Genomic DNA, 57,671 nt, shown 5'->3' with positions numbered 1-57,671 from the left:
GTTTGATGAAGATTATAAAGTGGTGCTAATGCGTCAGTACTTCAATCCGATGCGGATCCAGGCGGCATTAGCGGCGCCTCGTACGGGCGGCTAAGCAAAGAAAAGGCCGTAAGTCTGTGCATCAGACCACGGCCGGTCGCGATTATTTTGCCGGCAGCGCATGCATTTTATCGCTGATTTCGAGCACCAGTTTATCCTGAGCCGCTACTGCATCCGGCAAGACGGCGGTATCAGTGAACGTCACCGGCTGCACTTCCATAATCCGTCCCTGGATGTAAGTTGCACACAGAGAGTGCAACACCTGCTTGTTCAGCATCGTTTGCAGACAGCGAATGGTTGACCCACTGCTGCTGGTCAGTGTCCGTTTCTCCGGCTGGATCCGCTGGCGCAGCATCTCTTTTTCCGCGCTGGCGATGACGGCATCCACATCGGTTTCCTTATCAGCATGCGGTGTTTCACCGTTGGCAGTGCTCGGTAGCGTATACAACGAGATCAGCGCCTTGCGGTTCGTCGTCGCCTCAATGTACTCCGCATCAATAATATGGTTAGTTGTGTCCGTATTCAGGCTGCGTCGCATCAAACCGTTAATCGTATCCGGCAGCGCAGACGCCAGCGCCTGCGACGTGTAGCCCTCAATCATGTCTGCGTTGGCGTCTCGCGACTGGCTCATAACCGGCATCGTCAGCAGCACGGCGGCGGCGATATAACGGACCCGAAATCTCATCGGCATAGCTTCATCCCTATTTCTTCATTAAAAGTGAATGTTTTGACTCAATAGGTTCTTATCGGCTGTATTTCCAAATTCTTTTCTGTCGCGCTTTCGTTTGTGCTAAAAACCCGCAATTCATGGAAAGCAAGGGCACAGCCATAAACCGGCTGCGTCTGGCTCCCCTATATCGGTAATCTAACCTTAGTCAAAAAGTGACGCCGATAGTATGCTCGTTAAGCAATTCATCTTTCTGGGGAGTCATGATGCAAACATTTCTACTCGATAAGATTGCCACGCCGATTGGGGAGCTGATGGTCGTTGCCGATGATGATCATCGCCTGCGCGCGCTCGAATGGAGCGAGTTCGAAGGGAAATTGCGCCGTACGTTTGAACGCCGCTATCGCGACTCTCCCGTGCGGCTGGTCCCCTGCGTGAATCCTGGCGGCCTCAGCGATTCGCTGCAGCGCTATTTTGCCGGCGAATTGACGGCGATTGATTCGCTCCCAGTCGCCGCGGCGGGAACCGACTTTCAGCAGCAAGTGTGGAAGTCATTGAGAGATATTCCATGTGGATCCGTGATGAGTTACGGTCAGCTAGCTGCCCGTCTTGGACGCCCGACGGCATCGCGCGCCGTCGGTATGGCAAACGGCGCTAACCCCATATGCATCGTCGTACCGTGCCACCGCGTCATCGGCGCAGGAGGGGCGTTGACCGGGTATGCCGGCGGCATTCAGCGTAAGCAATGGCTGCTAATACATGAAGGTTACTTATCATAGCTATCTGTAATTGACCGGGTAACATTTTCACATTGGCTTATACCTTCGCCTTCAGGGCTTAACACATAGTTACCAGCCATTCACATTTCTGAACTCTCGGAGCGTGATATTCGCTCATCTTGGGTGTCTGTGGTCTTATCAGTGACCTGAAAAGCTGTTAAAATTGACCAATGTCAATTATCGCCAGAGCAAAACTTATGATTCCTGAAAAGCGCATAATCCGACGCATCCAGTCTGGTGGTTGCGCAATCCATTGTCAGGATTGCAGCATCAGCCAACTCTGCATCCCCTTCACCTTAAATGAGCACGAGCTGGACCAGCTCGACAACATCATTGAAAGGAAGAAACCGATCCAGAAAGGACAAGCGTTATTCAAGGCCGGCGATGAGCTGAAATCTCTCTACGCCATTCGCTCTGGAACGATTAAAAGCTATACAATTACCGAACAGGGCGACGAGCAGATTACCGGTTTTCATCTGGCCGGCGACCTGGTCGGCTTCGATGCTATTGGTAACTCGTTGCACCCGAGCTTCGCGCAGGCGCTGGAAACCTCGATGGTGTGCGAAATCCCCTTCGAAACGCTGGACGACCTGTCTGGAAAAATGCCCAATCTGCGTCAGCAAATGATGCGTCTGATGAGCGGCGAAATCCGTAGCGATCAGGACATGATCCTGTTGCTGTCGAAAAAGAACGCGGAAGAGCGTCTGGCGGCCTTCATCTACAACCTGTCACGTCGCTTTGCGGAACGCGGCTTCTCCCCCCGTGAATTCCGTCTGACCATGACCCGCGGCGACATCGGTAACTACCTTGGCCTGACGGTCGAAACCATCAGCCGTTTGCTAGGCCGCTTCCAAAAAAGCGGGACGCTGGCGGTGAAAGGCAAATACATCACAATCGAAAAAATCGAAGCCTTGGCCGAACTGGCCGGAACCGCCCGCCAGAAAAGCTAATCTCCCCTGCCGAATCAACGGTTGTTATCAATTATTGATTCGGCTCCCATCATCCGTTGTTCAAAATAATTTTCTTGGGGTACTCTTATTTTACAGGCTGCGAATCGTCAGCCGAAAGGAGGACCTATGGCGAAGTATCAGAATTTGCTGGTCGCTATTGACCCTAATCAGGATGACCAACCGGCACTGCGTCGCGCCGTGTATTTGGTGCAGCGGCTTGGCGGCCGTATCAAGGCGTTTCTGCCAATCTACGATTTTTCTTATGAAATGACGACGCTGTTATCCCCCGATGAGCGAACGGAGATGCGGCAAGGCGTCATTGATCAGCGAACAGAATGGATTGCTCAACAAAGTCAGTACTACCGAGATATGGGCATTCCTATCGACATTAAGGTGGTCTGGCACAGTAAGCCATTTGAAGCCATTATTCAGGAAGTCACCACGTGCAAGCATGACCTGTTGCTGAAAATGGCACACCAGCACGATCGATTGGAAGCGGTCATTTTTACACCGACCGATTGGCAGCTGCTACGCAAATGCCCCTGCCCGGTTTGGATGGTGAAAGACCAGCCCTGGCCTGACGGCGGACAAGCTTTGGTGGCGGTGAACCTGGCGAGTGAAGACCCTTTGCACGACCCCCTTAATATCAAATTGGTGTCCGAAACGTTGGATCTGGCCAGACAGGTTAATCAGACCGATGTACATTTGGTAGGGGCCTACCCGGCAACTCCCATCAATGTCGCCATCGAACTGCCGGACTTTGATCCCAGCGTGTACAACGACGCCATCCGCGGCCAGCACCTGTTAGCGATGAAGGCACTAAGGCAAAAATTCAGCATTGATGAGCGTCTGACTCACGTCGAAAAAGGGTTGCCCGAAGAGGTGATCCCCGATTTGGCGGAACATCTGCAAGCGGGCGTCGTTGTTCTTGGGTCTCTCGGTCGAACGGGGTTGTCCGCAGCCTTTATTGGAAATACGGTCGAACATGTGATCGATCGTCTGAAATGCGATTTACTGGCTATCAAGCCTGACGACTTCGTTTCTCCCTTGGCCTCAGGCGAGAGTGACGACGATGCCGCCTCAGATTTGAATCGCGTGCCGTAGCAAAACTATCGCTTCAAGCGGGGCGCGGAACACGTTGGGCGCCCCGCTTCTCCCTACCGCCTGACTCGCCTGATACATTGAAAACCCCGAACGGCCTCGAAGGCTGACAATGAACGCAGATGCGCATCCTCGTCCTGCAATATTTAACGTTGCATGTGTCGACCTCCCTAAATGAAACGCGAACGACCTCATGGTGGCGTGCGACGTTATGATTAATGCCTGTGCGTGTAGAGTGTTGGAGGGCGAGTAAGAAGCTTTGGGAGAAAAAAACGCCGCACGAGGCGGCGTTGGGGCAGTCAAAATGAAAAGTTTAAAGCGCTTTCAGAATGGCTTCGACGCTAGCTTTGGCATCGCCAAACAGCATCTGTGTGTTTTCTTTGAAGAACAAAGGGTTTTGCACGCCGGCATAACCGGTGTTCATCGAGCGTTTAAACACAATGACGTTGTGTGCTTTCCACACTTCCAGAACCGGCATTCCCGCAATGGGGCTGTTCGGATCTTCCTGCGCTGCGGGGTTGACCGTATCGTTGGCGCCGATAACCAACACGGTGTCGGTGTCGGCGAAATCATCGTTGATTTCATCCATTTCCAACACGATGTCGTAAGGTACCTTGGCTTCGGCGAGCAGCACGTTCATGTGGCCCGGCAGACGTCCGGCGACCGGATGGATACCGAAACGAACGTTGATGCCGCGTTCACGCAGCTTGGCGGTAATATCGTGAACCGGGTACTGAGCCTGTGCGACAGCCATACCATATCCTGGGGTAATGATGACTGAACTGGAGCCTTTCAGCAGCTCAGCAACCTCTTCCGCCGTGGTTTCACGATATTCGCCGACTTCCTCACTCTCTGAAGAGACCGCCCCGTCCGTGCCAAACCCGCCTGCGATGACGCTGATAAATGAGCGGTTCATCGCTTTACACATGATGTATGACAGGATTGCACCGGAAGAGCCGACCAGCGCTCCGGTGACGATCAAGAGATCGTTGCTCAGCATAAAGCCAGCGGCGGCGGCGGCCCAACCTGAATAGGAGTTCAGCATGGAGACCACGACCGGCATGTCCGCGCCACCGATGGACGCGACCAAATGCCAGCCAAATACCAGCGCGATAGCCGTCATCAACAGCAGAGAGAGTACCTGCAGAAAACCGCTGCCTGTATTCACGAAGACCAACAACAGCAGGAAAGATACGACCAGGGCCGCCAGATTCAGCTTATGGCGGTTAGGCAGCATCAGGGGCTTGGAAGAGATGGTTCCACGCAGCTTTCCGAAGGCGATGATGGACCCTGTGAAGGTGACCGCCCCGATAAAGATGCCAAGGAAAACCTCGGTCATATGAATATTGATCAGAACAGGATCGGTAATTTCACCGTGATCGATATAGCTGTTAAAGCCCACCAATACCGCGGCGAAACCCACGAAGCTGTGCAGAATCGCGACCAGCTCCGGCATTTCTGTCATTTCGACTTTGCGCGCCAGGTGCACGCCGATAGCGCCGCCGATGGCCATTGCCACGATGATCCACCCGACATTATCGGCATTTGGCCCTAAAATGGTCGCCAGCAGCGCAATCGCCATACCGGTGATCCCAAAAATGTTCCCCTGTTGAGAGGTTTCATGTTTGGATAACCCAGCAAGACTGAAAATAAACAATATGGCAGCGACGATGTAGGCTGCCGTGACTAATCCACCAGACATCCTTGACTCCTTAATTCTTGCGGAACATTTTCAGCATGCGCTGAGTGACGGTGAAACCACCGAAGATATTGATGCTGGCAACCAGTATGGCGATAAAGGAAAAGAACGACACCCAGCCGCCATGCCCTATCTGCAATAGCGCCCCGACGACGATGATGCCGGAGATGGCATTCGTCACGGACATCAACGGCGTATGCAGCGCGTGACTGACGTTCCATACCACGTAGTATCCGACCACGCAGGCCAGCGCGAACACGGTGAAATGCGACAGGAACTCCGGCGGCGCCACGTTGGCTAGCCAGCCGAACAGAACAATAGCCACCGCGAGGATGATGTATTTATTCCACGGAGAGGCCGGTTTTGCTTCCGGTTTCTTCGGTGCGGCAGCCGCGGGTTGAGCCTGCTGAGGCTGAGCGGAAACCTGAATGGGAGGGGCCGGCCAGGTGATTTCACCGCTTTTCACAACGGTCACGCCGCGAATCACGTTATCTTCGAAGTTAACGTCAATTTCGCCATTCTTCTCTTTGCACAGCAGCTTCAGTAAGTTCACCAGATTGGTGCCGTAAAGCTGAGAAGATTGGGTCGGTAAACGGCTTGGCAGATCGGTGTAGCCGATAATTTTGACGCCGTTGTCGGTGACGGTGACCTGATCGGCTACCGTCAGTTCGCAGTTCCCGCCGGTTTGAGCGGCCAGATCGACGATGACGCTACCGGGTTTCATGCTCTCCACCATGTCTTTGGTGATGAGGCGTGGTGCGGGTTTGCCGGGGATCAGCGCGGTGGTGACAATGATATCCACCTCTTTCGCCTGAGCGGCGAACAGCGCCATTTCCGCTTTGATAAAGGCCTCGGACATCACTTTGGCATAACCATCGCCGCTGCCTGCTGCTTCTTCTTCGAAGTCTAATTCCAGAAATTCTGCGCCCATGCTACGCACTTGCTCTTTCACTTCCGGACGCGTGTCGAAGGCCCGAACGATAGCGCCCAGGCTTCCTGCTGCGCCGATAGCAGCCAGTCCGGCCACGCCCGCGCCGATTATCATCACTTTTGCCGGGGGAACTTTACCCGCCGCGGTGATTTGTCCGGTAAAGAAGCGGCCGAATTCATGGGCGGCTTCAACAATCGCACGATAGCCAGCGATGTTGGCCATCGAACTCAGGGCATCCAGCGACTGTGCGCGTGAAATACGCGGCACGGAGTCCATCGCCATGACGGTTACCTGACGGTCGGCCAGTTTTTTGAGTAATTCAGGGTTTTGCGCGGGCCAGATAAAGCTGACTACGGTGCTTCCTGCGCGAGTCAGTGCGACCTCGTCATCTTCCGGCGCATTAACTTTGAGGATAATGTCACTCTGCCAGATATCGGCGGTATCCAGGAGTGTCGCACCTGCTTGTTCGTAAGCGGAATCATCGAAGCTGGCAAGTTTTCCTGCCCCACGTTCTATTGCTACCTCGAAGCCCAATTTCAGCAGCTGCTCCACCGTTTTCGGCGTTGCGGCTACACGGGCTTCATTGGCTAGCCGTTCTTTTGGTACACCAATACGCATAGGGAATCCCTTTTCGCTCATATTTAACGAAGGTTGTTATAATGATTTACCTGAAGAATTATTTATCGCGTAAGTTCATACCCTCGAACTTTTCGATAAATGCCGTTATAACCTACTGAAAATGGGAGTAATGATCCACTCGTAAAATAATTTTGGTCTAAAACCCCGGAGAGGGCGAGCCAAACCTCGATTTTTCGCGTCCGCGGCGTCCAGAGCCCTACATTCCTTAACATAATCGTCAGAGAATTATTTTCGATTTGTTCACAAAATCAGCCGATAGTCGCGGTGATTGGCGGGGAATACTGATAAAAAACTGTGATGATTGGCTGAGGTTTTGGAGTTGTCTTTAACTCCTCGTTTGCCCTCCTCTTTCCAATCGATGAATAGGTGAGTACTTCGGCTTTAAAATGCTGAAGCACTGGGGATTATTACGTGACATAATCGGCGGCTAACACATAGTTGTGCCTATTCGAATCAACCGTACTGCGCCAGGCGAAAGGATTTTTTTATGAAGCTGAGAACTCGCGTTATTGCATCCACCCTCCTCTCCATATTAGCGTTTTCCGCGCAGTCTGCGCAGGAACTGACTCCGGAAAAAGCCGCAGCCGTCAAACCTTTTGAACGTATCACTTTTATGGGTCGTTACAACGCCATCTATGAAGCTGCTGCTGATGCATCTAAACGTGCCGACGAAAAAGGCGCGGATGCGTTTTACATCCAGAGCACGGCCGAGGTTAATGGCGGTCGCTGGGCGGTGACGGTTGACCTGTACCATAATGATGCGCCTAAAGTTTCCGACGTCACAACCTATCGCGAATTCAGCGGCGTAAAAGAGCTGCCAAAAAATGAGGCGTCGCAGTTGGAGCCCTTTGACACGGTTACTGTCAGCGGTTATTTCCCAACGCAACTAGACGTTGCGGCGTCGATTGGCGAAGCGGCCCGGCGTAAAGCCGCTTATTCATTCTTCATTGTTCGCCAGGTGGATATCAATTCCCGAGGCAACAGCCAAAACATCACCGCCTTCATCTATAAGAAAGAGGCGGCTAAACGCCTTGTTCAGAGCCCGGACGTCATCCCTGCCGATTCCCAGGCCGGTAAAGCGGCGCTGGCCGCAGGCGGAGAAACGGCTAAACGCGTGGAAATCCCTGGCGTGGCGACCTCTTCCAGTCTGAGCAGCAATGTCGGCAACTTCTTCCAGACGCAATCCTCCACCGTCGGTCCGCGTTATACGGTGACGACAAGAGACGGTAATCGTATTCAGGAACTGAACAACGCGACGGCGGCGCAGATGGTGCCATTCGACTCCGTGAGCATTCGCGGTCGGTTCAGCACGCCGACGGAGATGACTGAAGCCATCGCCAAACGTGCTGCTGATAAAGGCGCAAAGTACTATCACATCACCAAAGAGTGGCAGGACAACGCCGATCGCTACACGATTAGCGCCGACCTCTACAAATAACGCTCTCCTGACGGGATATCGGCTATTAGTCGGTATCCCGTTGCTTTGTCCCTCTCAATACCCATCGAATTATCGGCATCGTTTTTAGATAAAAAAGCAGCGCGACTCTTGTGTATTCCTCGCACGAAGGGTGAGCATCGCATCTTTCTCATCCTGCCTGAATAAGTCAATATACTGATGTTTAGTGTGACTTTTTTTAAATGTAGCAAAAAGCATGTTGTAACTAAAGGTAGCCGTTTTAGAAAGTAAAAAGCCCGCTATTAATTGGCGGGCTTCGTAACATGCATATGATGAGAACTTAACGATTCGTATCGAGTTCCGGGAAACTTTTCACTAAGTCGTCGATGGCTTTGATTTGCTTTAAGAATGGCTCCAGCTTGCTCAGCGGCAGCGCCGAAGGGCCATCACAACGGGCGTTATCCGGATCAGGATGTGCCTCGATGAACAGACCGGCCAAACCGACAGCCATCCCTGCCCTTGCCAGTTCAGTTACCTGTCCGCGGCGACCGCCCGATGCGGCACCAAACGGGTCGCGACACTGCAAGGCATGAGTGACGTCGAAAATCACCGGTGAACCATCCGAGACCTGTTTCATCACGTTGAAGCCCAACATGTCGACCACCAGATTATCGTAGCCAAAGTTACTGCCCCGATCGCACAGGATAACCTGCTCATTTCCGCCCTCGCGGAATTTATCAACGATATTCCCTACCTGACTGGGGCTGATGAACTGCGGCTTTTTCACGTTGATAACAGCGCCGGTCTTGGCCATCGCTTCAACCAGGTCCGTCTGACGCGCCAAAAATGCCGGCAATTGAATAACGTCAACGACCTCTGATACCGGCTGAGCCTGCTGCGCATCGTGGACATCGGTGATCACTTTCACGCCGAAAGTCTGCTTCAGCTCTTGAAAGATTTTCATCCCCTCTTCCAGACCCGGACCACGATATGAGTTGATGGAAGAACGGTTAGCCTTATCAAACGATGCTTTAAAGATGTAGGGAATGCCCAGCTTCTGCGTGACGGTGACGTAATGCTCGCAAACCCGCATAGCCAGATCGCGTGATTCGAGTACGTTCATACCACCAAACAGTACGAAAGGAAGATTGTTGGCAACCGGGATATCCCCGACGTTTACCACTTTGTTATTCATACAGTTACCTTAATGTCGGATAAATCAAAAAACCAAATTCGCAGTTAATGCAACACAATGTCTTTTTGTTCGATGGAGTGTATTTGCACTTTGATCATCTCACTGACGGGGTCTTCTGGACAGTGTTCTACAAAGTAGCTCAGATCAGACAGCGCAATGTGGTCACAATCGAGCTGAGCATAGATCAATCCCCGATCCCGAATCTCGTAAGGGTCTTCCGGGTCGAATAGCAGCACGGCTTCGCAGGCGCGCAGCGCGAGCTCCATTTGTTTTTCTTCCATCAGCGCGATTTTCATCGTATCTAGGAGTTTGCGGACAATCATCACGTTTTCCGCTTCGTCCAGATCCTCATCCAACAGGCGCGTTGAAGGGCCGATGTTCCCTTTCAGCCAGACATCAAGCACGTGTTCACTCAACGTATCGCCGTTAAGCGGATTGATAAGCCACATTTCGTCATCCAGCCAGTCGGCGCGGATAATGAACTGGGTCGGGAAAATAACTGGCATTAACGGCAGATCAATGTGCTGAGCGATATGCATGAAAATAATGCCCAGTGAAACCGGCATCCCCTGACGTGTAGAGAGGACTTTATCGAGCCATAACACGTCTGACAGGCGGTACACGCCGCTGGCGCCGCCGAACCCCCAATCACCGAAAAACAGCGCAATCAGTTTTTCCAGCTTTTGTTCCGGGCCAAGATGAGTCGGGATGGCCAAGCGAGCCTCATCGACAAGGTGTTGCAGATTTCGTCGTACTTCCGTCGCGGAGAAGTCACAGCGTATTTCCTGGGAAACTAAGATTACCCCTTCACTCAACGGTGAGCGGTTGAATTCGAAATCGGCAATAGCACTCATAGGTATTCCATCAGCATAGGTAACTTGGTGAAAATCCAGCATTTTCATTGATAGCAGGCCCACCAAGGTCAAACAGTAACGCTATCCTGCTAATCGACTGTCGTCGTCACGGGTGTCACAACCCTCGGACGCGAGGCAGAAGGTAAGCAATTATGCCAAACGGGTCCTCTCTCAGCCAGCATTCCACGGTGAGAGACAGGCAAAATGCGTGATGTGTATCACTTTGTCAGCGTTCAGTGACAAAGGTAGGTCATTCAGGCCGAAACCCCAGAGAAACGCGCTCATTGCCACCGTAGTCTTTACAGGTTTCAACCCGGATAAAACCATGCTGTTCTAGCAAATCACGGACGGCGCGGCCCTGCTGCCAGCCATGCTCCAACAGCAACCCGCCTCCCGGCAGCAGATACTGGGCAGATTCAGTGATAATCACACGCAGATCGGCCAAGCCGGCATCGCCCGAGATCAGCGCGCTACTCGGTTCAAAACGCACGTCGCCTTGCGACAAATGAAAATCTTCAGCGTCTATATAGGGGGGGTTACTAACGATGGCGGAGAAGCGCTGGCCTGTCACTCCGGAAAACCAGCTTCCCTGAGTAAAAGAAACATTGCGGATACCTAATCGTTGCGCATTTTCCTTCGCCAACGTCACCGCATCGGGCTGGACATCAACCCCCTGCACACGGCAATCCGGACGCTCGCTGGCGATAGCCAACGCGATGGCCCCGGTGCCTGTTCCCAAATCCAGTATGTCGGCAGATCCTACAGGGAGAAACTTCAACACCTGTTCGACCAGGCACTCCGTATCAGGACGCGGTATGAGCGTGGCGGGTGAAACAGTGAGCGGCAGCGACCAAAACTCTTTTTGGCCGGTGAGGTAGGCGATCGGCTCACCGGCAACACGCCGTTCCAGTAGTTGAGTCAGTTGTAGCCGCTCTGTCTCCGACAACAGGGTTTCACCAAACGCCAGGATAAAAGTACGCGCTTTTCCCGTGGCAAACTCGATCAGGATTTCCGCATCGCGCCGGGGGCTGTCACTATCCTGCAACCGTTGGATGGCCTGCTGCAGCCAGCGTTGATAATCCATTACTCTTGCTCGGACAATGCAGCCAGTTGGTCAGCCTGGTATTCCTGCACAATCGGCTGGATCAGCATGTCCAATTTGCCTTCCATCGCTTCATCCAGTCGATATAAGGTCAGATTGATACGGTGGTCGGTAACGCGCCCCTGCGGGAAGTTGTAGGTACGGTTACGGTCGGAACGGTCACCGCTGCCCAACAGGTTACGGCGCGTCGATGCCTCTTCCTGCTGGCGTTTTTGTACTTCTGCGGCACGGATGCGCGCGCCCAGCACGGAAAGCGCTTTGGCTTTGTTTTTGTGCTGCGAGCGCTCATCCTGACACTCAACGACGATGCCGGTTGGAATATGCGTGATGCGGATAGCGGAATCAGTGGTGTTAACGTGCTGACCGCCCGCGCCGGATGAGCGGAAGGTATCAATGCGCAAATCCGACGGGTTGATTTCCGGCAGTTCGGCTTCAGGCACTTCCGGCATGACGGCTACCGTGCAGGCGGAGGTGTGGATCCGCCCCTGAGATTCAGTTGCGGGCACACGCTGCACGCGATGGCCGCCGGACTCAAACTTCAGTTGCCCGTATGCGCCGTCACCGACCACTTTGGCGATGACCTCTTTGTAACCGCCATGCTCGCCGTCGCTGGCGCTGACCATTTCCACCTTCCAACGTCGAGACTCGGCATAGCGGCTATACATGCGGAACAGGTCGCCGGCGAAAATCGCGGCTTCATCGCCGCCAGTGCCGGCACGAATTTCGAGATAACAGCTGCGGTCGTCGTCAGGATCTTTCGGCAACAGGAGAACCTGCAGTTGCTGTTCCAGCTCGTCGCCTGCGGATTTGGCTTCGCTCAGCTCGTCCTGCGCCATTTCTCGCATTTCAGGATCGTCCAGCATTGCTTCCGCGGTGGCGATATCCTCCTGCGTTTGCTGCCAACGCTGAAAACAACGGGTAATGTCGGTCAGTTGAGCATACTCCCGAGACAACGCACGAAAACGGTCCATATCGGCGATAACGCCGGGATCGCCCAACAGCGCCTGGACCTCTTCATGGCGTTCTTGCAGTGCTTCCAGTTTGGCAACAATAGAAGGCTTCATGCGTGGTGTTATATCCTGTCGTTAATCGAAAAAGGGTGAGAAGAATGCTAGTTCAAGCCAAGGCTGTCACGCAAAATTTGCAAACGATCTTGATCGCCGTCGCGAGCAGCCTGCTGAAGAGAGATGGTTGGGGCATGAATTAGACGGTTGGTCAGCCGATGCGTGAGCTCTTGAACAATCGCTTCCACGTCCCCGCCTTGCTGAATGGCCGCCATCGCTTTAGCGGTCATTTCCTCGCGCAATGTATCCGCCTGAGAGCGGTAGTCGCGGATGGTTTCCACCGCCGTTTGCGCACGCATCCAACCCATAAACTCCGAGCTTTCTTGTTGCACGATTGATTCAGCCTGCACAGCGGCGGCTTTGCGCTGGGCCAGATTCTGCTGCACGATTGCATGGAGATCGTCCACGCTGTATAGATAAACGTTGGGCAATTTGCCAACTTCAGGCTCGATATCGCGCGGCACGGCAATATCGACCATCAGCATAGGTCGATTACGCCTCACCTTGAGCGTGCGCTCCATCATCCCTTTCCCCACAATCGGCAACGTGCTGGCCGTGGAGCTAATGACGATATCCGCCTGAGCCAGCTGTCCGTCCAGTTCGCTGAGCGCGATGACTTCCGCGCCCACTTCGCTGGCCAAAAACTGTGCTCGCTCACGCGTACGATTGGCGATCCACATCCGCTTGACCTGGTGTTCACGTAAATGACGCGCGACCAGCTCGATTGTTTCGCCCGCGCCGATCAACAGGACATTCACCTCGGACAACGATTCAAAAATCTGACGCGCCAGCGTACAGGCGGCAAAGGCCACAGATACAGCGCTGGCGCCGATATCCGTCTCAGTACGAACGCGTTTCGCAACGGTAAAGGATTTTTGGAATAGACGTTCCAAATCGCCTGACAATGAACGTTCACGCTGTGATTCGGCAAACGCTTTTTTGACCTGGCCCAGGATTTGAGGCTCGCCAAGGACGAGTGAGTCTAGCCCGCTGGCGACACGCATGAGATGGCTGACGGCCGCATTGCCCTCATGCCAATAGAGACTCTTGCGCACGTCTTCCGCGCTAAGGTGATGATACTCGCACAGCCAGTGGACGAGCTGTTCACGCCGATTCTCTTCAGCGTCCACGCTCAGGTAGAGTTCAGTACGATTACAGGTGGATAGCAGTACCCCACCCTGTATTAGCGGTTGCTGTAACAGGCTGTGCAGCGCTGCCCCGAGAGTGTCCTGCGAGAACACGATGCGTTCACGCAAAGAAACCGGAGCCGTTTTATGATTGATGCCAAGCGCGAGCAGGGTCATGAGTCTTCGAGTAATACCGATATTAGTATGGACTTCATCTGTGGGGGCATTCTACTTGAAGCCACCATTCAAGAAAAGTGACGGAATATGCCCCCAATACGGCGGTTGGTCATTTTTCGACAGCAATAACAATGATTGACGATAAACCTGAAGCCCGCTAGCGTGACACCTTATCCCGCATCATCCCTGTTTCTAAGGACGCCAAATCCATGTCAAAAAAACTTGTCCGTGGCCTGCAATTACTGCCTCTCGCGGGTCTTTTGCTCACGGCCTGTAGTACGCGACAGCCCGAGTTGCCCGGGCAAAGCCCGACCTCTCCGCAGTGGCGGCAGCATGAGCAAAAAGTACAACATTTAAGCCAATACGAAACTCGGGGATCTTTTGCCTATATTTCAGATAGGCAAAAACTTTATGCCCGCTTTTTCTGGCAACAAACCTCTGAGCAGAACTATCGCCTGCTCCTGACTAACCCTCTTGGCAGTACCGAACTGGAGTTGAAAGCACAGCCGGATAGCGTTCAGATTACCGACGGTCAGGGAAAACGTTATGCAGGTAAAGATGCTGAAGAGATGGTCCGCCAGTTGACCGGTATGGATATCCCGATGAACAACCTGCGTCAATGGATTGTCGGCCTGCCCGGCGACGCCCAGCAGTTCACGCTCGACCAACACTATTTGCTACACACCGTGACCTATCAACAGAGCGGGCAGAGCTGGAACGTCAAGTATCAGCAGTACACCGATAGCATCATGCCGATGCCGAAAAGCCTCGAGCTGAGTCAGGGCGAACAGCGCATCAAGCTCAGAATGGATAACTGGAAGGTTCAGTAAGCCATGTCCACGCATAAAATGAGCTGGCCATCTCCGGCCAAACTGAATTTGTTTCTCTATATCACCGGGCGCCGGCCAGACGGTTATCACGATCTGCAGACGCTGTTTCAGTTCCTGGATTACGGCGATACATTAACCATCACGCCGCATGCGGGTGAAGCGATCACGCTTCTGACGGAAATGAATGGCGTTCCCGTTGAGCAGAATCTCATCGTTCGAGCGGCCAAATTGCTGCAAGCGCATTGCCGTCAGCGGGGTCTCCCGTGTCTCGGTGCGGAAATCGCTATTGATAAACGGTTGCCGATGGGCGGTGGTTTGGGCGGCGGTTCGTCAAACGCCGCCACCGTGCTGGTCGCGCTAAATTATTTATGGCAATGCGGATTGTCACCCGACACGCTGGCTGAGCTGGGCTTACGACTGGGCGCCGATGTACCGGTGTTTATTCGTGGTCACGCAGCGTTCGCGGAAGGCGTCGGCGAAGCGTTGACGTTCGTCGAACCGGCAGAAAAATGGTATTTGGTCGCCCACCCCGGCATCAGCATTTCAACACCCGAGATCTTCAACGATCCCGATCTAAAACGTGATACCCCAGTGCGCACATTGCCATCACTATTGGCTTATCCCTTCGCCAATGATTGTGAACCTGTAGCAAGAAAACGTTTTCGTGAGGTTGAACAGCTTCTTTCATGGCTGTTAGAATACGCCCCGGCGCGTTTGACCGGCACAGGCGCTTGTGTGTTTGCAGAGTTCGACACCGAGTCTGCTGCTCGTCAGGTGCTCGACCAAGCCCCGGAAAATTTAAACGGTTTTATTGCTCGCGGTGCTAATGTATCCCCCTTGCAACGAACGCTTTCCGGACTACCCGAGGGTCGCTAAAAAACCACCGGCATCAGTGGTGTTTTAACGCTCTTTACCCATACCCGTATGCATATTCTTCCTACCCCAGTGGGTCGAGTATTTCTCTGGACGCAAGCTTGAGGTTCTTCTCGTGCCTGATATGAAGCTTTTTGCTGGTAACGCCATCCCGGAACTAGCACAACGTATTGCCAACCGTTTGTACACCAGCCTTGGTGACGCCGCCGTCGGTCGCTTTAGCGATGGCGAAGTCAGCGTGCAAATCAACGAAAATGTCCGTGGTGGTGATATTTTCATCATCCAGTCCACCTGCGCACCGACCAACGATAACCTGATGGAGCTGGTTGTCATGGTTGATGCTCTGCGCCGTGCTTCTGCTGGACGAATCACCGCGGTAATCCCCTATTTCGGCTATGCTCGCCAGGACCGTCGCGTCCGCTCCGCTCGTGTGCCTATTACGGCAAAAGTTGTCGCTGACTTCCTTTCCAGCGTTGGTGTTGACCGCGTTCTGACGGTTGACCTGCATGCTGAGCAGATCCAGGGATTCTTTGATGTGCCGGTAGATAACGTATTTGGTAGCCCAATCCTGCTGGAAGACATGCTCCAGCAAGATCTGGTTAACCCGATCGTTGTTTCTCCGGATATCGGCGGTGTCGTTCGCGCGCGTGCCATTGCGAAACTGCTGAACGATACGGATATGGCCATCATCGATAAACGTCGTCCTCGCGCCAACGTTTCTCAGGTGATGCATATCATTGGTGACGTCGCAGGTCGTGACTGCATCCTGGTGGATGACATGATTGATACTGGCGGTACGCTGTGTAAAGCGGCGGAAGCGTTGAAAGAACGCGGTGCGAAACGTGTGTTTGCCTACGCCACTCACCCAATCTTCTCCGGCAATGCCCACGACAACATCAAAAACTCTCAGATCGATGAAGTGATTGTCTGCGATACCATCCCGCTGGCTGAGAATATCAAAGCGCTGCCGAATGTGCGGTCGCTGACATTGTCAGGCATGCTGGCTGAAGCCATTCGCCGCATCAGTAACGAAGAATCCATCTCTGCCATGTTCGAGCATTAATCGTTCACGTCAGTGATGTCAGCAAAAGCCATCGGTTTTCCGATGGCTTTTTTGTTGGTTCGACTTAGGTGGACGAACCGTTAGGGAAGACGTTCTGTGCGACGGCAGCGTTTATCGAAATGTTTAACCCACCAATAGCGGTCCGATATCGTATCTCTACCGCCAAGCCGTGCGCCGATAAGCCAGACAATCGCGCCGGAAAAGATTCCCATCAAATCCAAATAGCGGCCCGAACCTGGCAGATGCCATCCCGGCAACTGGCTGACGATGGCATAGCCGACGCTGGCGACCATCAGCACAAGGCCAACACTCATCAGCAGATTTCCTGTCATCACTGCATGTTTGCGTTTCATACCCACCTCCTGAAAAGGATTAACAGATAACGGGGATGTCGTTGCACGCCCTCTTATTAGTTAAAATTATAGGTGCTACGCCAATTACCGTTGCGTAAACGATCACAGAAAGTGAATAAAAAATAGTCACCCCACCTACAATTTCTTTTCATAGTCCGATGAAACGGCGGCTTTATGCCTCCCGCGGCCGGCGTGATATTGGTGATCCCCTCTCCCTGCGTGTAAACTAGCGAGCCTGTTATTTGTCTCTGACATCAGCGTTACTGGCGTAACGCCCTATCTGGAAAAGTATCGTGAGCAGTATCAAACTGATTGTGGGGCTGGCGAATCCGGGTGCTGAATATGCGGCTACCCGCCACAACGCAGGCGCCTGGTATATAGACCGTTTGGCTGAATCCCACCGCCAGCCGCTTAAAGAAGAAAGCAAATTTTTCGGCTACACATCACGCCTGACACTTGCTGGTCAGGATGTTCGATTGCTGGTGCCGACCACCTTTATGAATCTCAGCGGCAAGGCTGTGGCGGCAATGGCGACCTTTTACCGCATCCAATCTGATGAAATTCTGGTCGCACACGACGAACTAGACCTGTTGCCCGGCGTCGCCAAATTAAAACTGGGCGGCGGCCACGGAGGCCACAATGGGTTGAAAGATATCATCAGCAAGCTGGGGAATAACCCGAACTTCCACCGACTGCGTATCGGCATCGGCCATCCGGGCGACAGAAACAAAGTGGTCGGTTTCGTTCTGGGCAAACCGCCTGTCAGTGAACAAACCCTCATCGATCAGTCCATTGATGAAGCGCTACGCTGCACCGAAATAATGCTGGGCGAAGGCATGGTCAAGGCCATGAATCGGCTGCATGCCTTCAAGGCGTCATAAGGTTTGACAGGGTCAATCGCATAACGCTCCTGCATGTGTGTATAATTGGGCGTCATTTTCATATTCAAACGGGCTGTTGCGTTAACAGTTTGATTAACAAGTTATTTAAGGTGATATAAACATGGGATTCAAATGCGGTATTGTTGGGCTGCCTAATGTGGGTAAATCCACCCTCTTCAACGCGTTGACTAAAGCAGGTATTGATGCGGCCAACTTCCCGTTTTGTACCATCGAACCGAACACCGGCGTAGTACCGATGCCGGATCCGCGTCTGGACAAACTGGCGGAGATCGTCAAACCGCAGCGTACGCTGCCTACCACGATGGAATTCGTGGATATTGCCGGTCTGGTTAAAGGCGCCTCTAAGGGCGAAGGTCTGGGCAACCAGTTCCTGACCAATATTCGTGAAACTGAAGCGATCGGCCATGTTGTTCGTTGTTTTGAAAACGACAACATCATCCACGTGAACAACAAAGTCGATCCGGCTGATGACATCGACGTCATCAATACCGAACTGGCGTTGTCCGACCTGGACACCTGCGAACGCGCTATCCACCGCATCCAGAAAAAAGCTAAAGGCGGCGATAAAGACGCTAAAGCTGAGCTGGCAGCACTGGAAAAATGCCTGCCACAGCTGGAAAACGCCGGTATGCTGCGCGCGATTGACCTGAGCGACGAAGAAAAAGCCGCGATCCGTTATCTGAGCTTCCTGACGTTGAAACCGACGATGTACATCGCCAACGTCAATGAAGACGGGTTCGAAAACAACCCATACCTGGATCAAGTGCGTGAAATCGCCGCGAAAGAAGGCTCTGTCGTCGTTGCCGTTTGTGCCGCCGTTGAAGCGGATATCGCCGAGCTGGATGATGAAGAACGCGACGAGTTCATGGCGGAGCTGGGACTGGAAGAACCGGGCCTGAACCGCGTGATTCGCGCAGGCTACGAGCTGCTGAACTTACAAACCTACTTCACCGCTGGCGTAAAAGAAGTACGCGCATGGACCATCCCTGTCGGCGCCACTGCCCCACAGGCCGCCGGTAAAATCCATACCGACTTCGAAAAAGGCTTCATCCGTGCCCAGACTATCGCTTATGAAGACTTCATCACCTACAAAGGTGAGCAAGGCGCTAAAGAAGCCGGCAAAATGCGTTCAGAAGGTAAAGAGTACATCGTGAAAGACGGCGACATCATGAACTTCTTGTTTAACGTCTAAATAAAATTTGTTGTCTTATGAGGTTTCAGCTCACCTCATGCCGGCCACAAAAAGCCGCCTTCTGTGAAGGCGGCTTTGACACGGTTCCCCCCTTTTAGGGGGCTTGAACACTATTTCTCCAACCCCAGTTGTATTTGTCTTTCCGCTTCCTCTTTTACTACTTTTTCTTGATACCTGACATATCTGCGAATAATCGCTTCGCTCGCTCTTACCGAGTTCACAAAATATCCTCTTTGCCAGAAGTGGTTTCCCCACGATTTTTTTCTTTCTCAGATAGGGAAATTTTGCGAACAGCCTTATCGCGGTTCGTCCTTTCACAAACCCCATTAGGTCTGTAACGCTCAGGCTGGATGGCGTTCTGTACGTGATCTATCCGCACATTGAGTTTCACAACCGTGCATATGCGCTAAGTAGTAGCGAATGGCTCCCATATGCAGTTTTAAACTGCAGGATAATAAGTTTCGCTGCAACATCATCCTTCGCCATATTTTGCACTACCGTCAGTTCGCTAATACCTGCAAAATTTTCTAATTTTCCGGTGAATTACCTACGGGTAAGTCACCGGAACTCTATTATTTATTATTGTCAGAATATTTAGCTTTTAAAGTGGCAAGGCGGTCAGCATCTTCATCAGAAAAATCGTCATCGTCAAGCATTGGTTTTCCCTGAGCGTCATTAATACTAACAACAGTAGCTGTAAATACGGCATCCGAAGGTAATTCGACATCTCCCCACTTCAAGTAAGGGTTTTGTGGCAGGGTTAAATCAGCCTTTTCACCTGGCTCTAAACCACCGGGAATAGTACTTATAAAGGTATCCGTGAACCAAGGCACCTGCCTGCCAGGGCTAGTGATGTCGCCTTTAAATTTAGCCCGAGAAATAGCTTTACCTGTCTTATTTTCCACAGTTAATTCAATAATTGGCTGATCTTTGCCATATTCTGTTTTCTTAAAATAAAAGCGTGAACGAGAAATAACGAATTCTTTCTTTTTCTCGAGATTTAATTCAGCTTTTTTTTGCTTTTCCTCCAGCTCCAAAATTTCTTGAATCGCCTGTTCTTTCTTTTTCTCAGCTTTTTCCTTTCTGATTTTATCCGCGTACGAGAGTATTTCTTCGCCTGTCTTACCTGACAAGTTACTCATCATCTTTTCTTGAACCATGGACATATCGTTAGCCATTTTGGCTTTCATCAAATCCCGCATGCTCACATTGCTGAGAGCAACGACTTCTAGTGCATCATCGTAAGCTGCGCGTTTGTTTTCGGGTAAAGATTCCCGCACTTCTTTAACCGATGTTTTTGCCGTCGCTTCACTCGATGTATCGATTTTCGGCTTATCACACCCTGCAAGAACTAGTGCAATTACGATCGCCATTCCTGTTTTTTTCATAATACTCCCCATTGAACAAATGTAATGCAAATGAATCCTAAACATCCAATTAAGTATTGTGAAGCATTATCAGCACGTTGGAAGAATTATTTTTAAGTGACAGCTATGATCGTAGGTATGCTTAAATTGAATTTTTACCAGTCTTCTATTTTAAAACCACAATCAAAATTTATAGAGTATTTAATGCACAAAGTATGAATGGTTGACTTGTGGAGGGTGTGCTTTTTAGGACACGAAAGAAGTCCTCATCATCGTCCCTGACGTCGGCTGGTCGATCTGGCGCTCATGATGGCTGAAGGGGAAGCTTTATAACCTCAAAAAACGAACACCCGGCCAAACCGGATGGTCGTTTCGATTTATTTGTGACCGGGGTTTGCATGTCATAGTCAGTAAGCAAACACCCCTATATTCACCCCAGACGTCGATTTCCGCCGCTGAGATCCGGCATTCAATGCTGCTTGACCGGACTAGAAGATGCCATCCATTGGTTCAAGCCGTTCGGCGGTAGCGGTTTCGAGAACAAATAGCCTTGAACCACCGGGCATTCCAGCGCAATTAATAGGTTGCGCTGATCGTCCGTTTCCACCCCTTCCGCCACCACCATCAAATCCAGGCTGCGTCCAATCCCAATGACGGCATGCACCACCGAACGCAGCCGGTTTTCCTTGCCGCACTGGTCGATGAAACTGCGATCGATTTTGACTTCCGTGACCGGAAGGTTGGCGAGGCTGGACAGGCTGGAGAAGCCGGTGCCAAAGTCATCCACCGACAGTCCGACGCCCAATGCGCGTATGCGATTGAGAATATCGAGCGTTTCATCCGTTAGCGCCATCATCAGGCTTTCAGTGATCTCAATGGTCAGGTTCGACCCCGCGAGTCCGTAAGTCTGGAGCTGGCGAGCCACATACGCCGGAAGATCCGGATGATTGAAGTTATATGACGAGAGGTTCACCGACACTACCGGCACATAAATGCCTTCCGCCCGCCACGCGGCCATTTGCCGGCAGGCCTCTTCTAACGCCCAGCGTCCGATACCGTCAATCTCGCCGATATCCTCCGCCAGACGGATAAACCGGTCGGGCGGCACATCGCCGAATTCGGGGTGATGCCAGCGAGCCAACGCCTCGACGCCAAACAGTTTTCCGCTCCGTGCACATACCTGAGGTTGATAGTGCAGATGGAGTTGCCGATGCGCCACGGCAGACTTGAGGGCGGCGCCGAGCAACAGTCTCTCACGCGCCAGTACATTCATTTCGGCGCTGAAGAATCGAAATACGTTGCCGCCAGACTTCTTGGCCTTGTACATGGCGTTCATGGCATTCGTTAGCAGCACTTCCCGCGTGGTGCCGCCTTCAGGGTACAGGCTAATACCGAGACTGGCTGACAAGCTCAACCGATGGCCGCTGATTTTGATTGGCTCTCGTACAATGCTGAGAACCTGACTTGCCAGCGTAGATGCCCGCGAAACATCAAAATTTGGAATGACAATGACGAACTGATCGGTCTCGGTGCGACTGATGAACTCATCAGAACGTATCCACGACTGCAATCGGTTCGCCATCGCCACCAGCACCTGATCGCCCGCCGCGTGTCCAAACATGTCGTTAACATCTTTGAAATGGTCCAGATCGAGATTAAAAAAACCGATCTTCTGGCTGGAGGAGGCGAGCAGATCATCCACATGGCAATGCATATAGCTGCGATTGGGTAATCCGGTAAGCGCATCGAATCTAACGACTCTCGCCATCTGCCGACGATTGTCTTCTCGTTCAATCGCTAGAGTACACAGATGGATGCTCGCGTCGGCGATATGTTCAAGAAAAGTGTTCGGTTTCAAACCCTGCCGAAAATAGAAGGCGAAGGTGCCCAAAACCCGACCATCGCGCTGTTTGATAGGATAGGTCCAGCAGGCCCGCAGACCATGCGGTAATATTTGATGCTTATAAGGCGCCCAAAGTGGATTGGTTTCGATGTCATCCACCATCACCGACTCGCCTCTGAACGCGGCCGTTCCGCAGCCCGCAACGCCTTCGCCTATCTCTACGCCTTCCCAGTCAGGGCCGTAAGAGTCGTGAAAACTGGGCGCGGCCCAGGGACGAAGCTTGTTGTCCTCAACCCGACAGACGGAGACCAAAACATTGGGAACAATCGCTTCTATGCGACGACACAGGAAATTGCCGAGCTCGCTGAACGACAGGCTGCTGGTCAGCGCTTCCAGCGCATCTCGCTCTAAATCCTGGATCAGCCGCTCCTCGGTCACATCCGACAGCACGACCACATAATTTTTGATCTGCTCGTTATTTCTCTCGTCGAAGATGGGATTAACGGAAAAGCGCACCCAGACGTCTCGACCGTCTTTGGTCAGCGTCAGAATGTCGCCGTGGACGCCGAGCCAGTCCTGAGTTTTAGTGCGTAAGGTGTCTAATAACGATTTGTCTGTGCGGGGGCTAGCCAGCAGTTCGCTCGGACCTTTGCCAATGGACTCTTCGGCCGTATAACCGAACAGCGAAGTAAAAGCACGATTGATTTGAACAATTCGTCGAGCCGCATCCAACACGCAAACAACGCGGTCGGTATTGTTGATCGCCAGCAGCAGCAGTCGGGTCTCTTCCCGACGGGCGACTTCATCCGTGACGTCACGGGCGATCGCCATGAAATGGATGCGTCCTCCGACATCGACCTTAGACAGGAAAAACTTCGCCCAAAGCTGTTGTCCATCCCGCTTTTCCATAAGGATATCGCGACTCATCGCTTCTGGTCGGGGTAAGTTTGGCTGCCGAATCCTGCGGATATAGCGGCCATACACTTCCCGCATAGCCTTGGGCAACAGCAGGCGTATATGTTGTCCCAGCACGTCGTCGCGAGCGTACCCCCACAGCCTTTCTGCGGCCGCATTAAAAAACAGGACGCGGTCGCATTCATCAATGAGGACGACAGCTAACATCGTCTGCTCCAAAGCGGGGAGCAATATGTGATAGTAATCAGCGCCCGGACCTTCCATCTTCATTGTTATTTCCTCCATACAGACGGGTTATCGTTCCTTTATCGATAAGTCCATCTGCAGCAATCTCGATTTAAGCAGCCCTAGGCACCAGGTTGACTGCATGGGTACACGAATGGATATTACGCCGCCGTCCTGGCCGGTCACCGACTCATGTCAGGGGCTTTCAACAGGAAAACCAGAAATGGCGGGAAACATAAACGCTGGCCTGGGGTTTTTGTCTTATCGGCACAACGGAGTAAACATTGAACTTTTGCTATGACCGGTGACAGGCACAGATAAGAAAACGTTTACACAGTTTGCCTGCCAGTTTCACCACCTTCACGCTCTTTCCACACGCTCAATCGCAGTCATCCAGTATGCCATCGAAGCACGCCCTTTTTGTGGTGATAATTAGATGAATTTAACTTATCCATTAACATGTTATTCACGTTCGGGGGCGGTTAAAAAACGCTTTCCGGCCTCCAAGTGAACGGCCGTTACAATAGCTCACCGAGCATTCCGGGGATACGCGCAAAAATCTGAATAAGCACTATCCTTTTATAGAAATCATAAGATTAATTAACAGGACGGACTCTCATGCAGGATCATGCAACTTCAACCACGCTGAGTGGAAACGCCCAGGAACTCATAGACACCCTCACCCATATCGTCGGTAAATCTCATATCCTCACGGACACGCACAAAACTGAACGCTATCGAAAAGGTTTCCGCTCCGGTCAAGGAGAGGCGCTTGCCGTTGTCTTTCCGGGGTCGCTACTGGAACAATGGAAAGTATTCAAGGCCTGCGTGGAAGCCGATCGCATTGTGATTATGCAGGCCGCTAATACCGGTCTGACCGAAGGTTCTACTCCTAGCGGCGACGGCTATGACCGTGAAATCGTTATCATCAACACCCTCCGACTGGATAAGGTGCAACTGTTGGATCAGGGGCGACAAATCGTCGCACTGCCCGGCAGTACGCTATGGCATTTGGAGCGCGTGCTAAAGCCATTAGGTCGCGAACCGCACTCGGTGATTGGCTCATCTTGTATCGGCGCATCGGTCATTGGGGGGATCTGCAATAACTCCGGAGGTTCGCTGGTGCATCGCGGTCCCGCCTATACGGAAATGGCGCTGTACGGCCGAGTGAACGATCAAGGCCAGGTAGAGCTGGTCAATCATCTGGGGATTGATTTGGGCGAGACGCCGGAGCAGATTCTGATCCGTCTTGAACAACGTCAGTATACCGAGGCGGACGTGGTCAATGATGAGCGACAGGCGTCCGACCACGAGTACGCCGACCGTGTCCGTGACGTGGATGCCGATACCCCCTCCCGCTTCAATGCCGACGAACGTCGCCTATTTGAAGCCGCAGGCTGCGCCGGAAAGCTGGCCGTCTTTGCCGTTAGACTGGATACATTTCCGGCGCAAAAGTCTCAGCAGGTCTTCTACATCGGCACGAATCAGCCTCAGGTGCTGACCGAGCTTCGTCGCCATATTCTGGCGAATTTCACTCATTTGCCGGTCGCGGGAGAATATCTCCACCGCGACATGTTCAATATCGCTGAGGTCTACGGCAAAGATACTTTCGTCATGATCGACAAGCTAGGCACCGACAAAATGCCTATGTTCTTTAACCTCAAAGGACGAATGGACGCCATTTTCGATAAAATCCCCTTCCTCCCGTCGCACCTTGTGGATCGCACCATGCAGCTACTTAGTCGTTTGCTGCCCTCTCAGTTACCTGAGCGGATGCGGGCCTATCGTGACCGCTACGAGCATCACCTGATGCTGAAAATGGCGGGAGATGGGATCGACGAGGCGCATCGCTGGTTGGAAAGCTATTTCCGCGAGGCGGACGGCGAATTTTTCGCTTGTACGCCAGAAGAAGGCAATAAAGCGTTCTTGCATCGGTTCGCCGCCGCCGGAGCCGCTATTCGTTATCACGCGGTGCATAGCCGCGAGGTGGAGAACATTCTGCCGCTGGATATCGCGCTGCGTCGTAACGATCGGGAGTGGTTTGAGCACCTGCCGCCGGAAATCAGCAATCAGCTAGTGCATCGCCTCTATTACGGACACTTTATGTGCCACGTTTTCCATCAGGATTACATCGTGAAAAAAGGCGTCGATACCCATAAGCTGAAAGAACAGATGCTGGAACTCCTCGACAAGCGAGGCGCGGAATACCCTGCAGAGCACAACGTCGGCCATTTATATCAGGCCAAACCACAGCTTAAGGCGTTTTATCAGCAGAATGATCCGACCAATACCCTCAATCCCGGTATCGGGAAAACCACTAAGCTGAAAAATTGGGGCTGTAGCTGCAACGACAGTTCACACCACTAGCCCTGCGGCAAACTCACCTTTTGGGCTTCGCACACTCTCGCGAAGCCCTGATTTACGAGTATCCCCCTCAATCACGCTTTCGACAGCGCGCACGCCGTTAGCTGGCTTCCGTCACGTCACGGTCGCCATCGTCCCGATCCTCAAGCTCCAGCACGCTGTACGCCACCGAACAGAATAGCGAGTTTAGACGCTTCATATCGCCCAACAGCCCTAAATGCAGCGAACTGGTTTCCAGACTCTGCACGTTCTTCTGCCGCAGACGCTCGACGTGCGTGTGAGCGAAACGACGATCCATGATACGGAAGCGGTGCTTGGAACGACGCAGACGTTTTGCGCTGGCGAGATCGTTGTTGAAAAACACGGTCTGGCTCATCCGTAGGTTGTCGAGCAGTCGGGAATAGAGCGCATCCAGCTCTTCCAACCCTTCGGCGGAAAACGCCCGGCGTGATGCCTGCGCCTTTGCGCGAATGTCGCCGGCCATTTTTTCCAGGATATCGCCCGCCTGCTCCAAATTCATGGTGACTTCGATGACCTCCGCCCAGCGGCGCGAGTCGCTCTCACCCAAATCCTCTTTGGCCATTCGCGCCAGATAGAGTTTGATCCCGGTGTAAAGCACGTCCACATCGTCATCCAGACGACGGATGGTTTTCTCCTGCAGATGATTGCCGTGCATCATTTCGTGGGTGAGAATCAGCATATTTTCCACGATGTCCCCCATCCTTAAGGTTTCCCGAGCGGCATTGGCCAGCGCTAGCGCCGGGGTATCCAGCACGCTGAGATCCAAATGACGCGGACGCAGACGCGGGTCTTGCTCTTGATTATCGCGGAGCAGCAACTGGCACCACTCCGCCATGCGCCCCGTTACCGGCAACATCAGCAAACAACGCAGCAGGTTGTAAACCACGTGGAAATAGATGACCAGGTTCTCGGTGCTGACGGGCAATTTTTCCATTTCCACCGCCAACATCTCGACGAAAGGCAGCACCACCACGCAGCCGACGAGTTTGAACAGCAGGCTACCCAATGCGACTCGGCGACCATCGATGCTCTGTTTACTTGCGTTGATCATCGCCAGCATGCCGCTGCCCAGATTGGCGCCGACCACCAGACAGAGCGCGACCTTCAACGAAATCACGCTGGTCGCCGTCAACGTCGCGGTCAGCAACACGGCCGCCAGGCTGGAGTAGCTGACGATAGCGAACAAGGCGCCGATCAGCGCATCCAGCAAGATGTCGCCCGTCAGCGAAGAAAACAGCACCTTCACCCCGGCCGCCTGGGTAATCGGCGTGGCGGCATTCACGATCAGCTCCAGCGCCAGCAGAATCAGTCCGAGACCGATTAGCACTCGCCCCATCTGTCCGATGCGCGCTTGTTTACGACTCAGGAACAGTGAGACGCCGCTGAATATCAGCAGCGGAGAGAGCCATGAAAGATCAAAGGTCAGAATACGTACCATGAGCGCGGTGCCGACGTCCGCACCCAGCATAATCACCAGCCCAGGCGCCAAGGCAATCAAGCCCTGAGAAACGAACGACGTGACCAGCAACATGGTGGCGTTGCTGCTTTGCACCAACGCGGTGACCACAATTCCAGCCATAAAGGCCAGCGGCTTGTGGCTGACATTCTTGCTGAGCATACGACGCAATTCTGCGCCATACACTCGCATGATGCCGGTACGGACAATGTGCGTCCCCCAAACCAGCAACGAAACGGCGGACAACAAATGCAGCAGTATCAACAAAACAGAGAGCTCCTTAACAGTCAGCGATCAACGTTCCTTATCGCAAGTGATGTGGCGGAAATGGGGCGCGCGGCAGAAAAAACTATCCAGTTGCCCCTCTCCGCCGCCACTCTTTAGCCAGTGAAGAACATCGGCGGCGGCCCTGAGTCAGGGGGGCGTCGCCCTCAGATGCGGTTAACCGAGTTCTGGTTAAGCTTTTGTGAGACTCTCGGTCCGTCCGAAAAAGATAGCGTCAGGCCACCTCCTGAACAGTCGCCAGATCGAGACTTAACCCCACCTGAGCGCCTTGATCGTACGCCTGCTCCATCGAGCGGTTGAGCGTATCCACCTGCAGTTCGATGCCCTGCGTCATCACCCGATAGCGAATCACGTTGCCGAGCAGGCTATGGCTGACGATCGTCGCCGGCACGCCCTGCTGCGGATGAGTCAGCGAGATCGACTCAGGGCGAATAGCCACTTGCTGCGTAAATGTCTGGCCGGTCAGACGGAACGCCTGTTCCGCGCTTAACAGATTGTAGTTGCCAATGAAGCCGGCCGCGAATGCATTAACCGGCTGCGTATACAGTCGCGCCGCGTCACCATTCTGCACGATTTCGCCCTTATTCATCAGAACGATGCGGTCGGATAGCGTCAAGGCCTCTTCCTGATCGTGGGTCACAAACAGCGCGGTCAGCTTCAGCTCACGCTGGATAGTGCGAATTTGCTCCCGCAGGTGGCGGCGGATCCGGGCGTCCAGCGCGGAAAGCGGCTCGTCAAGCAACAGCAGCCGGGGTCGCGTCACCAGCGAACGCGCCAGCGCCACGCGCTGACACTGACCGCCGGAAAGCTGATGCGGATATCGCCGGGCGAACGTTTCGAGTTCCACTAGCGCCAGAACCTCCGCCACGCGGCGATGCACTTCATCACCCGACAGTTTTTGCATTTTCAATCCGAAAGCGACATTGCCTTCCACCGTCATATTGGGGAATAACGCGTAACTCTGAAACACCATGCCAATCCCGCGCTTTTGGGGTGATAGCGGCACGATATTCTGCCCTTGTAGCAGGATCTGTCCGCTATCGACCGGGGTGAGACCGGCGATACAGCGTAACAATGTGGATTTCCCACAGCCGCTCGGGCCCAGCAGCGTCACGAATTCGCCCTCTTCCGCCATGAAGTCGATGCGGTTGAACACAGAGGTTGACCCAAAACTTTTAGTCAGTTGCGTCACGTGCAGATAGGCCATGTTTACCCCTTATCTTTATTTAACAAATTCGCCAGCCACGTCACAACCAGCACGACGAAGAAATAGGAGATCACCAGCGCGCTGGTGAAGTGTCCGCTGCCGTTACGCATGTTGAACAGGTAGACCTGCAAGGTTTCATAGCGGCTTCCCACCAGAAGATTGGCGAAGACGAACTCACCGATTAAAAAGGAAAAAGAGAGCAGGACGGCAATAAAAGCGCCCTTACGCAAATTAGGCAGCACCACTCGCCATGCCGCCTGCCAGGTACTGGCGCCCAACAGGTGGGCGGCATCGATCAGCTCGCGCAGATTAATCGCCTGCAAATTGTTGGTGATTGTCCGATAGATAAACGGCAGCGCGATGGTGAAATAGCAGCCGATAAGGATCCACGGCGTGCCGGTCAGCATCAGCGGTTCCGAAGAGTACAACTGCAGCAGCCCCACGGAAGAAACAATGGGCGGCACCGCAAAGGGGAGCAAAATCAGGATATTCATCACCGCGTCCAGACGGGGAAACTGATAGGCGATGACGAACATCGCCGGCAGAATCAATATCAGCGACAGCAGCAGCGAAACACAGCAGATTAATAAGGAGTGCCACAACGCCGTCAGAAAGCGCGGATCGAGCCATAGACTTTTCATCCACTTCAGCGTGAAACCTTCTGGCAATACGGTGGCGGCCCACTGGGTGGCGAAGGCATAGACCAGCGTTGCCGCCAGCGGCAGCACCAACACGAACAACAGCGTCCCCACCATGAAACGGTGGTAGACGTGTTCAGAGAAAGACATAGCGATTCTCCGTGATGAGTTAACGTTTCGCATTCAGGTAGCTGTGACGCACCAGCCACTGATGAAGCGCCGTAATCAGCGTCATCAACACCACCAGCAGCATGGACAGCGCACTGCCGAGATTAGGATCCAGCGAGATATCCCCGGCGACCAGCGCCGCGATCCGCACGGGGACGATGTTGAAGTTGCCGTTGGTCAGCGCATACACCGTGGCATACGCGCCCAGCGCATTCGCCATCAGGATCACGAAAGTGCCCAACAGCGCCGGCATCAAGATGGGCAGACCGATATACCGCCAATAGCGACAACGCCCCGCGCCAAGCAGCGCCGCAGACTCGCGCCACTCCGCCTTCAGGCCGTCGAACGCGGGATACAACAGAAGGACGCCAAGCGGGATCTGAAAATAGGTGTAAAGGATAACGAGCCCGGAGCGGGAATAGAGATTGAACGTCTCCATGAAACCCAGTTGCCTCAGCAATAGCGTCAGGCAGCCATTCAACCCAAGCAGGATGACGAAAGCGAACGCCAGCGGCACACCGGCGAAATTGCTGGTCATATTGGTGAACGCCATGACGCAGCGATGCAGTCGCCCCTCCCTAAGCTGACTCAACGAGTAACTGCCGAGGAGCGCGATCAACAAACCGTAGAAGCTGGAGTAGAACGAGATATCCAGAGAAAACCGTATCGCCTGAAGATAGAACGGCGACGTCAGAATGTCCCGGTAGTTATCCCAACCCCAGCGGGCGTTAATTTCACTGTAGAAGCTGTTGACCGCGATCCACCCTAGCGGCACCAGTTGAAAAGCGATAAAGCAAACGGCGAACGGCAGCAGGCAAAGCATCGCCAACCCTTTTTTCTTCATCGGCTCGCTCCTACGCCGTCGGTAAGCAGTACCGAACAGCGTGATTTATTATGCGGAACCCCCAGGACATCGCAGATCGTTCCGCACAGTTCCGTCTGACGCGGCGAGGCATCGACAAGAGAAAACGCATCGCCGAAAACAAATAACGGCACCGCTCTTTCCTCCGGCAGCACGCCGCCGTGACTACGGTCGTCGTTCATACCGTGGTCCGCCGTCACTACCACCTGATACCCCGCCGACAACCAGTCAGCCAAACGCAGCGAGAGGTAGCCGTCCACCCTTCGGGCCTGATTCCGGTACTGCGGCGACGATAGGCCGTATTGATGCCCCGCATCATCAATGTTCATTGAATGCACCAATAGAAAATCCGGCTGATATGTTCGACGTAAGCTCTCGGCGTCAATAAACAGATGCGAATCCGGGTAGTCGTCCTCATAGTAAAAATGACCGTGCTGGATGGGCAGATGCGTATCCGCGGTATGCCGATCGCGCGGCGGGTCAAAGGGCGTTCGGTTATACAGCTCGCTCACCCAATGGTAAGCCGCCGCCGCGGTGGCCAGCCCCGCTTTGCGGGCATAATGGAAAATGCTCATTTGATTCGACAGTCGTTGAATCTCATTGTGGATGATACCGCTTTCGACGGGCGTGACGCCGGTCAGGATGCACTCGTACAGCGGTCGTGAGAGAGAGGGCAGTTCGCAGGTCAACGCATAGCGCCGGCCTCGTCCCGCATCACACTGCGCCTGCAGATATCCCATGGCATCGCGGGCAACCTGATAATTGAGACCGTCCAACACGACCAGAATACATTTCATACGTCGTTCGCTCCCAGACCGGTTACTGCTGCATGTTGATCATGACGGATTCCTGCCACTGCCGCGGCAGCAGACGCGCGCTTTTCTCCCAGGCGGCCGGATCGGCTATCGGACGGGCTGAGTGATATTGTTCCGCCGGCAGCAGCTTGCTTTTCACCTCATCCGGCAGCGACAAATGCTCCGCGCGGATCGGGCGGGCGTAGCCCCGCGCCAGATTGATCTGACCGGCGTCTGAGAAGATGTATTCGCGCGCCAACTTGGCGGCGTTAGGATGCTGGGCATATTTGTTGATTATTGTGGTATAGCCAGACGTCACCGATCCGTCCGACGGGATCAGCACGACAAAGCGGTCTTTATCGATTTGATCGCGGTAGTTAAGGCCGTTGAAGTCCCAAACCACCCCCACCTGCACTTCGCCTTTCTCAATATTGGCAATGACCGGATTAGTCAGCCCGAGTCGACCGGCCTTAGCCAGGTCGGCGAACAAATCCAGCCCCGGTTTGAGGTTGTGCTCATCGCCGCCCATGGCATAGGCCGCCGCCAGGATACCGTTGGTGGCCTGAGCCGCCGAGCTAACGTCTCCGATAGTGACAGTGTAACTTCCTTTTTTCAGGTCGGCCCAGCTGTGAGGCACGTCTTTGACCAGCTGCTTGTTGACGATGAAGGCGATAGTGCCGGTATACGCCAACGCCCAGTGCCCGTCTTTATCTTTGGCCCAGTCGGGAACCTGCGACCAGGTGGTCGGCTTATAGGGCTGGGTGACGCCTTTTTGCATTGCAATGGGGCCAAACGACGCGCCGACATCACCGATATCCGCGCTAGCATTCTGTTTTTCAGCGGCGAACTTGGCGATCTCCTGCGCCGAACTCATGTCGGTGTCCGTATGGCGCAGGCCATACTTTTCATTCAGATCCTTCCAGGTATCTTTCCAGTTGGCCCAGTTGTCCGGCATACCCACGCTATTGACCTGTCCTTCTGCTCGCGCCGCTTGCTCTAGCCCGGCGACGGAAACTTCAGCCGCGTGAGCGGATGAAAGCGACAGCGCGACGGCTGTCGTGAAGAGGGATGCAACCTTAATTTTCATCGTAAGTGCTCCTGGTGATAGGAATAAGCGCTGGTCTAGTCCAGCAAAATCCACGCCAATCTACGCCCTCAAGATGAAATTTGTATGTCAGTCGCTCCCTCTCGCCTGCGGGGTGTACGGTCAGGAAATTAACCTTCGATACGCCCGCCTCCCCGTCGCGGCACGAGCGAGACGTTTTGGCGGCTGCGTGGCAATATAGCGATCTGACCAAAAATGGCGCTGCACCCACCGTGGTGCACGGCGTGCCCCAAAATAGGCTGATGAACTCATGCAACCCCCCTCGACAACCGTGGCGCTGATCTGCCGGACGTTACGGACGCAAATTGATGAAGGAACATGGCGAAACGAGGCGCGTTTGCCTCGGAAAGAACGTTGAGCGAACAGTTTTCCACCACCCGAATTACCCTGCGGGAAGCGCTGCTGCAGTTGGAGTCTCAGGGAGTGATTTACCGGGAGCCGCGCCGAGGATGGTTTATTTCGCCACCGAGGATCGTCTATAACCCCTTGCAGCGCAGCCATTTTCACGCCATGGTCGAACATCAGGGGCGCCGAGCCGCCACAGAGGTGCTGGAAGCTCGCGAGATCACCGCTAGCGACGAAATCAGTCAGCAACTGACGCTGCCGGCCGGCGCGAAGGTTTACCAGATCCGCCGCCTGCGTCGCATTGACGCGCGCGCGGTGCTGTATGTGGAGCACTACCTGAATCCCGCCTTTTTCCCGAACATTCTGGCGTCCGACCTGACGCAATCGCTGACCGATATCTATGAAACGCGCTATGGCGTCAGCTATGGCCGGGTGCGTTTCACGATGTTGCCGACGCCGGTTCCACCTCTGGCCGCTTCTGCACTCAACGTTGCATCAGGCAGCCCCGCGCTATTTATCACCCGTATCAACCGGGACCAGTCAGATCGGATCATCGATTGCGACCACGAATACTGGCGCTATGACGCCATTCACATCGACGTCGAAGCGGTATAACGGCGCTGTAGCGTGAGCTACGGCGTAATACGCGGCGTCACGCCACCGTCGCGTTCCCACATCAAACCATGACGGCCGCGCGCGGTTACGCCGCCTGTATCTGCCTCAGCAATGAGATAATAAAGTCCCGAGTCTCTTTCACCTGCTGGATGAATCCCGAAAGCATGGCGCTGAAGCGATTTTCATCCAGCGCACTGAGTGAGTGCTGGAAGCACAGTCGTAGCTGATTGAATTCATCCAGCGCCAGCCAGCAACCGCGCATTGCCGCCATCTCAAAATTGAGCTGCATCATCAGGCGATAAATCGCCGTTGGGTCCAACCCCTCCAGCCCGTCCAGCGCGACTATCCGGCAGTGCAGTAAAAGTTGTTCGCTGTGCGTCGGAACGTCAATGACCGCCGCTTCTTCGCCATTTTCGTCATTAAGCACGCAAATCCCATTCTCAAGTTTTAGCGTGGTTTGCGAGGCCCGACCAAACGCTTGCAGTAAACGGGTGACGTGTTGTTGTTGAGAATGCATTGTGGTGCTCCTTTAGCCATATGCCATCGTGGATTAAAGTTTTGCCAGCGTAATGCCTTCCTGATGCAGGCTGTTCAGCGCTGTCGCCAGGGTGGGATTAGCCCGTGCGATTTCGCCTTCCAGACTGAAATGTCTCGGCGTGTCCTGATTCTGTCCGTAGGAGAAATGGATTTCTCCCAGTGACTTGCTCATACTGACGTCCACACTGCTTGACGCCCCGACGATAGGCGTCGGGAACGTGAAGCCCTCCTTCTTCTTCACTGTCTCGGTAAAACTGATCGAGCCAATACGCAGATTGTTGCTGTCTTTGAACAGGTCGACGATGGCTTGTTTACTCAGGCTGTTGTTCTGAATCCCTTTTTCCACCTGCTCTTTCACCGCGTCCTTCGGTTCCAGGTTCACGCTGGCGGAGGCGTTGGGCAGCGACTGTAGATGGGTCATGACCGCTTTCAACGCCGGGTCGGCATTCATGAAAGCATGGATGCGTTCGGCATTAGTGGGTGGCAAGTTATCGTTCACCAGCTTGCGCAGCGCATGCAGCACGCCATTACTGTCCAACTTCGACAAGTTGCCGTAGCTGGCGCAGTGGCTGACGCTCGATAGCGTCACCGCCTGATGTTTCGCCGCTGACTGCTGCCGAACCGCTTTGCCGAGCGATTGCATTGCGCTGTATTGCCCATCGTTCTGCGGCGTTTTAGCGTCGAAGTGCCGATTCATGATGGCCAGCTGTTCGTCGATATCATCCAGCGTGTTCACGCCGCCTAGCAGCTGCTGGGTTTCCACATCGCCAAAGTGTTTCTCAAGCGAAGCGGTCAGTTCTTCGATATCGCTTTTCTGTAGCGGCTCCGCCACCTTGACATTGAGAGAGATGCTGTGGCTGGTTTTGGTATCGACAGACAGCGTGGCCGAAGCGCCAGTGCCGAATCCCGCCGGCAGCGTCCCCTTGCCGGGTTGCGTCATCGCCATCCCTGCCCAGAGCGCGGCATTCGCGCCTACGGACGCTTGGTTAAAGAATCGCACTCGATTGTTGCTGGTGGTGTTTTTCTCATTCAGTTCGCCCCGGACCGTGCTGTGTTCGTGACTGGCGGACAACACGTTGACGCCGCCGCTGACGCCCAGTGAAGCTCGCGTCGTGGTGGAAAAGGTGGTGTTGTCGTTGTCCGTCATGTTGACCGCGGCGCGTCCGTCGAGCGTGAAAGCGCCGTCCACATCGAAACTCACAGAAAGCCCCTGCTTAACCTGATGTTCCGTGCCCTTTTTCATGAGATCCAGCGGATTGATCTCCCCCTGCGTCAGCGCATCAATAAATGACGGCAGTTCTTTTTCGCTTAGCGTGAAACTGAGACCGTTTTGGCGGGTCGCTCCAATGGTGGCAGCGCCGCTGACGCCCATCCTCAGATCGAACGTCAGCGTGTGGTCATCATCCAGAATGAGATTTTCTTTCGTCGCCTTGGGTTCATGACCGACGATCACACCGGCCTTGGCGCTGAGGCCGCCGGTACGGCCAAAGCTGACATCAATGCCGTTGTCACCCCGGCTGAAGCTCAAGCTGTAGCCCCGCTCGCCCGTTATGCCGCCGCTGGCGATCAGCGGCGACGGGATGTGGTTGATGGTCATCTTGGCCAGTTGCGTCGGCATGACATAGACCGAGCTCAGGCCCGCGTTATAGTTTCGATTGAAGCTGATACTTTCGCCGGCATTCAGCGACAGCACGGTGTCTTTCATTTTGGGGCAGCTGCCCCTGATCCTCCGCCTGCAGCGACGTGCGCGAGGTCACGCTGACGGCATGGCGTTCATCTCTGAAGGCGCGGATGAAGGTTTTCACCGCGTCATAATCCGCCTCCAACGCTGAAAAACTGCTGAATCCCATGTCCGTGGCGCGCTTAACGTTGTGATTGCCATACTGATGATCTCGCAGCAGCGTCAACGCCGCCTCCATCGGCTTGAGCGCCGCTTTCGTCGGCGATGCGCCGGAGAATCCCGCCAGCTTATCCACGATGCCGTGCAGATCGCCGAGAGTCAGCGTGTCCAAAGCCAGCCGCGACTTTGTCAGCGCCATCTCATCATGTACGTCGCGGTGAGCCCCCTGAACCACCGTGTCGCTCTGGTAGCTCATATCCACCTTTTTCATGACGAACTGCTTCAACAGCGCGCTCGCCTTGCTGTCCGCCGAAGAGGGATGCGCCAGGGTGGCCGTCATTAACGCGTCGCTGAGACTTTTCCCGGAACGATGCGAATTCATGCCTTGAATGGCGGACTTCAGCGCCGACGGGGTGAACTGGTGATTGATCTCGCCTTTGGCGTTAATCAGCCCCTGATGTTGACCCAGCAACAGCGCCGCGTTACCCGAGCTGCGTTCCAGATCCTGATGGAACTGATGCAGCGCCGCCATCAGCGGCTTGCCGGCCTCTCCCAGATTCAACTGGCTCAACTTGGTTTTCAGGTCGGGGCCGTTTGCCTGCGGACTTGGCTGACGTTGCGTATTGAGCACCTCTAGCCGTTTAAAGACCGAGGCATGAGCCGAATAGAGAGGATGTAACCCGGCACGACCTTTAAAGTGATGCTGAATGCCATCGCCCACGCTTTTGCCGAGCTCAGCCGGCAGCTTGATGACATTCGCACGCATGCGATCAACAAAACCGCTGCTGGTCTTTTTGTTTTCCTGCGCCATTTGCCCCAGTACCTGCGTATCCAGCTTCGCCGTTAATCCCGTTCCAGGGATAGATACGGCTTTGGTCGCGCCGCCTAAGCGCTGGTAAACCGCCTCCGCCTCTCGGGGCTGAGGCGCGGTGATGTCGGTGTTTGGCCGATGCTCCGTCCAGCCGCTTTGGTTCAGACGCAGATGACGATCGCCTTGATGCGCCAGCAGGTCATGCTCAGGCGTGGTATCCAGCCGGTCAACCTTGCCGCCCTGCGGCGTTCCCACCGGTTGCCATCGCGTTTCACCGGACTCCGCGCGGTCGTTTTGCCAGGCTTCGCGCGGCAAGGTGAATAAGGCGCCCTCTTTGTTAAGCGCGAACAGGTTGCTATCGCGATCCAGCGCCAGATCGTGGATCTCGCCCGTTAGCCCGTCCTTCGGCAGCCCCATGGCGGGAACCGACTCACGATGGGTGCCGGGACGGACCTGATGCAACTGGATTTCCCCCTCTTTATTAGCGGAGATGAACCGATTGGCATTCAGCACGGCAACCGCGACAGCGCCACTGTCTTTTCCCAGACCCGGCAACGCATCGCCGGATTTTGGCGCGTTACGCGCGTGGCTCAGGGCGAAAATGTTGCTGTCACCATGCACGACACTGTCCGCTTTCTGATTTATCGACAGCGCTTTGAGTTGACCGTCATGCAGGAGATAGGGTTGGTTATCCAAACCGCGCTTAAGCTGATTGCCGGAAATCGTCGTCGGCGTCCAACTGCGGGTCACGCTGTCCACGTAATGTACTTTGCCTTCATGCAGCGCCATCATGCCGAAGCGGCCCATATTCATGACGGACGACGGCGGCGGAGCGACGTGCAGCAGTCCCATTTTGTGGTCTACCACTAATGAATCGCTTAGGTTCCAGCCCGGCTTGAAACCGCCGCCTTCCGCCGCTGGCGCGGCCAGATGTTTATGCCCCAGCGCGTCCTTGATCACCGCATGCAGACGGCCTTCGCCGTTGCTGACAAAGCCCTCCGTGTGATGACTTTTCCCCAACGCCCCTTCCAGGTCTGGACTGTGCAAGGGGGTCAGTTCGACTCGATGACCGTCATCCTGTGGTAACGTCCCGACAAAAACCTGCCCCTCACGATCGGCTACCAACAGCTTTTGCCGATCGAGTCCTACGGCTTTGGCATCCACCTGTTCGCTGCCGCGCGCCAACGCGCTCGTGCCGTTCAAAGCCAATTGCAGCGCTCGGTGCTCGCTCTTGGGCGCATTCAGCGTCGGCAACAAATAAAGCAGGCCCGCACCGTGGTCCGGCGTCGTCAACACCACTGTCTGCCCGTCAAGGTTAGAGGAGAACGAAGTGATTTTATCTGTGAATGCGGCCGACTCCATGCCGGTCGACAGGTTGCTCAACGAGCGGCTTTCCTTCACCGCATACAGGTTGCCGTCGGCTTGCCGGGATAATTGCGCGTGCTTGCGGTCGTCTTTGGGCTGCCAGACGCCCTCGGGGCTCAGGCTGAACAGCTTGCCGTCGTGGAGTCGCAGCGCCTCGTCATGATCGTCCAGAAAAATTCCGGACAGTTGAGACTGGAGCCCGCCGGTAGGGTTGGGCAGCGACTGCGAACCGACCAATTTACCGTTGAGCTTCGCTTCGGTATGCACCCGTGTATCAGACGAATTTAATGAATATCCTGCCGATGCCTTACTGTGCAGTAATTCGCTATCTTTCCGTGAGGGCGCGCTACTGTGCACACCGACCAGCCCGTGTTTGCCGTGATGAAGACTGAACAATCGCCCTATTTTATCCATCAACAGATGGTGGGTGCCGTTCGAATTCTTGTGATGCGCCACAAACGGCAGATCGTGTTTACCGAGCGTTTGCGACAGCACCGTTTTCAACGGGGCCGGCACATCGTCGCCCAAGATAACCTTGCCTTTTTTATCCAAGGAAAGTCCCAGCCCCATCGCCGCGGAGGCGTGATGGGCATTCGTGCTCGTCCCCCCATCGAAATGAGACACCGCGCTATGCATGCTGGCCGTTCGGGACGAATTCACGCTGGATGCCGCCTCACGCGACGGAGAGCGTTGCAGCAGTTCCCGTAACGTGGTGACGGTTTTCACCGGGGCTTCTCCCGTCGACGAAGATCCAGCAGTGTCCTGCATCGCACGGTCGATGGCGTCTCTCATGTCACGGAGGTTGGGAGAGCGCCCTACCTGCGAGCCCAGCGAGGCAGACGGCACCTCGGGCTGGCTGACGCGAGGGGTCGCCGTCAGGCGCATTCCTTCCTGCGCCAACGACCTCGTCGCTTTCTGTCCGGCAACGGAGGCGTGCCCTTGAGAGACCGCGCGCCCCTCTCCGGACACGGGCGGCGTATGGACTTCCGCCACCGTCTTATGATGAATGTGTCTGATATTGCCCAACATAGCCGTCCCCCAGGGATGTTCTTGATGAAAGGTGATTGCCGAGTAAGTGGTCAGGAAAAGGCATCAGGTTCCGCTCGGAAATGAAAACGGGGGATGGACGCGTGCGCCTTTTCATTCGTGTGCCGGAGGGACGGGAACCCGGCGAATATTTGAACCACCCACATAACGGCGAACCGTCGATTCAAAATTCGTCACAGCCTGTTTTTCACTCAACCACATCTTACGGAGGCACTCGCTATGTCAGACCTGAACATCACGCTTACTCTGCCCGGTTTCGGCATGAATAATGCCAGTCTGGACAGCGTCACTTCCCAAAACCTGTCAACGGAAAGGCAGAACACCGACGCCAGCACCACAGAACATCAAACGGCACTCGACAGCGTGGCTAAACTGTTGGCGGCACTGCTGCTGACCCTTGAGGCGGCTAGTCAGGGGGATCTGAGGGCGGTCGCCCCGCGGATGACCGCCGTGCCGCCGCAGGCGATATCAGAGGCCAGGACGGACAAAATCAGCGAAACCTGCTTGAGATGCTCGGTCAGCTATTAGATACGCTGATGCCGCAAAATGGGCAAAGTACGCAGCAGAGCAATATCTCCACAGCAGCGCATCCACAAGATCTGAGCCGCGACACTTTGCAGAATGCCGGAAGCCACGCACTGCAAGGCAGCCTTTCGCCGACACAGGATGGCGGTGGGCAGCTTAGCAGCGACCCACTGTCTCAAACGCTGCTGCAACTGATCGCTATGCTGATGGATAACCAAAGGATTCCGTTCGGCCAACCACAAGAGGGGGGCACCAGCAGCAGCGGCGCATCCGCCGTGCCCGGCTCGCAGCCGATCAATCGCACGTCAGGCTCCGCGGTGGAGTCGCCCAAGCTCACGGAGACAATGCCTTCGTCCCTCGGAGGAACAACGCTGCTGGGAACCGATGGCAGCCACCCGCCATTGACGAGTTCCCCAGCGCCTTCTAACGAAACGCCGTCCGCAAACGGTCAGAGCGCAGCCGTCAGTTTCCCTGCCGCCGATAACGCCAATGCAGTTGTCGTCAACGAGCCGATCAAAGTCGGTGCCGGGGAAACCTTCGACGGCCAGGGGAAAACCTATGTCGCGGGGGCGAGGTTAGGCAACGGCAGCCAAACGGAAGGACAGAAACCGCTGTTTGAAGTCGCAGACGGCGGCTCAGTGAAAAACGTCATTTTTGGCGATAACGCCGCGGATGGCATTCACCTGCACGGCGACGCCACGATTGATAATGTTCACTGGACCAACGTCGGCGAGGATGCGTTAACGGTGAAGGACAACGCCGGCAATCCTGCCAATGTCACGATCACCAACAGTAGTGCGCAGGGCGCTTCCGACAAAGTCTTCCAATTGAATGCGGACGCCCACTTCATTGTGGATAATTTTAAGGTTCAAGACTTCGGCACCTTCGTGAGAACCAACGGTGGCCAGCAAGGAAACTGGAATCTCAATCTCAGCCATGTTGATGCGGAAAACGGCAAGTTTGCCTTTGTTAAAAGCGACAGCGAAGGGCTTAACGTCACCGCCCAAAATAACAGCCTGAGTAACGTCAATAATCCATTTAAAGTGCCGACCTCGGCCGCATTACAGGTGAGCTGAGATGAATGGCGGAACGTCCTCTCTATCCCACGACGTCTCCCCCCGTTGGCGTGACCTGGTCACGCCGGGCGGTTCGCTGTCGCCCGCCGAAAAACGTGCGTTCGATAAGGCGATCCACCTGGTGTTGTCGCGAATGCGTCAGATATTAGGCCAGAAGGATCAACCACGGACTGGCCTGTTTGATTTCGACGTATTCGTGGATTCACTGGAAGCGGACTTTTTGCAGTCCTCGGGGAATGGTCTGGCGCCTGACTTGAATAGCGAAATCGGGCAGACGGCATTTTGGGTTATCCGGGCTATTGCCGACCATCTGATTGCCCTTCAGGCTCAGCGTCGTACGGATGGTCGGTGCGGTGGGCTTTGCCCAGAGGCATAGCCGTGCGCAATGACGGCGACCGATATCACTTCCAAAGTGCAGGAAAGAGTGCCATCGTACGATAAAAAAACGAGGCCGTCAGAGACAGCCTCGTTTCATCTTCTTACCTGTCGAACGGCACGACGTGACGTCTCAGCCAGAGTGAAAATTATTTCTTGGTCTCAACCCATTTGCCATCCACGTAGAAAGCGGACCAGCCAGTTGCCTTACCGTCTTTTTCAGACGAGACATACTGCTGTTTGGTTTTGCGGCTGTAACGCACCAGCGTTTTGTTGCCCGCACCGTCGTTGACGGGCGCATCGGCCAAATAACGCAGTTTTTCCGGCAGCCGATCCTTAAATCGCAGTAGTTCTTCCACCAGCGGCGCTCGCGTTTCGCGCGATTTGGGGAACGTATTGGCGGCCAGGAACACACCGGCGGCGCCGTCTCGCAGCACAAAATAGGCGTCGGATTTCTCGCAAGCCAGCTCTGGCAGCGGCACCGGATCTTCTTTCGGCGGAGCGACTTCGCCGCTGCGCAGGATCTTACGCGTGTTGGTGCAGTCGTCGTTGGTGCACGCCATGTATTTACCGAAACGCCCCATTTTCAGATGCATTTCCGCGCCGCACTTGTCGCATTCAACCACCGGACCGTCGTAACCTTTCAGGCGGAACTCGCCCATTTCGATCTCATACCCGTCGCAGGACGGATTGTTACCGCAGACGTGCAGCTTGCGCTGATTGTCGATCAGATAGCTGTCCATTGCCGTACCGCACTTCGGACAACGACGGCGAGCGCGCAGCGCATGAGCTTCGGCCTCGTCCCCTTCAAGGATATTCAGTACTTCCTCTTCCGGGATCAGGTTAATCGTCGTTTTGCAGCGTTCTTTCGGCGTCAGCGCATAGCCGGAGCAGCCCAGGAACACGCCGGTGCTGGCGGTACGAATCCCCATCTTGCGGCTACAGGTTGGGCAATCGATGCTGGTCAGCACCATCTGGTTCGGCTTCATCCCCCCCGCTTCCGGATCCAGCTCGGCCGTTTCCAGACGCTTAGTGAACTCGTCGAAGAACTCATCCAGCACGGCTTTCCACTTCGCCTGATTGTTGGCGACCTGGTCGAGGCTGCTTTCCATGCGTGCGGTAAAATCGTAGCTCATCAGTTCACGGAAATTTTCTTCCAGGCGATCGGTGACGATTTCGCCCATTTTTTCCGCGTAGAAACGGCGGTTCTCGACGCGAACGTAGCCACGATCCTGAATGGTCGAAATGATGGAGGCGTAGGTGGAAGGACGACCAATCCCACGCTTTTCCAGCTCTTTAACCAAAGACGCTTCGCTGTAACGCGCAGGCGGCTTGGTGAAATGCTGGCTCGGCAACAGCTTGTCGAGCGTGAGGGATTCGCCTACCTCGACCGCTGGCAGAGAACGATCTTCATCATTCTTGCGCAGTGCGGGCATCACTTTGGTCCAACCGTCGAAGCGCAGCGTGCGGCCCTTGGCGCGCAACTGGTAGTCGCCGGCACTGACCGTCAGCGTTGTTGAGTCGTACTGCGCCGGCGTCATCTGACAGGCGACGAACTGACGCCAGATCAGCTGATACAACCGCTGCGCATCCGGCTCCATATCTTTTAACTGTTCGGACTGCACGTTGACGTCGGAAGGACGAATCGCTTCATGCGCTTCCTGGGAGTTCTCTTTGCTGCTGTAGTGATTAGGCGCGTCCGGCAGGTAGCGTTGACCGAATTCGTCGCCGATAAAGCCGCGAACCATCTCCAGCGCATCCTGACTCAGGTTGGTGGAGTCGGTTCGCATATAGGTGATGTGACCCGCTTCGTACAACCGCTGCGCCATCATCATGGTCTTCTTCACGCCGAAGCTGAGACGTGTACTGGCAGCCTGTTGCAGCGTGGAGGTAATAAAAGGTGCACCGGGTTTGCTGCTAGTCGGTTTGTCTTCGCGATCGGAGACGACATAGCGGGCTTTCTCCAGCAGAGAAACCGCCGCGTGGGTCTGTGTTTTGCTGACCGGTTTGAAAGGCTTGCCGTTAAGATGCGTGACCTGCATTTTGAGTGCGATGTCGCTTGACGCCAGCAGGTCCGCGTGAAGTTCCCAATACTCTTCAGGAACGAACACTTTGATTTCACGCTCGCGATCCACCACCAGGCGCACCGCGACGGACTGGACGCGTCCGGCGGACAAGCCACGGGCGATCTTTTTCCACAGCAACGGCGAGACCATGTACCCCACGACCCGGTCCATGAATCGACGGGCCTGCTGAGCATTAACACGGTCGATATTCAGCTCGCCCGGATTTTCGAACGCTTGCTGGATCGCGTTTTTGGTGATTTCGTTAAACACGACGCGACTGAAGCGCGTTTCATCTCCACCAATGATTTCCCGCAGGTGCCAGGCAATGGCCTCCCCTTCGCGGTCAAGGTCGGTTGCGAGATAGACGTGTTCAGCGTTCTCCGCCAACGTTTTCAGCTCGGCAACCACTTTCTCCTTGCCCGGCAGGATCTCGTAATTTGCCTCCCAGTCATGATAGGGATCCACGCCCATACGATTGACCAGTGCGGTCTTTTCATCTTTTTTAGGCGCTTTTTTGGTTTTTCCCTGTGCAGAATCCGCGCTCTTTTTACTCGCAGAGCCGCTGGTCGGCAGGTCACGCACATGACCGACGCTGGATTTAACCACATAGTTATTGCCAAGATACTTATTGATCGTTTTGGCTTTTGCCGGGGACTCAACTATGACGAGAGCTTTACCCATAATTTATTGTTACCTACTGAATTCTTTGAGAAAAGAAAAAATCTTTACCAACACGGGATGATAACCGTCATCACCCCAGCTCAATTCGCTTTCGGCTGCGAGGAACATCGTTCTGTTCTTGTCTTCACGGGCTCGCAGGCACCGCGGATCCGTCGCAACTCTATGATCCCGTGGGAATAGTCATTTACCGCATTGTAACCATAGTTAACGGTTATCATCCACGGCGTAAATAAATTATTCTGCTTGACTATGGAAAATCCCACACTCTACCTGATAAATGCGACCACGCAACTTAATTAGCATGTAAAGGCGGTTTTCGCCACCGATCGCCCCGCGAGAACTTAAACAGGTAAGATAAAAATCTGGTAATTTGCCGTGTAAAGGCGTCAGGCAGTACAATGCGGCAGAATTTTATCCGCAGGAGCACAGGCGTTATGCACACGAATAAAGAAAAGACCCCAATCGATCGCGCCACCTTGCTGGCTGAAGCCAACACCCTTATCAAAAATCACGACGACTATTTGCAAGGCATTGAAGCCACCGATGTCGAACAAAAAAACGGCGTTCTGGTTTTCCGCGGCGACTATTTTCTTGACGATGAAGGGCTTCCTTCGCGCAAGACTACCGCCGTATTCAATATGTTCAAATATTTGGCGCACGAGCTGTCAGACAAATACAGCCTGAAGGATTAGTTAGCCAGCGGAAAAGAGTCGAGGAGCGCAAAGCAGGAAGTTTGATTCAGTCCTGGCCCGCCGTGGCAGCGGGCCAGGACGGGCAAGTTACAGAAGAGGCTGATGCCCTTTTTGCCACCAGCGCAGCATCAGACGTTCCAGCGTCGCCCCCGCGCTGCCGGTGAAGCGATCCATCAGACGCTTACGGCGCGAATAGTGCACTGACAGAATGTTAAATGCATTCATCTCCGCTATCAGCAAATCGTCGCTGGTGCCAATCGCGTCCACCAGCCCCAACGCCCTCGCCTGAGTACCGAACCAGTGCTCGCCCGTCGCCACCGCATTAATATCCAGACCTGGACGCATTTCACTGACGAAATCTTTAAACAACTGATGCGTGACATCCAGCTCTTCGCGGAACTTCTCCCGTCCGGCATCGGTGTTTTCACCAAACAGCGTCAGGGTACGTTTATATTCGCCCGCCGTATGAAGTTCGACATCAATATCGTTGTTTTTCAGCAACCGGTTAAAGTTAGGCAGCTGCGCAACCACGCCGATGGAACCGACGATAGCGAACGGCGCCGCCACAATGCGATCCGCCACGCAGGCCATCATGTACCCCCCGCTGGCCGCGACTTTATCCACCGCCACCGTCAGACGAATCCCTTTATCGCGCAAACGCTGGAGCTGGGAGGCCGCCAGACCGTAGCCATGCACCACGCCGCCGGGGCTTTCAAGCCTTAGCAACACTTCATCGTTGTTGCGGGCTACGGCCATCACGGCGGAGATCTCCTCGCGCAGCGAACTGACTTCTGAGGCGTCCATACTGCCGTTGAAGTCAAGCACATACAGGCTGGGTTTGCCGTGCGCTTCCTCGCCGCGCCGACTGCGCTGCTTTTCAAGCCGAGCTTTCGCCTTTTCCTCTTTTTTATGCTTTTTTTCCAGCGCCTTGCGTTCCGCGTCGCTCAATGCCGCACTTTCCATTTCCTGCTGCACGCCGCGGTACTGTTCGCCGAGGTCGATAACCTGCAGCTCGCCGCTGCGCTGACGTTTTCGCTGAGACAGGCCGACGGTCAGCACCACCAGCGCACCGATGGCGACCACCACGGTCAACGTCTTTGCCAGAAATAATCCATATAAAGCCACTAATTCCACGATACCGCCTCTTATTCTATGACGAGCAGGGAACTGACTTCGCCAGCGCCCCTGCTTGGGTTGCCTAACATCAGTGTCATAACGTAGCGTATGCCATACGTAATGGCGATGCCTCAGCAATGAAATTCACACTTTCGCTGTTTTTTCCAACGCACCGCCCTGAATTCGCCCCAGTCTGATTGAAAGTGCCTATCGTTTCAGGCATAAATCCTCTATTTATACCTGCCTAAATCGATTCCGGATTCAGGCCGCCCTACGTGGCCGACAGCCATCCCCCTTCGTTCAGCGTCTGGTTTGACGACGGAAAGAGGACATTGACGTGTACTATCAGCCTAAAAACGACTTGCTAAAACAACGCATTATTCTGGTGACCGGCGCGGGCGACGGCATCGGACGCGAAGCCGCGCTGACCTATGCCCGCTATGGCGCCCGCCTGGTGCTACTGGGTCGTACCGAGAGCAAACTGCGCGCTGTGGAGCAGCAGATCCAAGAAGAGTGCGGTGCCCATAGCTACTTGATTCCGTGCGACATGCTGTCGGCTAATCCGGCTCAATTTCAACAGATCGCGGAGGCGCTGAGCCAGGCGATGCCGCGTTTGGACGGCGTCCTGCACAACGCCGGGTTGCTGGGGCAGATCGCCCCCATGACGGAACAGTCGGCCGACGTTTGGCAACAGGTGATGCAGGTCAACGTGAACGCCACCTTTATGCTCACGCAAGCGCTACTTCCCTTGCTCCTCAAATCGTCCAGCCCTTCACTCGTTTTCACCAGCTCCAGCGTGGGGCGCGAAGGCCGCGCGGGCTGGGGCGCCTATGCCGTTTCCAAATTCGCTACCGAGGGCATGATGCAGGTGCTGGCCGAAGAGTATCGTCATCGTAATTTGCGGGTGAACTGCATCAATCCAGGCGGAACGAGAACATCAATGCGGGCTTCTGCCTTCCCTGAGGAAGATCCAAAAAAACTGAAAACGCCAGCGGATATCATGCCGCTCTATTTGTATCTTATGGGCGATGACAGTCGACGTAAGACGGGAATGAGTTTTGATGCTCAGCCGAGAAGAAAACCAGGAGCAGCGGAATAACGCAGGCGGAATAAGACTGTATTGATAAGACAGATGTTATAGAGAAATAAAACGGGATACCGTATGGATTGGGTATCCCGTCATAAATCAGCCGTTACGCTTGGAAGGCGGATTACGGCGGCTTGGCGCAGCGCTCACCTGGCTGTGACGTTTCACCGCACGGCGGATCTGATGCGCTTTCATCCGACGGCGTTCACGTTCAACCGGCAGTTTGCTCACCGTTTCGGGCGGCAACTGGACCAATTCACGCAGATAGTTGACGTCTTCCAACTTCATTTCAGACCAGCCACCACGCGGCAGGCTCTTCGGCAGTTGGATGTCGCCGTAACGTACGCGGATCAAGCGGCTAACCTGAACCCCGACGGCTTCCCACAGACGACGCACTTCGCGGTTACGTCCTTCCGTCAGAGTCACATTATACCACTGGTTCATGCCTTCGCCGCCCTGATAGCGGATAGTGCGGAACGATGCCGGGCCGTCATCCAACTGTACGCCTTTGCTCAGTTGTTTGATTTTATCGTCGTCAACCGAGCCGAAGACACGAACGGCATATTCACGTTCGACTTCGCGGCTGGGGTGCATCAAACGGTTCGCTAACTCGCCGTCGGTGGTAAACAGCAGCAGACCGGAGGTGTTAACGTCCAGTCGACCGACCGCGACCCAGCGGGCCCCCTGCATTTTAGGCAGGCGATCAAACACCGTCGGACGACCGTCAGGATCGCTGCGCGTACACAGTTCGCCTTCTGGTTTGTAGTACATCAAGACCCGGCATACCGTATCTTCGGTATCGCGCACCGTCACCACATGACCGTCGATGCGCACTTTGGTCGCTTGGGTCACGTCGACGCGATCGCCGAGCGTGGCGATTTTACCATCGACGCTGATGCGCCCTGCCTGAATCATTGTTTCGATTTCCCGGCGTGAACCATGTCCTGCACGCGCCAGTACTTTTTGTAGCTTTTCGCTCATTGAGCAACCTCTGAGTGTCGCCTTCACAGGCGTCGGGGGGAGAGATGCACCGGCGTCAAATACGCCCGCGCAAGAAAATTTGCGGCGCGATTATAACTGCATTCGCGCCGAATGTATTCTGAATGTTGCCGAGGTGGAGCGCGTTAAAGAAACGGAGTGATGTCGCCGGTGCCTTCACGAATCACCTCCGGCGCATCGCCGGTGAGATCGATAACCGTCGTGGGTTGTTGCCCAATGAAGCCGCCGTGAATAATCAGGTCGACCTGCTTGCCGAGATGATCTTGGATCTCTTCCGGATCGGACTCGGCGAAGTCGTTGCCCGGCAACATCAATGTGGTGGACATTAGCGGCTCGTTCATCGCCGCCAGCAGATCCAGCGCAATAGGGTTTGCCGGAACGCGCAGGCCAAGGGTCTTACGCTTCTCATTCATCAAGCGCCGCGGAACTTCTTTCGTGCCCTTCAGAATGAACGTGTAGTTACCCGGCGTGTTGTTCTTAATAAGCCGAAACGCCGCATTGTCCACATGTGCGTAAGTGGACAGTTCCGATAAATCGCGGCACATCAACGTAAAGTGGTGACTGCTGTCCAAATGACGAATGCGGCAAATGCGTTCCATCGCCGATTTGTCCTCCAACTGACAGCCCAACGCATAGCCGGAGTCAGTCGGATAAACAATAACGCCCCCCTTGCGCACGACGTCGACCGTCTGAGCGATCAACCGCGTCTGCGGATTTTGGGGATGAATATAGAAAAATTGACTCATGTACCACCTCATCTCTTCAAAACGTGGAATCCGCCATAGCAGCGCTCCGCGCCAGGCGTTTTCACGTGCGACTGACAATCACGCCTTCAGTCTGTCGTGCAGTGCCGGATGTTCCCAAACCGGTTCCACTCCGCCAGGCAACCACAATTTGCGCCCAAGTTCTATCCAGGCGCAGGGAGAGTGAAAGTCCGAGCCCTGTGATCCCAGCAAATGATAGTCCTGCGCATAACGCGCCAGTTGAGTTCGCTCATCGGGTGCCTGCTGACACTGCGCGACTTCCATCGCGTCACCCTGACATTCGGCAAAGTGCGCCAGCAGCCGTTTTAGCCACTTGGCGCTAAGCTGATAACGGCCGGGATGCGCCATGACCGCTACCCCCCCGGACGCGTGAATGACGTCGGCGGCCTGTTCTATTGTACACCACTGCGGCGGCACGTAGCCGGTTTTGCCCTTCGCCAAATAGCGTTTGAACACCTGATTGATCGCCGTAGCCTTCCCCTGCTCGACCAGATAACGGGCAAAATGCCCGCGCGTAATCACGCCGCCAGCCGCGAGACGGGTAGCGCCTTCCAACGCACCGGCGACCTGTGCTTTTTCCAGCCGGGCCGCAATTTGCTCGGCACGTTGCTGACGATAGTCCGCCTGCCGTGCAAGCAGAGCCACCATCGAGGCGTGATCGGGATCGATCCCCAACCCGACGATATGGATTTCATGATTTTCCCACAGCGTGGACACCTCGACGCCTGCCACCAGTTTCAGCGGCAGCGCTTCGTCCCGAATCGTTGCTCGCGCTTCTGGCAAACCAGCGGTCGTATCATGGTCGGTAATGGCTAACACGCCAACCCGCATCGCCACGGCGCGGCGCACCAGTTCGGCGGGCGTTAATCCACCGTCTGAAGCTTGGGTATGACTGTGCAGATCGTACAGTGGGAATGAAGCAAGGAGGGAAGTTTCTTCTGGCACTCAGTGGTATCCATCTCGTCGGACAAAGATAAGTTCAGACGGCATGATGCCATTAATAGCCATGAAAAGGTAAGAAAGATAATCATGGCGATGGCCGTCGGTTCCGTATTCTTCACGACAAATAATTTCTTTTTTGGGTTGACTTACCTAGAGTGCTCCAGTTAACTAGTACGCAAGTTCAGTAACGGTTTAAAGGCAGACAAATGGCGATGCAATCGAAAAAATACAGTGCAGGTTGGTGGCGCTTATCCCTCTAAGGGCGAATCGATCGCGCATACCCATTATCTGATATGCAGCATCCTTAAGCCCGCTTTAAGCGGGTTTTTTTATGGATAAACAGAGTGACTATCATGCCAAAGACAAAACCAGAAATTGAATTACTGCGCGCCAAGGCAGAATACCGAGACGATCCGAGCGCGATTTTTCATCAGCTGTGCGGCGCCAGACCCGCCACGCTGTTACTGGAGTCCGCCGAAGTCGACAGCAAGCAGAATTTGCAGAGCCTGCTGATCGTAGACAGCGCCCTGCGCATCACAGCCATGGGAACGCAGGTTTCCGTTCAGGCGCTGACCGCCAACGGCGCATCGCTACTGCCGTTACTGGATCACGCGCTGCCGCCGGAAGTGCGGGTTGAAGCGCGTCCGAATAGCCGAGAGTTGACCTTTCCAGCCATAGACGCGATGCAAGACGAGGATGCGCGTCTGCGTTCATTGTCCGCGTTCGATGCTTTGCGGCAGTTGCTGACGCTGGTGAGTAGCCCGGACAATGAACGCGATGCCATGTTCTTCGGCGGCTTGTTCGCCTATGACCTGGTCGCCGGGTTTGAAGCGCTGCCCCCGCTTAGCCAGCAGCAACGTTGCCCGGATTACTGCTTTTATCTCGCCGAGAGCTTGCTGATTGTCGACCACCAGCACCAGACGACGCAACTGCAGGCAAGCCTGTTTACGCCGAATGGCGACGAGCGTCAGCGCTTGAAACAACGTCTCGAACAGTTGCTGCATCAGATGACCCAACCTGCGCCTGCGCTGCCCTGCCAGCACGTTGAAAGCATGACGCTCGATTGCAATCAAAGCGACGATGATTTCGGCGATGTCGTCAGACAGATGCAGCAGGCCATTCGAGTGGGCGAAATTTTTCAGGTCGTGCCGTCGCGCCGTTTCTCTCTGCCATGCCCTTCCCCGCTGGCGGCGTATCAGACGCTTAAAGAAAACAACCCAAGCCCTTATATGTTCTATATGCAGGATCAGGACTTCACGCTGTTCGGCGCCTCGCCGGAAAGCGCGCTCAAATATGACGCCGCTAGCCGCCAGATTGAAATCTACCCTATCGCGGGAACCCGACCGCGCGGGCGCCGGGCGGATGGCTCACTGGACCGCGATCTGGACAGCCGCATCGAGCTGGAAATGCGCACCGACCATAAAGAGTTGGCGGAACACTTGATGCTGGTCGATTTAGCGCGCAACGATTTGGCGCGCATCTGCGAACCCGGTAGCCGCTATGTCGCCGACCTGACCAAAGTCGACCGCTACTCCTTCGTCATGCACCTAGTGTCCCGCGTGGTGGGTGAGCTGCGCGCCGACCTGGACGTCTTGCACGCTTACCGCGCCTGCATGAATATGGGCACGCTGAGCGGCGCGCCTAAAGTTCGCGCCATGCAGCTGATTGCCCAGAGCGAAAAAACGCGACGCGGCAGCTACGGCGGCGCCGTAGGCTATTTCACCGCCCGCGGTGATCTGGATACCTGCATCGTCATTCGCTCTGCCTATGTAGAAGACGGCATTGCCACCATACAGGCGGGAGCCGGTGTTGTGCTGGATTCCGACCCTCAAGCAGAAGCCGATGAAACCCGCAATAAGGCTCGCGCCGTTTTGCGCGCCATCGCCAGCGCCCATCTCGCCAAGGAGGTGTTCTGATGGCTGATATCCTGTTACTGGATAATATCGACTCGTTTACCTACAACCTGGTCGACCAACTGCGTGCCAGCGGACATCATGTGGTGGTGTATCGCAACATCATGTCGGCGGAAACGATTATCAAACACCTAGAACGGATGGAACAGCCGGTGCTGATGCTGTCGCCGGGACCGGGCGCCCCTGCCGATGCCGGGTGCATGCCGGAACTACTACAGCGCCTGCGAGGCCATTTGCCGATTATCGGCATCTGCTTGGGGCATCAGGCAATTGTTGAAGCTTACGGCGGCCACGTAGGTCAGGCCGGAGAAATCCTGCACGGCAAAGCGTCCAGCATCGAACACGATGGACAGGCCATGTTCAGCGGCTTGAGTCACCCGCTGCCGGTCGCCCGCTATCATTCTCTGGTGGGCAGCGATATTCCCGCAACATTGACCGTCAACGCACGCTTCAACGATATGGTGATGGCCGTTCGCCATGACCAGGATCGCGTCTGCGGCTTCCAGTTTCATCCGGAATCTATTCTTACCGCCCATGGCGCCCGCTTATTGAATCAAACGCTGGAATGGGCTCTGGCATAAATTAAGCAAGGACACGACAATGCAAACCATACTTCAAAAGCTTTACTCTGCAGAAACATTGAGCCGTGGGGAGAGCCAACAGTTATTCGCGGCGATCATCCGCAATGAACTGGAACCCTCACAGCTGGCTGCCGCGCTGATCAGCATAAAAATTCGCGGCGAAACGCCGGATGAAATCGCCGGCGCGGCCAGCGCGCTGCTGCAAGACGCGCAGCCATTTCCGCGCCCGGATTATCCGTTTGCCGATATCGTCGGGACGGGCGCCGACGGCACCAACAGCATCAACATCTCAACGACGAGCGCTTTTGTCGCGGCGAGCTGCGGCGTGAAAGTAGCGAAGCACGGTAGCCGGAGCGTCACCAGCCGCTCCGGTTCGTCGGACTTGCTGGCCGCCTTCGGTATTCAGCTAGATATGTCGCCGGAAGCGTCTCGCAAAGCGTTGGACGAATTAGGCGTTTGCTTCCTGTTTGCGCCGCATTACCACACGGGCTTTCGTCATGCGGCGCCCGTTCGCCAGCAGTTGAAGACCCACACGCTGTTTAATGTGCTCGGTCCCTTGAGTAATCCGGCGCGCCCGCCGCTGGCGCTGATCGGCGTCTATAGTCCCGCCCTGGTGAAACCTATGGCGGAAACGTTAAAGCTGCTCGGCTACCAGCGCGCCGCCGTGGTTCACGGCTGCGGGATGGATGAAGTCGCCATCCACGGACCGACTCAGGTGGCGGAGCTGCGCGACGGTGACATTGACACCTACGAGCTGACTCATCGGGATTTCGGGCTGGAAACCTACCCGATGTCGGCGCTGATCGGCGGTTCTCCGGAAGAAAACCGCGACATGATGGCTCGCCTGCTCCAAGGGAAAGGGGAACCGGCGCACAACGCCGCCGTTGCAGCCAACGTCGCACTGCTGTTAAAAGTGTTTGGGCAGGAGAACCTGGTGCAAAATGCGCAGCAGGCATTGGAAGTGATTCACAGCGGCCAGGTTTATCAGCGTGTGAAAGATCTGGCAGCGAGAGGACAGTAAATCATGCAGGATACCGTGTTAACCAAAATCGTACGGGATAAAGCCGTTTGGCTTGAACAACGTCGTCAACAGCAGCCGCTGACGGATTTCCAGTCACAGGTAGTCCCCTGTCAGCGCAGTTTTTATCAGGCGCTGAAGCAAACCCGGCCTGCATTTATTCTGGAGTGCAAAAAAGCATCGCCCTCGAAAGGACTGATTCGCGAAGATTTCGACCCGGCGGCGATAGCACAGGTGTACGAAGGCTACGCCTCGGCGATTTCCGTGCTGACGGATGAAAAATATTTTCAGGGCAGCGTCGAGTTTTTGACCCGTGTCAGCGCCGCCGTTCACCAGCCCGTGCTGTGCAAGGATTTTATTATCGATCCTTATCAGATCTATCTGGCTCGCTATTATCAAGCCGATGCGATCCTACTGATGCTTTCCGTACTGGACGATAGCCAATATCAGACGTTGGCCGAGGTGGCGCACAGCCTGAAAATGGGCGTTCTGACCGAAGTGAGCAACCCGGAAGAACTGGAGCGAGCGATTGCCTTGAAGGCTCAGGTTGTCGGCATCAATAACCGCGATCTGCGTGACCTGTCCATCGATCTTAATCGCACCCGTTCGCTGGCGCCGCAGCTACCGCCGGACGTGACTGTCATCAGCGAATCCGGCATCGGTCGCTATGCGCAGATCCAGGCGCTGAGCCGCTATGCCGACGGTTTCCTCATCGGCAGTTCGCTGATGTCGGAGTCTGACCTCGCCATGGCCGTACGCCGGGTGATTCTGGGCGACAACAAAATCTGCGGGTTGACCCGGGCGGAAGACGCCCAGACCGCCTATCAGGCCGGAGCCGTCTACGGCGGTTTGATCTTCGTCGAGTCGTCGCCGCGCAGCGTCACTTTACAGCAAGCCTCTGACGTGATGGCCGGGGCACCTCTGCGCTATGTCGGCGTGTTCCGCAATGCGCCGTTAAGCGACATCGCCACCACAGCCCGTAAACTCAGACTGACGGCGGTACAGCTCCATGGCGACGAAGATGCGGCCTACATCGCGGCGCTGCGTGAACAACTGCCGGACGACTGTCAAATCTGGCAGGCCGTCAGCGTCGGTGAATCCCTCCCCACCCTAGACCGCCCCCAAGTCGATCGCATTGTGTTGGATAACGCGAAAGGCGGCAGCGGTCGGGCGTTCAACTGGCAAGTATTGGAAGGCGCTAAGCTGGATAACGTGCTGCTGGCCGGCGGGATCTCCCCAGATAACGCCGACCGGGCCGCTACATTCGGCTGCGCCGGACTGGATATGAACTCCGGCGTGGAGTCACAGCCGGGCATTAAAGATGCGCGGAAAATCCAGTCGATATTCAAAACGCTAGGCACAGCGCAACAGAATCGTACTTCATTGCAAAAATAAGACAGGCTGATTATGACATTACTCAATCCTTACTTCGGTGAGTTCGGCGGGCAATACGTCCCTCAGATTTTGGTCCCAGCCCTGCGTCAGCTTGAAGAGGCTTTCGTCAGCGCGCAGCGCGATCCCGAATTCCAAGCCGAATTTGTCGATTTACTGAAAAATTACGCGGGGCGGCCGACCGCGCTGACCCTGTGTAAAAACCTGACGGCAGGCACCCGCACCAAGCTGTATTTAAAGCGTGAAGATCTGCTGCACGGCGGCGCGCACAAAACCAACCAGGTTCTGGGTCAGGCGCTGCTGGCCAAGCGCATGGGCAAGACGGAGATCATCGCGGAAACCGGTGCCGGACAGCATGGCGTGGCGACAGCGCTGGCTTGCGCGCTGTTGGGCCTAAAATGCCGCGTGTATATGGGCAGCAAGGACGTCGAACGTCAATCCCCCAACGTGTTCCGCATGCGGCTGATGGGGGCGGAAGTGATCCCGGTGCACAGCGGCTCGTCCACGCTGAAAGATGCCTGTAATGAAGCGATGCGCGACTGGTCCGGCAATTACGACAAAGCACACTATCTATTGGGCACGGCGGCAGGTCCGCACCCCTTCCCGACCATCGTGCGTGAATTTCAGCGCATGATCGGCGAGGAAACCAAAGCGCAGTTGCTGGAGCGTGAAGGACGGCTGCCGGATATGGTGCTGGCCTGCGTGGGCGGCGGCTCCAACGCCATCGGTATGTTCGCCGACTTTATCGACGAACCGTCCGTCAAACTCATTGGCATCGAGCCCGGCGGACATGGCATCGAGAGCGGAGAGCACGGCGCGCCGCTGAAGCATGGACGTACGGGTATTTACTTCGGGATGAAATCGCCGATGATGCAGACGGCGGACGGCCAAATTGAAGAGTCTTACTCTATCTCCGCCGGGCTGGACTTCCCGTCTGTCGGACCTCAGCACGCCTACCTCAATAGCATTGGTCGCGCTGACTATGTGTCGATTACCGACGACGAAGCGCTGGACGCTTTCAAAGCGCTGTCTCGCCACGAGGGCATCATTCCTGCGTTGGAATCTTCCCACGCGCTAGCTCAAGCGCTGAAAATCATCCAGGCCGATCCCGACAAAGAGCAGATTTTGGTCGTCAACGTGTCAGGCCGCGGCGACAAAGACATTTTCACAGTACACGACATTTTGAAAGCTCGGGGAGAGGTGTAATGGAACGCTATAACGCACTGTTTAAACGTCTTGCAGAGAAAAAAGAAGGCGCTTTTGTCCCCTTCATCACGCTGGGCGATCCCTCTCCTGAGATGTCTTTGCGCATCATCGATACGCTCGTGGAATCCGGCGCGGATGCGCTGGAGTTGGGGATCCCCTTTTCCGACCCGCTGGCGGATGGCCCAACGATTCAGGGCGCGAATCTGCGTGCATTAAAAGCGGGCGTCACGCCGGATCACTGTTTTGATATTCTGGCGGCGGTGAGACAGAAGTATCCGCAGCTGCCCATCGGGCTGTTGATGTACGCTAATCTGGTGTTCAATAACGGCATCGAAGCCTTCTACGAGCGCTGCGCGCAGGCCGGCGTGGACTCCGTACTGGTGGCGGATGTCCCGCTGGAAGAGTCGGCGCCGTTCCGCACGGCGGCGATGCGCCATGAAGTCGCGCCGATTTTCATCTGTCCGCCGAATGCGGATGACGATTTGCTGCGCGCGATTGCCTCTTTTGGTCGCGGCTATACGTACCTGCTTTCGCGTGCCGGCGTGACCGGTTCTGAAAATCGGGCCGAGCTGCCGCTGAATCATCTCATCGACAAATTAACCGAGTATCACGCGGCGCCGCCTCTGCAGGGTTTCGGTATCTCCGAGCCTTCGCAAGTTGAGCTATCACTCAAAGCTGGCGCCGCCGGAGCGATTTCCGGTTCCGCCATTGTGAAAATCATTGAGCAACACCAGCAGCAACCCGACGCGATGCTGAAACACCTGGGCGAATTTGTCAGCCGCATGAAAGCGGCAACACGCCAGCCGGGTTAAGCAATATTGCATTCCCCTCAGCGGAGAAGCCTGACGCCAGGGCGACGTTGAATGCGTCGCCCTGACGTTATCCTTTAAACACGCCCATCACCCATCGCTGATTTGATGACCGTTTTTGATACTAAGCCCATGCGGATTAATGGCGGCCGCCGCGATAAACAGCTACTGGGTTCTCTCATCTCTTTTGCTTTTTTAGCCTTGCCAAACTATACAGTGAAGGCCGTCGATGATGAGCGCCAATGCGCTGCAACGGCAACGACGCTTTCACCCGCCCCGCTTGGGTGCCCACTGAACCGCTGATGTCGTGAAGATACAGAATGTGCTTTGCACAAAAATCCCTCTGCCCAACAACACGATTCTGCAGTAGATTTTTATTCTTAACCCAAATTTAAGCGGTCAGAGACCGTGGGATTATTCGATGACAGATTCGAGGGTAGAAAGCGTGAATCCGTGTATGCAGTGCGGCGCCTGCTGCGCTTATTTCCGCGTGTCGTTTTATTGGGCCGAAGGCAATGATGCCGCGGGTCCGGTTCCGGTTGAGCTGACTGAGCCTTTGACGCCGTTCTTGCGTTGCATACAGGGCACCAACAGTAAAAGCCCTCGCTGTTCTGCGTTGGACGGCGCTATCGGCGAGTCCGTCAGTTGCCGCATCTATGCCGATCGCCCTTCGCCCTGCCGAGAGTTTTCGGCTTCCGGCGAAAATCAGCGCCCGAATGACGCCTGCGATCGGGCGCGAGCACATTACGGCATGCCGCCGCTAAGATGCAGCGATGTGATCCCGCAAGCGGAAGAAAGTTTGGAATAAAAAGAATTAGATAGTTGAGGTCGCTGTCGGGGTGCCACTGTCTTGCCGAACCGGTTACAATTAGCGATTAACGACTGTGTTCTATCGCTAACCTTTCTGCCAAGGAGTTGTCATGCCTATCACGGCCAGTACATTGTACCGTGACACAATGAATTTCACGCGTAACCAATTCGTCAGTATTCTCCTGCTGTCGCTGTTGGCCTCGCTTATCACCGTGGTTTTGGGGCATCTGTTTACTCCGGGAAGTGAACAACTGCAAATACTCAATGATTCGAATATTGATCTCTCCGCGGGCGAACAGCTGGGGCTTAGCGACCTCATTCAACAAATGTCTCCCGAACAGCAGATTGTCTTGTTGAAAGCGTCCGCAGCGGGCACGTTTGCCTCACTGGTCGGCAATACGCTGCTCGTGGGTGGGTTGCTGCTGCTGATTCAGATGGTGTCCGCTGGCACCCCCACCAGCGCATTGCGAGCGATCGGCGCATCCCTGCCGATTTTGCCTCGTCTCCTGCTGTTGATCCTTCTCTGCACGCTGCTGATTCAGTTAGGCATGCTGTTTTTGATCGTACCGGGAGTCCTATTGGCCATCATCCTCAGTTTATCGCCGGTGATCAGCGCCACTGAAAAGCGCGGAGTATTCACTTCCATGCGCCAGAGCAGCAAACTGGTCTTTGCTAACTTCCGAGTCACCGCCCCGGCCGTACTGCTGTGGCTGGTCGCTAAAGTGGTGTTGCTGCTGCTGGTCGCGCGTTTGCCATTGGCTGCGCCTACCGTGATGGCTATCGTCATTAACGGCCTGAGCAACTTTATCTCCGCACTGCTGCTCATTTATCTGTTCCGTCTCTATATGCTGCTGCGTAACTGAGACCGGCCCGTCC

47 protein-coding genes, 3 pseudogenes and 1 other annotated feature (1 of these 51 running past the window's edge) are annotated in these 57,671 nt (G+C 54.9%); of the genes and pseudogenes, 25 read left to right on the top strand and 25 right to left on the bottom strand.

What is annotated here, in order from left to right:
- Nucleotides 1-94, top strand: partial view of a ferritin-like domain-containing protein gene (locus AU511_RS09375; protein WP_094109494.1) — the final stretch only. It extends 1,445 nt beyond the left edge of the window; the window shows 94 of its 1,539 coding nt (coding positions 1,446-1,539); its start codon lies beyond the left edge, outside the window; it ends in the stop codon at nucleotides 92-94.
- 48 nt (nucleotides 95-142) lie between these two features.
- Here the strand turns inward: AU511_RS09375 and AU511_RS09370 are convergent, their stop codons facing one another.
- Nucleotides 143-730 carry a hypothetical protein gene (locus AU511_RS09370; RefSeq protein WP_094102307.1) on the bottom strand — a complete coding sequence of 196 codons (588 nt, stop codon included), beginning with the start codon at nucleotides 728-730 and terminating at the stop codon, nucleotides 143-145.
- A 242-nt stretch (nucleotides 731-972) separates the two neighbouring features.
- On the opposite strand from AU511_RS09370, the gene ogt reads away from it, so the two are divergent.
- From ogt to uspE, 3 genes are all read left to right on the top strand, one after another.
- Nucleotides 973-1,485 carry a methylated-DNA--[protein]-cysteine S-methyltransferase gene (ogt, locus tag AU511_RS09365; RefSeq protein WP_094109493.1) on the top strand — a complete coding sequence of 171 codons (513 nt, stop codon included), beginning with the start codon at nucleotides 973-975 and terminating at the stop codon, nucleotides 1,483-1,485.
- Between the two features lie 197 nt (nucleotides 1,486-1,682).
- Nucleotides 1,683-2,435, top strand: coding sequence for a fumarate/nitrate reduction transcriptional regulator Fnr (fnr, locus tag AU511_RS09360; protein ID WP_094100484.1), 753 nt, complete (start codon nucleotides 1,683-1,685; stop codon nucleotides 2,433-2,435).
- Between the two features lie 126 nt (nucleotides 2,436-2,561).
- On the top strand, nucleotides 2,562-3,539 hold the full coding sequence (uspE, locus tag AU511_RS09355; RefSeq protein WP_094109492.1) for a universal stress protein UspE: 978 nt from the start codon (nucleotides 2,562-2,564) through the stop codon (nucleotides 3,537-3,539).
- A 310-nt stretch (nucleotides 3,540-3,849) separates the two neighbouring features.
- Here the strand turns inward: uspE and pntB are convergent, their stop codons facing one another.
- Together pntB and pntA are read right to left on the bottom strand one after the other, a co-directional pair.
- A complete protein-coding gene (gene pntB / locus AU511_RS09350; protein WP_094100486.1) occupies nucleotides 3,850-5,238 on the bottom strand; it encodes a Re/Si-specific NAD(P)(+) transhydrogenase subunit beta in 1,389 nt (462 codons plus the stop codon).
- 10 nt (nucleotides 5,239-5,248) lie between these two features.
- The gene (gene pntA / locus AU511_RS09345; protein ID WP_094109491.1) at nucleotides 5,249-6,784 is read right to left on the bottom strand and encodes a Re/Si-specific NAD(P)(+) transhydrogenase subunit alpha; all 1,536 of its coding nucleotides are present in this window, start codon (nucleotides 6,782-6,784) and stop codon (nucleotides 5,249-5,251) included.
- Nucleotides 6,785-7,292: 508 nt separating this feature from the next.
- Between pntA and ydgH the strand changes: the two genes are divergently transcribed.
- Nucleotides 7,293-8,243 (top strand): DUF1471 family protein YdgH, encoded by a 951-nt coding sequence (ydgH, locus tag AU511_RS09340; protein ID WP_094109490.1) that lies wholly within the window; start codon nucleotides 7,293-7,295, stop codon nucleotides 8,241-8,243.
- A 298-nt stretch (nucleotides 8,244-8,541) separates the two neighbouring features.
- Here ydgH and kdsA read toward each other — a convergent pair whose 3' ends face one another.
- The 5 genes from kdsA to hemA form a co-directional block, all read right to left on the bottom strand.
- Nucleotides 8,542-9,396, bottom strand: coding sequence for a 3-deoxy-8-phosphooctulonate synthase (kdsA, locus tag AU511_RS09335; RefSeq protein WP_094109489.1), 855 nt, complete (start codon nucleotides 9,394-9,396; stop codon nucleotides 8,542-8,544).
- Nucleotides 9,397-9,440: 44 nt separating this feature from the next.
- Nucleotides 9,441-10,250, bottom strand: coding sequence for an invasion regulator SirB1 (sirB1, locus tag AU511_RS09330; protein ID WP_094100491.1), 810 nt, complete (start codon nucleotides 10,248-10,250; stop codon nucleotides 9,441-9,443).
- Between the two features lie 250 nt (nucleotides 10,251-10,500).
- Nucleotides 10,501-11,334 (bottom strand): peptide chain release factor N(5)-glutamine methyltransferase, encoded by an 834-nt coding sequence (gene prmC / locus AU511_RS09325; RefSeq protein WP_094109488.1) that lies wholly within the window; start codon nucleotides 11,332-11,334, stop codon nucleotides 10,501-10,503.
- Entirely contained in the window at nucleotides 11,334-12,416 is a 1,083-nt protein-coding gene (prfA, locus tag AU511_RS09320; RefSeq protein WP_094109487.1) for a peptide chain release factor 1, read from the bottom strand. The genes prmC and prfA overlap by 1 nt, the downstream gene beginning before the upstream one ends.
- Before the next feature lie 47 nt (nucleotides 12,417-12,463).
- The gene (gene hemA / locus AU511_RS09315; RefSeq protein ID WP_094109486.1) at nucleotides 12,464-13,720 is read right to left on the bottom strand and encodes a glutamyl-tRNA reductase; all 1,257 of its coding nucleotides are present in this window, start codon (nucleotides 13,718-13,720) and stop codon (nucleotides 12,464-12,466) included.
- Nucleotides 13,721-13,929: 209 nt separating this feature from the next.
- On the opposite strand from hemA, the gene lolB reads away from it, so the two are divergent.
- From lolB to prs, 3 genes are all read left to right on the top strand, one after another.
- A complete protein-coding gene (gene lolB, locus AU511_RS09310; protein WP_094109485.1) occupies nucleotides 13,930-14,550 on the top strand; it encodes a lipoprotein insertase outer membrane protein LolB in 621 nt (206 codons plus the stop codon).
- Between the two features lie 18 nt (nucleotides 14,551-14,568).
- Nucleotides 14,569-15,426, top strand: a complete 858-nt coding sequence (gene ispE, locus AU511_RS09305; RefSeq protein WP_100052962.1) for a 4-(cytidine 5'-diphospho)-2-C-methyl-D-erythritol kinase — start codon at nucleotides 14,569-14,571, stop codon at nucleotides 15,424-15,426.
- 112 nt (nucleotides 15,427-15,538) lie between these two features.
- The gene (gene prs / locus AU511_RS09300; protein WP_139823893.1) at nucleotides 15,539-16,486 is read left to right on the top strand and encodes a ribose-phosphate diphosphokinase; all 948 of its coding nucleotides are present in this window, start codon (nucleotides 15,539-15,541) and stop codon (nucleotides 16,484-16,486) included.
- 80 nt (nucleotides 16,487-16,566) lie between these two features.
- Here the strand turns inward: prs and ychH are convergent, their stop codons facing one another.
- Nucleotides 16,567-16,839 carry a stress-induced protein YchH gene (ychH, locus tag AU511_RS09295; RefSeq protein WP_094100497.1) on the bottom strand — a complete coding sequence of 91 codons (273 nt, stop codon included), beginning with the start codon at nucleotides 16,837-16,839 and terminating at the stop codon, nucleotides 16,567-16,569.
- A 293-nt stretch (nucleotides 16,840-17,132) separates the two neighbouring features.
- Here ychH and pth point away from each other — a divergent pair, with 293 nt between their 5' ends.
- Nucleotides 17,133-17,720 (top strand): aminoacyl-tRNA hydrolase, encoded by a 588-nt coding sequence (gene pth, locus AU511_RS09290; RefSeq protein WP_094109484.1) that lies wholly within the window; start codon nucleotides 17,133-17,135, stop codon nucleotides 17,718-17,720.
- Nucleotides 17,721-17,841: 121 nt separating this feature from the next.
- The gene (gene ychF / locus AU511_RS09285) at nucleotides 17,842-18,933 is read left to right on the top strand and encodes a redox-regulated ATPase YchF (RefSeq protein ID WP_094100499.1); all 1,092 of its coding nucleotides are present in this window, start codon (nucleotides 17,842-17,844) and stop codon (nucleotides 18,931-18,933) included.
- A 110-nt stretch (nucleotides 18,934-19,043) separates the two neighbouring features.
- On the opposite strand, the pseudogene tnpA reads toward ychF, so the two are convergent.
- From tnpA to dosP, 3 genes and pseudogenes are all read right to left on the bottom strand, one after another.
- Nucleotides 19,044-19,333: pseudogene (tnpA, locus tag AU511_RS09280) on the bottom strand (IS200/IS605 family transposase); the annotation flags it as partial.
- A 172-nt stretch (nucleotides 19,334-19,505) separates the two neighbouring features.
- The gene (locus tag AU511_RS09275) at nucleotides 19,506-20,321 is read right to left on the bottom strand and encodes a DUF6694 family lipoprotein (RefSeq protein WP_094109483.1); all 816 of its coding nucleotides are present in this window, start codon (nucleotides 20,319-20,321) and stop codon (nucleotides 19,506-19,508) included.
- 448 nt (nucleotides 20,322-20,769) lie between these two features.
- On the bottom strand, nucleotides 20,770-23,328 hold the full coding sequence (gene dosP / locus AU511_RS09270) for an oxygen-sensing cyclic-di-GMP phosphodiesterase DosP (RefSeq protein ID WP_094109482.1): 2,559 nt from the start codon (nucleotides 23,326-23,328) through the stop codon (nucleotides 20,770-20,772).
- Nucleotides 23,329-23,901: 573 nt separating this feature from the next.
- Between dosP and dld the strand changes: the two genes are divergently transcribed.
- The gene (dld, locus tag AU511_RS09265) at nucleotides 23,902-25,650 is read left to right on the top strand and encodes a D-lactate dehydrogenase (RefSeq protein WP_094109481.1); all 1,749 of its coding nucleotides are present in this window, start codon (nucleotides 23,902-23,904) and stop codon (nucleotides 25,648-25,650) included.
- 97 nt (nucleotides 25,651-25,747) lie between these two features.
- On the opposite strand, the gene AU511_RS09260 is transcribed toward dld, so the two are convergent.
- The 6 genes from AU511_RS09260 to AU511_RS09235 form a co-directional block, all read right to left on the bottom strand.
- Complete coding sequence (locus tag AU511_RS09260; RefSeq protein WP_094109480.1) at nucleotides 25,748-27,391, bottom strand: Na/Pi cotransporter family protein; 1,644 nt, start codon at nucleotides 27,389-27,391, stop codon at nucleotides 25,748-25,750.
- Nucleotides 27,392-27,623: 232 nt separating this feature from the next.
- On the bottom strand, nucleotides 27,624-28,616 hold the full coding sequence (locus AU511_RS09255; RefSeq protein ID WP_094109479.1) for an ABC transporter ATP-binding protein: 993 nt from the start codon (nucleotides 28,614-28,616) through the stop codon (nucleotides 27,624-27,626).
- Between the two features lie 2 nt (nucleotides 28,617-28,618).
- Entirely contained in the window at nucleotides 28,619-29,404 is a 786-nt protein-coding gene (locus AU511_RS09250; RefSeq protein WP_094109478.1) for an ABC transporter permease, read from the bottom strand.
- 19 nt (nucleotides 29,405-29,423) lie between these two features.
- Complete coding sequence (locus tag AU511_RS09245; protein ID WP_094100506.1) at nucleotides 29,424-30,266, bottom strand: ABC transporter permease; 843 nt, start codon at nucleotides 30,264-30,266, stop codon at nucleotides 29,424-29,426.
- Complete coding sequence (locus AU511_RS09240; protein WP_094109477.1) at nucleotides 30,263-31,081, bottom strand: alkaline phosphatase family protein; 819 nt, start codon at nucleotides 31,079-31,081, stop codon at nucleotides 30,263-30,265. The genes AU511_RS09245 and AU511_RS09240 overlap by 4 nt, the downstream gene beginning before the upstream one ends.
- A 22-nt stretch (nucleotides 31,082-31,103) precedes the next feature.
- Nucleotides 31,104-32,165: an extracellular solute-binding protein gene (locus tag AU511_RS09235; RefSeq protein WP_094109476.1), complete on the bottom strand. Its 1,062-nt coding sequence runs from the start codon at nucleotides 32,163-32,165 to the stop codon at nucleotides 31,104-31,106.
- Nucleotides 32,166-32,433: 268 nt separating this feature from the next.
- Here AU511_RS09235 and AU511_RS09230 point away from each other — a divergent pair.
- Nucleotides 32,434-33,143 (top strand): annotated as a pseudogene (locus AU511_RS09230) (UTRA domain-containing protein).
- Between the two features lie 85 nt (nucleotides 33,144-33,228).
- Here the strand turns inward: AU511_RS09230 and AU511_RS09225 are convergent.
- Together AU511_RS09225 and AU511_RS17930 are read right to left on the bottom strand one after the other, a co-directional pair.
- Nucleotides 33,229-33,660, bottom strand: coding sequence for a type III secretion system chaperone (locus AU511_RS09225; protein WP_094109475.1), 432 nt, complete (start codon nucleotides 33,658-33,660; stop codon nucleotides 33,229-33,231).
- Nucleotides 33,661-33,693: 33 nt separating this feature from the next.
- A pseudogene (locus AU511_RS17930) lies at nucleotides 33,694-38,266 on the bottom strand (AvrE-family type 3 secretion system effector).
- Nucleotides 38,267-38,962: 696 nt separating this feature from the next.
- Here AU511_RS17930 and AU511_RS09210 point away from each other — a divergent pair.
- From AU511_RS09210 to AU511_RS09200, 3 genes are read left to right on the top strand one after another with little or no spacing between them, the layout of a single operon-like run.
- The gene (locus AU511_RS09210; RefSeq protein ID WP_094109472.1) at nucleotides 38,963-39,271 is read left to right on the top strand and encodes a hypothetical protein; all 309 of its coding nucleotides are present in this window, start codon (nucleotides 38,963-38,965) and stop codon (nucleotides 39,269-39,271) included.
- A complete protein-coding gene (locus AU511_RS09205; RefSeq protein WP_094109471.1) occupies nucleotides 39,253-40,344 on the top strand; it encodes a pectate lyase in 1,092 nt (363 codons plus the stop codon). The genes AU511_RS09210 and AU511_RS09205 overlap by 19 nt, the downstream gene beginning before the upstream one ends.
- A gap of 1 nt (nucleotide 40,345) precedes the next feature.
- Nucleotides 40,346-40,720, top strand: a complete 375-nt coding sequence (locus tag AU511_RS09200; protein WP_094109470.1) for a C2 domain-containing protein — start codon at nucleotides 40,346-40,348, stop codon at nucleotides 40,718-40,720.
- 148 nt (nucleotides 40,721-40,868) lie between these two features.
- On the opposite strand, the gene topA is transcribed toward AU511_RS09200, so the two are convergent.
- On the bottom strand, nucleotides 40,869-43,466 hold the full coding sequence (gene topA / locus AU511_RS09195; protein WP_094109469.1) for a type I DNA topoisomerase: 2,598 nt from the start codon (nucleotides 43,464-43,466) through the stop codon (nucleotides 40,869-40,871).
- Between the two features lie 434 nt (nucleotides 43,467-43,900).
- Between topA and AU511_RS09190 the strand changes: the two genes are divergently transcribed.
- Nucleotides 43,901-44,158 (top strand): YciN family protein, encoded by a 258-nt coding sequence (locus AU511_RS09190; RefSeq protein ID WP_240503803.1) that lies wholly within the window; start codon nucleotides 43,901-43,903, stop codon nucleotides 44,156-44,158.
- An 87-nt stretch (nucleotides 44,159-44,245) separates the two neighbouring features.
- Here the strand turns inward: AU511_RS09190 and sohB are convergent, their stop codons facing one another.
- The gene (gene sohB / locus AU511_RS09185; protein WP_094100516.1) at nucleotides 44,246-45,292 is read right to left on the bottom strand and encodes a protease SohB; all 1,047 of its coding nucleotides are present in this window, start codon (nucleotides 45,290-45,292) and stop codon (nucleotides 44,246-44,248) included.
- Nucleotides 45,293-45,611: 319 nt separating this feature from the next.
- Between sohB and AU511_RS09180 the strand changes: the two genes are divergently transcribed.
- A complete protein-coding gene (locus AU511_RS09180) occupies nucleotides 45,612-46,373 on the top strand; it encodes a YciK family oxidoreductase (RefSeq protein WP_094109468.1) in 762 nt (253 codons plus the stop codon).
- Between the two features lie 87 nt (nucleotides 46,374-46,460).
- On the opposite strand, the gene rluB is transcribed toward AU511_RS09180, so the two are convergent.
- From rluB to rnm, 3 genes are all read right to left on the bottom strand, one after another.
- Entirely contained in the window at nucleotides 46,461-47,342 is an 882-nt protein-coding gene (gene rluB / locus AU511_RS09175; protein ID WP_094100518.1) for a 23S rRNA pseudouridine(2605) synthase RluB, read from the bottom strand.
- A 143-nt stretch (nucleotides 47,343-47,485) separates the two neighbouring features.
- The gene (locus AU511_RS09170) at nucleotides 47,486-48,106 is read right to left on the bottom strand and encodes an L-threonylcarbamoyladenylate synthase (RefSeq protein ID WP_094109467.1); all 621 of its coding nucleotides are present in this window, start codon (nucleotides 48,104-48,106) and stop codon (nucleotides 47,486-47,488) included.
- A gap of 78 nt (nucleotides 48,107-48,184) precedes the next feature.
- Nucleotides 48,185-49,069, bottom strand: a complete 885-nt coding sequence (gene rnm, locus AU511_RS09165) for an RNase RNM (protein ID WP_094109466.1) — start codon at nucleotides 49,067-49,069, stop codon at nucleotides 48,185-48,187.
- 230 nt (nucleotides 49,070-49,299) lie between these two features.
- Nucleotides 49,300-49,399, top strand: a sequence feature (Trp leader region).
- Between the two features lie 20 nt (nucleotides 49,400-49,419).
- Between rnm and AU511_RS09160 the strand changes: the two genes are divergently transcribed.
- The 8 genes from AU511_RS09160 (at nucleotide 49,420) to AU511_RS09125 (ending at nucleotide 57,658) form a co-directional block, all read left to right on the top strand.
- A complete protein-coding gene (locus AU511_RS09160; protein WP_094109465.1) occupies nucleotides 49,420-50,982 on the top strand; it encodes an anthranilate synthase component 1 in 1,563 nt (520 codons plus the stop codon).
- The gene (locus AU511_RS09155; protein ID WP_094100522.1) at nucleotides 50,982-51,560 is read left to right on the top strand and encodes a glutamine amidotransferase-related protein; all 579 of its coding nucleotides are present in this window, start codon (nucleotides 50,982-50,984) and stop codon (nucleotides 51,558-51,560) included. The genes AU511_RS09160 and AU511_RS09155 overlap by 1 nt, the downstream gene beginning before the upstream one ends.
- A 19-nt stretch (nucleotides 51,561-51,579) precedes the next feature.
- Nucleotides 51,580-52,581 carry an anthranilate phosphoribosyltransferase gene (gene trpD, locus AU511_RS09150; protein WP_094100523.1) on the top strand — a complete coding sequence of 334 codons (1,002 nt, stop codon included), beginning with the start codon at nucleotides 51,580-51,582 and terminating at the stop codon, nucleotides 52,579-52,581.
- A gap of 3 nt (nucleotides 52,582-52,584) precedes the next feature.
- On the top strand, nucleotides 52,585-53,973 hold the full coding sequence (gene trpCF, locus AU511_RS09145) for a bifunctional indole-3-glycerol-phosphate synthase TrpC/phosphoribosylanthranilate isomerase TrpF (protein ID WP_094109464.1): 1,389 nt from the start codon (nucleotides 52,585-52,587) through the stop codon (nucleotides 53,971-53,973).
- Between the two features lie 9 nt (nucleotides 53,974-53,982).
- Nucleotides 53,983-55,176, top strand: coding sequence for a tryptophan synthase subunit beta (gene trpB / locus AU511_RS09140; RefSeq protein ID WP_176222617.1), 1,194 nt, complete (start codon nucleotides 53,983-53,985; stop codon nucleotides 55,174-55,176).
- Nucleotides 55,176-55,988 (top strand): tryptophan synthase subunit alpha, encoded by an 813-nt coding sequence (gene trpA / locus AU511_RS09135; RefSeq protein WP_094109463.1) that lies wholly within the window; start codon nucleotides 55,176-55,178, stop codon nucleotides 55,986-55,988. Before trpB ends, trpA begins: the two co-directional genes overlap by 1 nt.
- 418 nt (nucleotides 55,989-56,406) lie before the next feature.
- A complete protein-coding gene (locus tag AU511_RS09130; RefSeq protein ID WP_094109462.1) occupies nucleotides 56,407-56,793 on the top strand; it encodes a YkgJ family cysteine cluster protein in 387 nt (128 codons plus the stop codon).
- 112 nt (nucleotides 56,794-56,905) lie between these two features.
- On the top strand, nucleotides 56,906-57,658 hold the full coding sequence (locus tag AU511_RS09125; protein ID WP_094100527.1) for a YciC family protein: 753 nt from the start codon (nucleotides 56,906-56,908) through the stop codon (nucleotides 57,656-57,658).
- The last annotated feature ends 13 nt before the right edge of the window (nucleotides 57,659-57,671 follow it).

Origin of the sequence: Lonsdalea iberica (assembly GCF_002111585.1) — a bacterium.
GTDB classification, from domain to species: Bacteria; Pseudomonadota; Gammaproteobacteria; order Enterobacterales; family Enterobacteriaceae; genus Lonsdalea; species Lonsdalea iberica.
Note: the sequence above shows the minus strand (reverse complement) of the source record. Positions and strands in the feature narration are given on the sequence as shown.

Coding starts and splice junctions, on each gene's coding strand:
- ychH (WP_094100497.1), bottom strand. CDS start 16,839: ATGAAACGCAAACATGCAGTGATGACAGGAAATCTGCTGATGAGTGTT.
- lolB (WP_094109485.1), top strand. CDS start 13,930: ATGTCAAAAAAACTTGTCCGTGGCCTGCAATTACTGCCTCTCGCGGGT.
- AU511_RS09190 (WP_240503803.1), top strand. CDS start 43,901: ATGCACACGAATAAAGAAAAGACCCCAATCGATCGCGCCACCTTGCTG.
- ogt (WP_094109493.1), top strand. CDS start 973: ATGCAAACATTTCTACTCGATAAGATTGCCACGCCGATTGGGGAGCTG.
- dosP (WP_094109482.1), bottom strand. CDS start 23,328: ATGAAGATGGAAGGTCCGGGCGCTGATTACTATCACATATTGCTCCCC.
- AU511_RS09170 (WP_094109467.1), bottom strand. CDS start 48,106: ATGAGTCAATTTTTCTATATTCATCCCCAAAATCCGCAGACGCGGTTG.
- kdsA (WP_094109489.1), bottom strand. CDS start 9,396: ATGAATAACAAAGTGGTAAACGTCGGGGATATCCCGGTTGCCAACAAT.
- hemA (WP_094109486.1), bottom strand. CDS start 13,720: ATGACCCTGCTCGCGCTTGGCATCAATCATAAAACGGCTCCGGTTTCT.
- AU511_RS09210 (WP_094109472.1), top strand. CDS start 38,963: ATGTCAGACCTGAACATCACGCTTACTCTGCCCGGTTTCGGCATGAAT.
- AU511_RS09160 (WP_094109465.1), top strand. CDS start 49,420: ATGCCAAAGACAAAACCAGAAATTGAATTACTGCGCGCCAAGGCAGAA.
- ydgH (WP_094109490.1), top strand. CDS start 7,293: ATGAAGCTGAGAACTCGCGTTATTGCATCCACCCTCCTCTCCATATTA.
- rluB (WP_094100518.1), bottom strand. CDS start 47,342: ATGAGCGAAAAGCTACAAAAAGTACTGGCGCGTGCAGGACATGGTTCA.
- trpA (WP_094109463.1), top strand. CDS start 55,176: ATGGAACGCTATAACGCACTGTTTAAACGTCTTGCAGAGAAAAAAGAA.
- uspE (WP_094109492.1), top strand. CDS start 2,562: ATGGCGAAGTATCAGAATTTGCTGGTCGCTATTGACCCTAATCAGGAT.
- AU511_RS09240 (WP_094109477.1), bottom strand. CDS start 31,081: ATGAAATGTATTCTGGTCGTGTTGGACGGTCTCAATTATCAGGTTGCC.
- prfA (WP_094109487.1), bottom strand. CDS start 12,416: ATGAAGCCTTCTATTGTTGCCAAACTGGAAGCACTGCAAGAACGCCAT.
- AU511_RS09275 (WP_094109483.1), bottom strand. CDS start 20,321: ATGAAAAAAACAGGAATGGCGATCGTAATTGCACTAGTTCTTGCAGGG.
- ychF (WP_094100499.1), top strand. CDS start 17,842: ATGGGATTCAAATGCGGTATTGTTGGGCTGCCTAATGTGGGTAAATCC.
- pntA (WP_094109491.1), bottom strand. CDS start 6,784: ATGCGTATTGGTGTACCAAAAGAACGGCTAGCCAATGAAGCCCGTGTA.
- sirB1 (WP_094100491.1), bottom strand. CDS start 10,250: ATGAGTGCTATTGCCGATTTCGAATTCAACCGCTCACCGTTGAGTGAA.
- dld (WP_094109481.1), top strand. CDS start 23,902: ATGCAGGATCATGCAACTTCAACCACGCTGAGTGGAAACGCCCAGGAA.
- pntB (WP_094100486.1), bottom strand. CDS start 5,238: ATGTCTGGTGGATTAGTCACGGCAGCCTACATCGTCGCTGCCATATTG.
- trpCF (WP_094109464.1), top strand. CDS start 52,585: ATGCAGGATACCGTGTTAACCAAAATCGTACGGGATAAAGCCGTTTGG.
- AU511_RS09225 (WP_094109475.1), bottom strand. CDS start 33,660: ATGCATTCTCAACAACAACACGTCACCCGTTTACTGCAAGCGTTTGGT.
- AU511_RS09235 (WP_094109476.1), bottom strand. CDS start 32,165: ATGAAAATTAAGGTTGCATCCCTCTTCACGACAGCCGTCGCGCTGTCG.
- AU511_RS09370 (WP_094102307.1), bottom strand. CDS start 730: ATGCCGATGAGATTTCGGGTCCGTTATATCGCCGCCGCCGTGCTGCTG.
- AU511_RS09250 (WP_094109478.1), bottom strand. CDS start 29,404: ATGTCTTTCTCTGAACACGTCTACCACCGTTTCATGGTGGGGACGCTG.
- AU511_RS09155 (WP_094100522.1), top strand. CDS start 50,982: ATGGCTGATATCCTGTTACTGGATAATATCGACTCGTTTACCTACAAC.
- AU511_RS09205 (WP_094109471.1), top strand. CDS start 39,253: ATGCTCGGTCAGCTATTAGATACGCTGATGCCGCAAAATGGGCAAAGT.
- fnr (WP_094100484.1), top strand. CDS start 1,683: ATGATTCCTGAAAAGCGCATAATCCGACGCATCCAGTCTGGTGGTTGC.
- topA (WP_094109469.1), bottom strand. CDS start 43,466: ATGGGTAAAGCTCTCGTCATAGTTGAGTCCCCGGCAAAAGCCAAAACG.
- trpD (WP_094100523.1), top strand. CDS start 51,580: ATGCAAACCATACTTCAAAAGCTTTACTCTGCAGAAACATTGAGCCGT.
- AU511_RS09125 (WP_094100527.1), top strand. CDS start 56,906: ATGCCTATCACGGCCAGTACATTGTACCGTGACACAATGAATTTCACG.
- AU511_RS09245 (WP_094100506.1), bottom strand. CDS start 30,266: ATGAAGAAAAAAGGGTTGGCGATGCTTTGCCTGCTGCCGTTCGCCGTT.
- AU511_RS09200 (WP_094109470.1), top strand. CDS start 40,346: ATGAATGGCGGAACGTCCTCTCTATCCCACGACGTCTCCCCCCGTTGG.
- AU511_RS09130 (WP_094109462.1), top strand. CDS start 56,407: ATGACAGATTCGAGGGTAGAAAGCGTGAATCCGTGTATGCAGTGCGGC.
- AU511_RS09255 (WP_094109479.1), bottom strand. CDS start 28,616: ATGGCCTATCTGCACGTGACGCAACTGACTAAAAGTTTTGGGTCAACC.
- prmC (WP_094109488.1), bottom strand. CDS start 11,334: ATGGATTATCAACGCTGGCTGCAGCAGGCCATCCAACGGTTGCAGGAT.
- ispE (WP_100052962.1), top strand. CDS start 14,569: ATGAGCTGGCCATCTCCGGCCAAACTGAATTTGTTTCTCTATATCACC.